Source organism: Deinococcus aestuarii, from assembly GCF_018863415.1.
Classification (GTDB): Bacteria; Deinococcota; Deinococci; order Deinococcales; family Deinococcaceae; genus Deinococcus; species Deinococcus aestuarii.
Window position 1 is genome coordinate 57,672 of sequence record NZ_JAHKSN010000016.1, and the last position, 52,950, is coordinate 110,621.

General features: G+C 69.9%; 44 protein-coding genes (1 of these 44 cut by a window edge). 30 read left to right on the forward strand and 14 right to left on the reverse strand.

Annotation, left to right across the window (positions count from 1 at the left end):
• A protein-coding gene (locus IC605_RS17060) for a glycoside hydrolase family 125 protein (protein WP_343216649.1) crosses the window boundary here: on the forward strand, nucleotides 1-1,028 show its 3' portion. The gene continues 274 nt to the left of window position 1, outside the view; 1,028 of the gene's 1,302 nt are visible here — the last part of the coding sequence; its start codon lies beyond the left edge, outside the window; it ends in the stop codon at nucleotides 1,026-1,028.
• On the opposite strand, the gene IC605_RS17065 is transcribed toward IC605_RS17060, so the two are convergent.
• On the reverse strand, nucleotides 1,005-2,477 hold the full coding sequence (locus IC605_RS17065; RefSeq protein WP_216326946.1) for a glycoside hydrolase family 3 N-terminal domain-containing protein: 1,473 nt from the start codon (nucleotides 2,475-2,477) through the stop codon (nucleotides 1,005-1,007). The genes IC605_RS17060 and IC605_RS17065 overlap by 24 nt on opposite strands.
• Nucleotides 2,478-2,655: 178 nt before the next feature.
• Between IC605_RS17065 and IC605_RS17070 the strand changes: the two genes are divergently transcribed.
• The 8 genes from IC605_RS17070 to IC605_RS17105 all read left to right on the forward strand — a co-directional run bounded on the left by IC605_RS17070 (nucleotide 2,656) and on the right by IC605_RS17105 (nucleotide 9,245).
• Entirely contained in the window at nucleotides 2,656-3,117 is a 462-nt protein-coding gene (locus tag IC605_RS17070) for an Rrf2 family transcriptional regulator (RefSeq protein WP_216326949.1), read from the forward strand.
• Nucleotides 3,107-4,036 carry an NAD(P)/FAD-dependent oxidoreductase gene (locus IC605_RS17075; protein WP_216326951.1) on the forward strand — a complete coding sequence of 310 codons (930 nt, stop codon included), beginning with the start codon at nucleotides 3,107-3,109 and terminating at the stop codon, nucleotides 4,034-4,036. Before IC605_RS17070 ends, IC605_RS17075 begins: the two co-directional genes overlap by 11 nt.
• A 97-nt stretch (nucleotides 4,037-4,133) precedes the next feature.
• Nucleotides 4,134-4,790 carry a class I SAM-dependent methyltransferase gene (locus tag IC605_RS17080; protein ID WP_216326954.1) on the forward strand — a complete coding sequence of 219 codons (657 nt, stop codon included), beginning with the start codon at nucleotides 4,134-4,136 and terminating at the stop codon, nucleotides 4,788-4,790.
• A 73-nt stretch (nucleotides 4,791-4,863) separates the two neighbouring features.
• Nucleotides 4,864-6,147: a family 4 glycosyl hydrolase gene (locus IC605_RS17085; RefSeq protein ID WP_216326957.1), complete on the forward strand. Its 1,284-nt coding sequence runs from the start codon at nucleotides 4,864-4,866 to the stop codon at nucleotides 6,145-6,147.
• Nucleotides 6,141-6,854, forward strand: coding sequence for a glucosamine-6-phosphate deaminase (locus IC605_RS17090; protein ID WP_216326960.1), 714 nt, complete (start codon nucleotides 6,141-6,143; stop codon nucleotides 6,852-6,854). Before IC605_RS17085 ends, IC605_RS17090 begins: the two co-directional genes overlap by 7 nt.
• Complete coding sequence (locus IC605_RS17095) at nucleotides 6,851-7,846, forward strand: N-acetylglucosamine kinase (RefSeq protein ID WP_343216650.1); 996 nt, start codon at nucleotides 6,851-6,853, stop codon at nucleotides 7,844-7,846. Before IC605_RS17090 ends, IC605_RS17095 begins: the two co-directional genes overlap by 4 nt.
• A gap of 32 nt (nucleotides 7,847-7,878) precedes the next feature.
• Complete coding sequence (locus IC605_RS17100) at nucleotides 7,879-8,682, forward strand: MOSC domain-containing protein (RefSeq protein WP_216326962.1); 804 nt, start codon at nucleotides 7,879-7,881, stop codon at nucleotides 8,680-8,682.
• Nucleotides 8,683-8,780: 98 nt separating this feature from the next.
• The gene (locus tag IC605_RS17105; protein WP_216326964.1) at nucleotides 8,781-9,245 is read left to right on the forward strand and encodes an organic hydroperoxide resistance protein; all 465 of its coding nucleotides are present in this window, start codon (nucleotides 8,781-8,783) and stop codon (nucleotides 9,243-9,245) included.
• A 203-nt stretch (nucleotides 9,246-9,448) separates the two neighbouring features.
• On the opposite strand, the gene IC605_RS17110 is transcribed toward IC605_RS17105, so the two are convergent.
• Complete coding sequence (locus tag IC605_RS17110; RefSeq protein WP_216326966.1) at nucleotides 9,449-10,114, reverse strand: Nif3-like dinuclear metal center hexameric protein; 666 nt, start codon at nucleotides 10,112-10,114, stop codon at nucleotides 9,449-9,451.
• A gap of 146 nt (nucleotides 10,115-10,260) precedes the next feature.
• On the opposite strand from IC605_RS17110, the gene IC605_RS17115 reads away from it, so the two are divergent.
• Nucleotides 10,261-11,823, forward strand: coding sequence for a bifunctional metallophosphatase/5'-nucleotidase (locus IC605_RS17115; RefSeq protein WP_216326967.1), 1,563 nt, complete (start codon nucleotides 10,261-10,263; stop codon nucleotides 11,821-11,823).
• A gap of 151 nt (nucleotides 11,824-11,974) precedes the next feature.
• Here IC605_RS17115 and IC605_RS17120 read toward each other — a convergent pair whose 3' ends face one another.
• Nucleotides 11,975-12,523: a TetR/AcrR family transcriptional regulator gene (locus IC605_RS17120; RefSeq protein WP_216326969.1), complete on the reverse strand. Its 549-nt coding sequence runs from the start codon at nucleotides 12,521-12,523 to the stop codon at nucleotides 11,975-11,977.
• A gap of 160 nt (nucleotides 12,524-12,683) precedes the next feature.
• Here IC605_RS17120 and IC605_RS17125 point away from each other — a divergent pair, with 160 nt between their 5' ends.
• From IC605_RS17125 to glf, 3 genes are all read left to right on the forward strand, one after another.
• Nucleotides 12,684-13,580 carry an alpha/beta fold hydrolase gene (locus IC605_RS17125; protein WP_216326971.1) on the forward strand — a complete coding sequence of 299 codons (897 nt, stop codon included), beginning with the start codon at nucleotides 12,684-12,686 and terminating at the stop codon, nucleotides 13,578-13,580.
• A 569-nt stretch (nucleotides 13,581-14,149) separates the two neighbouring features.
• Nucleotides 14,150-15,325 (forward strand): glycosyltransferase family 1 protein, encoded by a 1,176-nt coding sequence (locus IC605_RS17130; protein ID WP_246580965.1) that lies wholly within the window; start codon nucleotides 14,150-14,152, stop codon nucleotides 15,323-15,325.
• Nucleotides 15,318-16,463: a UDP-galactopyranose mutase gene (glf, locus tag IC605_RS17135; RefSeq protein ID WP_216326975.1), complete on the forward strand. Its 1,146-nt coding sequence runs from the start codon at nucleotides 15,318-15,320 to the stop codon at nucleotides 16,461-16,463. Before IC605_RS17130 ends, glf begins: the two co-directional genes overlap by 8 nt.
• Nucleotides 16,464-16,524: 61 nt before the next feature.
• Here the strand turns inward: glf and IC605_RS17140 are convergent, their stop codons facing one another.
• Nucleotides 16,525-18,402: an AfsR/SARP family transcriptional regulator gene (locus IC605_RS17140; RefSeq protein ID WP_216326977.1), complete on the reverse strand. Its 1,878-nt coding sequence runs from the start codon at nucleotides 18,400-18,402 to the stop codon at nucleotides 16,525-16,527.
• A gap of 46 nt (nucleotides 18,403-18,448) precedes the next feature.
• Here IC605_RS17140 and IC605_RS17145 point away from each other — a divergent pair, with 46 nt between their 5' ends.
• Together IC605_RS17145 and IC605_RS17150 are read left to right on the forward strand one after the other, a co-directional pair.
• The gene (locus tag IC605_RS17145; protein WP_216326980.1) at nucleotides 18,449-18,604 is read left to right on the forward strand and encodes a hypothetical protein; all 156 of its coding nucleotides are present in this window, start codon (nucleotides 18,449-18,451) and stop codon (nucleotides 18,602-18,604) included.
• A 477-nt stretch (nucleotides 18,605-19,081) separates the two neighbouring features.
• Nucleotides 19,082-21,253, forward strand: coding sequence for a sugar nucleotide-binding protein (locus IC605_RS17150; RefSeq protein WP_216326983.1), 2,172 nt, complete (start codon nucleotides 19,082-19,084; stop codon nucleotides 21,251-21,253).
• A gap of 77 nt (nucleotides 21,254-21,330) precedes the next feature.
• On the opposite strand, the gene IC605_RS17155 is transcribed toward IC605_RS17150, so the two are convergent.
• Nucleotides 21,331-22,527 (reverse strand): MFS transporter, encoded by a 1,197-nt coding sequence (locus IC605_RS17155; protein ID WP_216326986.1) that lies wholly within the window; start codon nucleotides 22,525-22,527, stop codon nucleotides 21,331-21,333.
• Between the two features lie 436 nt (nucleotides 22,528-22,963).
• On the opposite strand from IC605_RS17155, the gene IC605_RS17160 reads away from it, so the two are divergent.
• The 5 genes from IC605_RS17160 to IC605_RS17180 all read left to right on the forward strand — a co-directional run bounded on the left by IC605_RS17160 (nucleotide 22,964) and on the right by IC605_RS17180 (nucleotide 28,868).
• Nucleotides 22,964-23,449, forward strand: coding sequence for a MarR family winged helix-turn-helix transcriptional regulator (locus IC605_RS17160; protein ID WP_216326989.1), 486 nt, complete (start codon nucleotides 22,964-22,966; stop codon nucleotides 23,447-23,449).
• Nucleotides 23,446-24,690 carry a cytochrome P450 gene (locus IC605_RS17165; RefSeq protein ID WP_216326992.1) on the forward strand — a complete coding sequence of 415 codons (1,245 nt, stop codon included), beginning with the start codon at nucleotides 23,446-23,448 and terminating at the stop codon, nucleotides 24,688-24,690. The genes IC605_RS17160 and IC605_RS17165 overlap by 4 nt, the downstream gene beginning before the upstream one ends.
• Before the next feature lie 842 nt (nucleotides 24,691-25,532).
• A complete protein-coding gene (locus IC605_RS17170) occupies nucleotides 25,533-26,552 on the forward strand; it encodes an aldo/keto reductase (protein ID WP_216326995.1) in 1,020 nt (339 codons plus the stop codon).
• A 63-nt stretch (nucleotides 26,553-26,615) separates the two neighbouring features.
• Nucleotides 26,616-27,692 carry an aldose epimerase family protein gene (locus tag IC605_RS17175; protein ID WP_216326997.1) on the forward strand — a complete coding sequence of 359 codons (1,077 nt, stop codon included), beginning with the start codon at nucleotides 26,616-26,618 and terminating at the stop codon, nucleotides 27,690-27,692.
• Nucleotides 27,693-27,800: 108 nt separating this feature from the next.
• Entirely contained in the window at nucleotides 27,801-28,868 is a 1,068-nt protein-coding gene (locus IC605_RS17180) for a GGDEF domain-containing protein (protein ID WP_216327000.1), read from the forward strand.
• A gap of 20 nt (nucleotides 28,869-28,888) precedes the next feature.
• On the opposite strand, the gene IC605_RS17185 is transcribed toward IC605_RS17180, so the two are convergent.
• Nucleotides 28,889-30,877 (reverse strand): GMC family oxidoreductase, encoded by a 1,989-nt coding sequence (locus IC605_RS17185; protein ID WP_216327003.1) that lies wholly within the window; start codon nucleotides 30,875-30,877, stop codon nucleotides 28,889-28,891.
• 135 nt (nucleotides 30,878-31,012) lie between these two features.
• Here IC605_RS17185 and IC605_RS17190 point away from each other — a divergent pair, with 135 nt between their 5' ends.
• The 6 genes from IC605_RS17190 to melA all read left to right on the forward strand — a co-directional run bounded on the left by IC605_RS17190 (nucleotide 31,013) and on the right by melA (nucleotide 37,684).
• A complete protein-coding gene (locus tag IC605_RS17190) occupies nucleotides 31,013-31,795 on the forward strand; it encodes a hypothetical protein (protein ID WP_216327006.1) in 783 nt (260 codons plus the stop codon).
• 139 nt (nucleotides 31,796-31,934) lie between these two features.
• Nucleotides 31,935-32,948 (forward strand): LacI family DNA-binding transcriptional regulator, encoded by a 1,014-nt coding sequence (locus IC605_RS17195; RefSeq protein ID WP_216327008.1) that lies wholly within the window; start codon nucleotides 31,935-31,937, stop codon nucleotides 32,946-32,948.
• 11 nt (nucleotides 32,949-32,959) lie between these two features.
• Nucleotides 32,960-33,886, forward strand: coding sequence for a carbohydrate ABC transporter permease (locus IC605_RS17200; protein WP_216327009.1), 927 nt, complete (start codon nucleotides 32,960-32,962; stop codon nucleotides 33,884-33,886).
• Nucleotides 33,887-33,910: 24 nt separating this feature from the next.
• Complete coding sequence (locus IC605_RS25420) at nucleotides 33,911-34,831, forward strand: carbohydrate ABC transporter permease (protein ID WP_216327011.1); 921 nt, start codon at nucleotides 33,911-33,913, stop codon at nucleotides 34,829-34,831.
• A 101-nt stretch (nucleotides 34,832-34,932) separates the two neighbouring features.
• Nucleotides 34,933-36,243, forward strand: coding sequence for an ABC transporter substrate-binding protein (locus tag IC605_RS17210; protein WP_216327013.1), 1,311 nt, complete (start codon nucleotides 34,933-34,935; stop codon nucleotides 36,241-36,243).
• A 97-nt stretch (nucleotides 36,244-36,340) separates the two neighbouring features.
• Nucleotides 36,341-37,684: an alpha-glucosidase/alpha-galactosidase gene (gene melA / locus IC605_RS17215; RefSeq protein ID WP_216327015.1), complete on the forward strand. Its 1,344-nt coding sequence runs from the start codon at nucleotides 36,341-36,343 to the stop codon at nucleotides 37,682-37,684.
• A 108-nt stretch (nucleotides 37,685-37,792) separates the two neighbouring features.
• On the opposite strand, the gene IC605_RS17220 is transcribed toward melA, so the two are convergent.
• Genes IC605_RS17220 through IC605_RS17230 form a run of 3 tightly spaced genes read right to left on the reverse strand, consistent with a single transcriptional unit; the run spans nucleotide 37,793 to nucleotide 39,881 of the window.
• Nucleotides 37,793-38,620, reverse strand: coding sequence for a nucleotidyltransferase domain-containing protein (locus IC605_RS17220; RefSeq protein WP_216327018.1), 828 nt, complete (start codon nucleotides 38,618-38,620; stop codon nucleotides 37,793-37,795).
• A gap of 17 nt (nucleotides 38,621-38,637) precedes the next feature.
• A complete protein-coding gene (locus IC605_RS17225) occupies nucleotides 38,638-39,603 on the reverse strand; it encodes a tyrosine-type recombinase/integrase (RefSeq protein WP_216327021.1) in 966 nt (321 codons plus the stop codon).
• Nucleotides 39,600-39,881, reverse strand: coding sequence for a hypothetical protein (locus IC605_RS17230; RefSeq protein ID WP_216327025.1), 282 nt, complete (start codon nucleotides 39,879-39,881; stop codon nucleotides 39,600-39,602). The genes IC605_RS17225 and IC605_RS17230 overlap by 4 nt, the downstream gene beginning before the upstream one ends.
• Before the next feature lie 503 nt (nucleotides 39,882-40,384).
• Between IC605_RS17230 and IC605_RS17235 the strand changes: the two genes are divergently transcribed.
• Together IC605_RS17235 and IC605_RS17240 are read left to right on the forward strand one after the other, a co-directional pair.
• Complete coding sequence (locus IC605_RS17235) at nucleotides 40,385-41,761, forward strand: UDP-glucose dehydrogenase family protein (RefSeq protein WP_216327027.1); 1,377 nt, start codon at nucleotides 40,385-40,387, stop codon at nucleotides 41,759-41,761.
• Complete coding sequence (locus IC605_RS17240) at nucleotides 41,758-42,723, forward strand: NAD-dependent epimerase/dehydratase family protein (RefSeq protein WP_216327029.1); 966 nt, start codon at nucleotides 41,758-41,760, stop codon at nucleotides 42,721-42,723. The genes IC605_RS17235 and IC605_RS17240 overlap by 4 nt, the downstream gene beginning before the upstream one ends.
• A 145-nt stretch (nucleotides 42,724-42,868) precedes the next feature.
• Here the strand turns inward: IC605_RS17240 and IC605_RS17245 are convergent, their stop codons facing one another.
• From IC605_RS17245 to IC605_RS17255, 3 genes are all read right to left on the reverse strand, one after another.
• The gene (locus IC605_RS17245; protein ID WP_343216651.1) at nucleotides 42,869-44,140 is read right to left on the reverse strand and encodes a glycosyltransferase family 4 protein; all 1,272 of its coding nucleotides are present in this window, start codon (nucleotides 44,138-44,140) and stop codon (nucleotides 42,869-42,871) included.
• A 73-nt stretch (nucleotides 44,141-44,213) separates the two neighbouring features.
• A complete protein-coding gene (locus tag IC605_RS17250) occupies nucleotides 44,214-45,302 on the reverse strand; it encodes a glycosyltransferase (RefSeq protein WP_216327030.1) in 1,089 nt (362 codons plus the stop codon).
• A gap of 42 nt (nucleotides 45,303-45,344) precedes the next feature.
• Nucleotides 45,345-46,523, reverse strand: coding sequence for a glycosyltransferase (locus IC605_RS17255; protein WP_216327031.1), 1,179 nt, complete (start codon nucleotides 46,521-46,523; stop codon nucleotides 45,345-45,347).
• Between the two features lie 917 nt (nucleotides 46,524-47,440).
• Here IC605_RS17255 and IC605_RS17260 point away from each other — a divergent pair.
• Together IC605_RS17260 and IC605_RS17265 are read left to right on the forward strand one after the other, a co-directional pair.
• The gene (locus tag IC605_RS17260; RefSeq protein WP_216327032.1) at nucleotides 47,441-49,375 is read left to right on the forward strand and encodes a right-handed parallel beta-helix repeat-containing protein; all 1,935 of its coding nucleotides are present in this window, start codon (nucleotides 47,441-47,443) and stop codon (nucleotides 49,373-49,375) included.
• Between the two features lie 175 nt (nucleotides 49,376-49,550).
• A complete protein-coding gene (locus IC605_RS17265; protein ID WP_216327033.1) occupies nucleotides 49,551-49,802 on the forward strand; it encodes a hypothetical protein in 252 nt (83 codons plus the stop codon).
• Nucleotides 49,803-49,908: 106 nt separating this feature from the next.
• Here the strand turns inward: IC605_RS17265 and IC605_RS17270 are convergent, their stop codons facing one another.
• Together IC605_RS17270 and IC605_RS17275 are read right to left on the reverse strand one after the other, a co-directional pair.
• Nucleotides 49,909-51,786 carry a DUF8189 domain-containing protein gene (locus tag IC605_RS17270; protein WP_216327034.1) on the reverse strand — a complete coding sequence of 626 codons (1,878 nt, stop codon included), beginning with the start codon at nucleotides 51,784-51,786 and terminating at the stop codon, nucleotides 49,909-49,911.
• A gap of 332 nt (nucleotides 51,787-52,118) precedes the next feature.
• Complete coding sequence (locus IC605_RS17275) at nucleotides 52,119-52,820, reverse strand: glycosyltransferase family 4 protein (protein ID WP_216327036.1); 702 nt, start codon at nucleotides 52,818-52,820, stop codon at nucleotides 52,119-52,121.
• Between the last annotated feature and the right edge of the window lie 130 nt (nucleotides 52,821-52,950).

Sequence of the window (52,950 nt, forward strand, 5' to 3'; positions counted from 1 at the left end):
GGCACCTCCTCGCCGACCCCTACGCCAACGCCTTCAACGCCGAGCCGGACGGCGCGGGCCACGCGGGAGACGAACCCACCCGCCATCCCCTCGTGTGGGAGCGCAAGTTCGAGCTGGACTCGCTGTGCTATCCCCTGCGTCTCGCGCACCGTTACTGGCGGGTGACGGGCGACGCGGGGCCCCTCACGGGGGAGTTTGAGGCCGCCGCCCACGCCGCCCTGGACGTGATGCGCACCGAGCAGCACCACGCCGAACGCAGCCGCTACACCTTCTTCCGCCCGGGCGACGTGGCCCCCACCGACAACCTGCCGAATGGGGGGGAGGGAAATCCAGTGGGCTACACCGGCATGGTCTGGTCCGCCTTCCGTCCCAGCGACGACGCCTGCGAGCGCAATTACCACGTCCCCGGCAACATGATGGCGGTCGTGGAGTTGCGTCACCTCGCCGAGATCGCGCGGGAGGTGTGGGGGGACGAGACCTTCGCGGGCGAGGCGCTGGCCCTGGCGGGCGAGATCGAGCGCGGCATCGAGACCCACGCGGTCGTCGAGCACCCCACCTTCGGGCGGGTGTATGCCTACGAGACCGACGGGCTGGGGAATCACGTCCTGATGGACGACGCCAACGTGCCGAGCCTGCTCTCGGTCCCCTACCTGGGCTACCGCCCGGCGGAGGACGAGACGTACCGCCACACCCGCGCCTTCGTGTTGAGCCCGGACAACCCGTATTTCTACCGGGGAACGTTCGCGGAAGGGATCGGCAGCCCGCACACGCCCGCGCCGCACGTCTGGCCCATCGCGCTTGCCATGCGGGGGCTGACCGCCACCGACGCGGGCGAGCGGGACGCCATGCTGGACACCCTCGTCGGGACAACGGCGGGCACGGACCTGATGCACGAGAGCTTCCACCCGGACGACCCGGCGGTCTTCACCCGCGAGTGGTTCGGCTGGGCCAACAGCCTCTTCAGCGAGCTGGTGCTGCGCCGCCTGGAGGACGGACGGCCCGCCTCAGCGCCCACCCGCGAGCCTTGACACGGCGGCCCGCAGGCTCGCGGGTTGGAAGCCGAAGGTGTTCAGGGCGGGCAGCGGCACCCCGCCGCTCAGCTCCGGGTTCCAGAGGTTGACGTGCAGGGCGCGCGGGTGAGCGGCGAGCCCGCGGGCCAACTCCACCTCGGCGCCCAGCGCGACCCGGCGGGCGGTGAAGAGGACGGCGGCGCTGAAGTCTGAGGCGTCTCCGCCCACGTCCAGCCCCGCCGCACCGTAGGGCACGACCTCACACGCCGGGAAATGCTCACGGAGCAGCGCAGTCAACTCCGGCGCGAGCGGCACCCGGTCGCTCGCGGCCCCGCCGTCGGAGAACTCGGGCACGAGGGCGAGGAGGCGCTGCTCCCGCGCGAGGGGGAGCGGGACCTCACCCCGCACCCGCACGGCGGCACGCGCGGCGTCCTCGATGTCGCGCCACACGCTTTCGTCTCCCAGCAAGCCCTCCAGCGCGCGGGGGTCGGGCTCGGGAAAGGGGAAGCGGGCGAGGGCCGCGCGCCAGCGCCGCAGGCTGCGGGCCACTGCCTCGTCCCCCGGCGGCGCGGCGGCGAAGTCGCGCACCACGGGCTCCTGCCCCGCGAGGTCGGGAGTAAAAATCAGCGCGTGGTCGGCCCCGGCCTCGATGCTCAAACGGGCCGACTCGGCCTGAGGGTAGAGGTCCAGCAGGGCGCCCATGTGCAGGGCGTCGGTGTACACCAGCCCGCCAAAGCCCAGCCGGGAACGCAGGTCGCCCAGGATGCGCGTGCTGACCGTGGCGGGCTCGGGCGCAATGCGCGGCAGCAGCAGGTGGGCCGTCATGATGGTCTGAAGCCCGTCTTGAATGGCCGCCCGGAACGGCGCGAGTTCCACCGCGTCGAGGCTGGCCTGAGTGCGGTCCAGCGTCGGCAGGGCGAGATGCGAGTCCACGTCGGCGTCGCCGTGGCCGGGGTAGTGCTTGGCGACCGCCATCACCCCCGCCGCGTGGTGCCCGCGCAGGAACGCGAGGCCGTGGCGGGTCACGACCTCCGGCGCCGTCCCGAACGCCCGCTCCCCGATCACCGGGTTGAGCGGATTGGTGTTCACGTCGAGCAGCGGCGCGAAGTTGACGTTGATGCCCAGGGCCCGCAGCCCCCGGGCCATGCCGTGCGAGATGCGCCCCGTCCGCCCCGGGTCGTCCCCCTCGCCCAGCACGCGCCCGCCCGGCGAGACGGGCAGCCCCGGCAGCCGCACGACCGACCCGCCCTCCTGGTCGATGCTCACGAGCAGGTCCGGGCCCAGTACCCCGCGCAGGTCGGTCACCAGCCGCGCCACGTCCTCCAGCCGCGTGAGGCTCCCGCGAAAGAGGCACACGCCGCCGACCGGGTGCCGCTCGAAAAACCGCCGCTCCGCCGGGCCGAGGGGGTGCATGGGCAGGCTGACCGTGAGCAGCTTGCGGGGGTCGGACGCGGTGGGGGCTGTCATGTCCGCAGGGTGACGCATAAGTCGGTGGGGCGGCAACCGGGCACACGACGGTCTCTGTCCCCACCAACAGCCTGAGGACGCTACCCCCGGGGGCGGGTTTCCCCGAGGTCCTGGCCCAACCCCGACGGCGAGCCACGACCTTGACAGCTCCCTTCCTTTATGTAACAGTTGCGGTGTCATGAATTTCGACAGCCGACTCTCCGGCGTGCTCCATCTGCTGCTGCATCTGATGGAGTCCCGGCAGGCCATTCCCTCCGGGCGCCTCGCCACCGCCCTGAACAGCAACCCCGTGGTGGTCCGCCGCACGATGGCCGGGTTGCGGGACGCGGGCCTCGTCACCTCCGAAAAGGGGCACGGCGGCGGCTGGCGCCTGGCCTGCGACCCGGCCCGGACGACCCTGCTGGACGTGTACCGGGCCCTGGGCTCGCCCACCCTGTTCGCCGTCGGCAACCGCTCGCAGAGCCCGACCTGCCTGATCGAGCAGGCCGTCAACGCGGCCCTGGACGACACCTTGCGGGAGGCCGGGACCCTGATCACCGCGCGGCTCCAGACCCTGACGCTGGCGGCCCTGGCGAGCGACTTCCAGTCCCGCCGTCAATTGTCCCTCTGTGCTCCCCAGGAGAACACCCATGCTGTATGACGCTCTGGTGATCGGTGGCAGCTACGCCGGGCTGTCCGGCGCGATGCAAGTCGCCCGCAGTGGCCGCCCCGTCTGCGTCCTCGACGGCGGGAGGCCCCGCAACCGCTTCGCCGCCCACTCGCACGGCTTTTTCGGTCAGGACGGGCAGGCCCCCCTCCAGATGATCGCCCGTGCCCGCGCCGACCTCGCGGCCTACCCCAACGTGACCCTGCTGGACACCCTGGCGACCCGTGCCCGCCGTGACGGGGACGCTTTTTCCGTCACCCTCGCCTCCGGGGGGACCCTCCGCGCCCGGAAACTGCTGCTGGCCTACGGGGTCGTGGACCTGTTGCCCGACCTGCCGGGCGTGGCCGAGCGCTGGGGACAGACCGTGCTGCACTGCCCGTACTGCCACGGCTACGAGGTCCGGGGCCGAAGGCTGGGCGTGCTGGGCGTGCTGCCGCAGTCCACCCACCAGGCGCTGCTGATCTCGGACTGGGGCCCCGTCAACTTCTTCCTGAACGGCGGGCCCCCGCCGGATGCCGTGACGCTGGCGAAGTTCGCCCAACGCGGGATCACGGTCGAGCCCGCGCCGATCCTGGGGCTGGAGGGTGAGGCCCCGGCGCTGGAGGGCGTGCGGCTCACGGACGGTCGCCTCGTCCCCGTGGGCGCCCTGTTTCTGGCGTCACGCGTCCGTCCGGCCAGTGACCTCGCCGAGCAACTGGGCTGCGCCCCCGTGGACGGCCCGCAGGGACCGCTGATCCAGACGGACGCGGGCAAGCAGACCAGCGTGCCGGGCGTGTACGCGGCGGGCGACCTCACGCCGGGCATCGGCAACGCCTCGATGGCCGCCGCCGACGGGGTGTTCGCCGGAGCCTCGCTGCACCAGTCCCTGATCTTCGGGCCGCTCTCGGCGCCGGAGCGGGTGGCCTCGGACTGATCTCAAACCGCAGAACTGTTGCCCCCTCGGGACGCGACTCGGGCCGCGTTCGGCGCCCCGCCGCGTCCTTTCCCCTTGACCCTCTGGAGGACCCAAGATGAACGAGCAAACAGGCGACCCCTCCCTCCCGTCCACCGCCCAGGCGTACTGGGAGCAGCGGTACCAGGACCACCCCCGGCCCTGGACCGGACGACCCAACGCCATCCTGGCGCGGTGGGTGGAAGCGCTGACGCCGGGCACCGCCCTCGACCTGGGGTGCAGCGAAGGCAACAGCGCCGTGTGGCTGGCCGGGCGGGGCTGGCAGGTGACCGGCGTGGACATCTCGGCCACGGCCCTGGAACGCGCCGCCCGGCACGCCGCCGACGCGGGGGTGGGCGCCCGCACCCACTTCGAGCAGCACGATCTGGAAGTGAGCTTCCCGGCGGGGCAGTTCGGTCTGGTCTACGCGCTCTACCTGCAATCGCCCGTCGCGTTTCCCCGGGACGCGGTGCTGCGGCGGGCCGCCGACGCCGTGGCCCCCGGTGGGCTGCTGCTGGTGATCGAGCACGCCTCGGCGCCCTCCTGGGTGAGAGAGCCGAAGGTCCAGTACCCGACCGCGCGGGAGGCACTCGACTCCATCGGCCTGGACCTCGCCGGGTGGGACCTTCTCTTTCTGGGGACCCCGGAACGTGCCGTGACCGAAACGACCAGCCCGGACGGTCAGCCGGGCACGATCAGGGACAACATCATCGCGCTTCGGCGGTTGGGGCCCTGACGACGGCGAAGGAGCCCGGCCCCGCCGGAACTCGTCTCGACCAGCGCCCGACGCAGTAGCATCAATCACCCTTATGGCGAGCATCAAGCTGGCATACATCGGCGGGGGCAGCACCCGCGCGCCGGGCACGGTAGCGTCGTTCATCCGGCAATCGGAGAAGTTCGCGGGGTCGGAGATCGTCCTCTTGGACCTCGACGCGGGGCGGCTGGACCTCGTGCGGCGGCTCGCGGAGCGGATGATCGAGGCGTGCGGCGCCGACCTGCGGGTGACGGCGACCACCGACCGCGAGGCCGCGCTTCAGGGCTGCGACGGGGTGCTGTCGAGCTTCCGGCCCGGCGGCTTCGAGGCGCGGGCGCTCGACGAACGGATTCCCCTGTCGCACGGCGCCATCGGGCAGGAGACGCAGGGGGCGGGGGGCTTTTTCATGGCGCTGCGGGCGCTGCACGTCACGCGCGGGCTGGTCTCGGACATGGCGCGGCTGTGCCCGGGGGCGACCCTCTTCAACTACACCAACCCCGTCAACATCGTCGCGCAGGCGGTGGCCGACCACTCGGACGTGCCCGTGATCTCGCTGTGCGAGGGGCCCATCGTGTTCCCGCTCGAACTCGCGGAGATGGCGGGCCTCGACCCGGCGCGGGTGCGGGCCACGATGGTCGGCCTCAACCACGCCTGCTGGAGCGTGGAGGCCAAGTATGACGGAGAACCGCTGCTGCCGCTCCTCGAACGCGCGCTGGAGGAGGGTGTGCCCGACCCCTGGGACCGCCGCCTCCTGCACCTCGCCGTCACGATGGATTCCCTGCCCGCCTCGTACATGAAGTATTACTTCTACGAGGCGGACATGCTCGCCGAGCTGCGCGCCAGGTCCACCACGCGCGCCCAGGACATCCTCGCGGAGGTGCCCGACTACTGGGCGCACTACCGCGAGCAGGTGCAGGCCCCGGAGCCCACCCTCGACCCGGCCCGCTCGCGCGGCGGCATCTTCGAGCTGGAGGTCGCGGTGGACGTGATGGACGCGATGTTCAACGACCGGGGCGAGGTGTGGCCGTGCAACGTGGTGAACGGCGGGGCCATCGCCGACTTCCCGGACGGGCAGGTGGTGGAGGTGCCGTGCCTGGTGGACCGCCGGGGGGCGCGCCCGCTGACCGGCTTCCGGGTGCCGCCCCCCGTGCGCGGGCTGCTGGACGCCCTCGGCGAGTACCAGCAACTCGCGGCGGACGCGGGGTGGCACGGGTCGCGTCAGGACGCCCTGCGCGCCCTCGTCAACAATCCGCTCGTCCGCACGCTGCCCCTCGCCGAGCGGCTGTACGACGACCTCGCGCGGGCACACCGCCCGTACCTGCCGGAGCGGCTGTGGTGAAGGTGGAGGTGCTGGAGAATGCAGACGCCCTCGCCCGCCGTGCCGCCGACCTCATCGGGGACGCGGTGCGGGCCAATCCGGCGCTCTCGGTCCTCGTCGCCACCGGCAACACCCCGATGGCGACGTACGCGGAGCTGGCCCGGCGGGGGCTGGACGCTGCACGCCTGACCGCCGTGCAGCTCGACGAGTACCTCGGCGTAGGCGAGGACGACCCGCGCTCGCTGTGGGGATGGATGCGCCGCGCCTTCGTGGAGCCGCTGGGGGTGCGGAAGGTCGTCCGGCTGGGAGGCGGAATCTTCGACCCCGACACGGCCTGCCGCCGCTACGGGGCGGAAGTCTCGGCCCTCGGCGGGATCGACCTCGCGGTCCTGGGGCTCGGGCCGAACGGGCACCTGGGCTTCAACGAGCCGCCGTGCGGGCGGGGCGCGCCGACGCGGGTGGTGACGCTGACGCCCGAGAGCCTGGCGAGCAACGCCGGGTACTGGGAGGGGCGGGCGGTGCCCCGGCGGGCCCTGACGGCGGGGATGGACGTGATCCTGTCCGCGCGCCAGCTTCTGCTCCTCGTGAGCGGCGAGCACAAACGGGACATCCTCGCCCGCACCTTGAAGGAGCCGCCCACGCCCGGGGTGCCCGCCTCGTGGCTCCAGGGGACGCGGGCGACGGTCCTGGCCGACCGCGCCGCGTGGACCGGGACGGCCCCCGCGTGAGCGCCCCCGGGCTCGTCCTGGGCATCGACGCGGGCAACACCAAGACGGTCGCGCTCGTGGCGGACGCCGCCGGGCGCGTCCTGGGGTGGGGGCGCGGGGGGCGGGGCAACATCTACGTCTCCAAACGGGACGCCCTCGCGGCCATCGACCGGGCGGTGCTGGGGGCGCTGGCGATGGCGGGGGCGCGGGCTTCCGATCTGCGCGCCGCCGTCCTGAGCGCGACGGGGGCCGACTGGCCCGAGGACTTCGCGTTGCTGGAGGCCGAACTCACCTCACGCGGCTGGGGCGAGTCCCGCGAGGTGGTCAACGACGCCGTGGGCGCCCTGCACGCCGCCTCGCCGAGCGGCACGGGCGTGATCGTCGCCTGCGGCACGAGCGCGGGCATCGCTGCCGCCGCCCCGGACGGACAGACCTGGCACACGAGCTACTGGCAGGAACCGGAGGGCGCCGAGGAACTCGGGGAAGCGACCCTGCGCGCGGTGTACCGGGCGGAACTGGGCCTCGACCCTCCCACCGCGCTGACGGGGCGGGTGCTGGCCCTCTACCGCATGGGGAGCGTGGAGGCGCTGCTGCACGCCTTCACCCGCAGAGGCCGCCGCCCGCCGGGCCGGGTGGGTCGCCTCGCGCGGGTGCTGCTGGACGCGGCGGACGGGGGAGACGGGACGGCGGCCCGGCTCGTGCGCGAGCACGGCGAGGCCCTGGGCGACTACGCCCTCGTGGCGGCGCGGCGGGTGGGCCTGGGCGGCGCAGACTTCGACCTGTACGCGGCGGGGGGCGTGATGCGCCACCCCTCGCCCCTGCTGCGAGGCGCCCTGCTCGCGCGGGTGCAGCAATGTGAGCCGGGCGTGACCCTGCGCTCTGGAGGCTTCGAGCCGGTCGCGGGCGCCGCCCTGCTCGCCCTGCGCGCGGCCCACGGGGGAGCAGATGACCTCGGTGGGTGGCGCGCCGCCCTGGAGGAGACGTTGCCCCCGGAGACGCTGTTTCGCACCTGAAAGTTCACCTTGAAGGGTACCCAGGAGACCCGATGCCCCTCCCGCTCGCCTTGTCCGGCCTCTACACCTACCCCATCAAGTCGGCGCGCGGCGTGGCGCTGGATCACTCGCGGGTCGATTTGTTCGGGCTCGACCTCGACCGTCGCTGGATGGTCGTGGACGCCTCGGGCCGCCAGGTGACCCAGCGCGACTTCCCGCGCCTGGGCCTCGTCGGGGTGGAGCTGACGCCGGGGGGGCTGCGCGTGACGGCGCCGGGCCTGCCGCCCCTGGACGTGCCGCGCGAGCCGGGCGGGCCGCCACGTCTGGTCCACATCTTCCACCAGGCCGTGCAGGCTCTCGCCGTGGGCGGGGAGGCGGCGGAGTGGTGGAGCGCGTACCTGGGCACGCGGGCGGCCCTGGTCTTCTTCCCGGAGGAGGCCGAGCGGCGCATGAACCCGCGCTTCGGCACGGCGCGCATCGGGTTCGCGGACGGCAACCCCCTCCACCTCGTCCACGAGGCGTCGGTCACGGATCTCAACGCCCGATTGCGCGACCCGGTGACGCCCGAGCGCTTCCGGCCCAACCTCGTCGTGCGCGGCGGTGCCCCCTACGAGGAGGACGGCTGGCGGCGCATCCGAGTCGGGAGCCTGGAATTCGATGTGGTCGAGCCGTGTGCCCGGTGCAGCGTGCTCAACGTCTCGGACGGCCGCATGGGCGCGGAGCCGCTGCGGACCCTGGCGGGCTACCGGCGGCGCGGAAGGCTGGTGGAGTTCGGGCAAAACCTCGTCCACACCGCGCGGGGAGAGGTGGCGCTGGGTGACCCGCTGACCGTGCTGCGGCGGCAAGAGGGGAATTGAGCGCCCGCGCCCGCCGCCTCCGGGAACCTTCACACGGTGGGCGGTCTGACCGTCTGGGGGGGACGGCTCGCCTACGGTGGGCCTCCAGGAGGTTGACTATGAGCAAAACGCTGTTCACGACCCAGGCGACCGCGCACGGGGGCCGCGCCGGATATATCGAGACGCCCGACCACCACCTCGGCGTCAAGCTGAGTGTGCCGCAGGAGATTGGCGGTGACGGCGGGGTGGGCACCAACCCCGAGCAGCTCCTCGCCGCCGGGTACGCCGCGTGCTTCCAGAGCGCCATCGGGGCCATCGCCCGGCGCGAGAAGATTTCCTTCGGCTCCTCGCGCGTGACGGGCGTGGTGGGCCTGATGCGCGACGACCTCGGCTACGTCCTCGACGTGGAGCTGCGGGTCGTGCTGCCCGACCTCACCCGCGAGCGGGCACAGTACATGATCGACGAGGCCCACAAGCTCTGCCCCTTCAGCCGCGCCCTCCAGGGCAACGTGGACGTGCGCCTCGTGCTGGAGGACGAGGGACTGGTGGAGGAGGGACAGGAGCAGCTTCAACAGCAGGCGTAGGCAAGGAGGCCGGGAGCGCGGAGTCCGAGCCCGGGCTCCGCGCCTCCTTGCTCCCCCTCGTCCGGAAGGGTCCGTCGCCGAACTTCCAGAGCCCGGGCTCGGTGTGCCCGACCATGTAAATGGGGTGGACGGCCTGGATGAGGCGGTCGCCCTGCAACGCGGTGAACCGCGTCATGCCCCGGCCCCGGAAGTCGGGCCCCCGCTCAGCCGGAGTAGACCTCGGTCCGCAGCCCCGGGAAGCCCTCCTCCAGCTCGCGCGCCAGTTGCCGCAGCCCCCACAGCTCGGTGCGGCGGTGCCCGAGCGCGACCACACCCAGGCCCAGCGCGCGGGCCGCCTCCTGCGCCGAGGGCCGCAGTTGGCCCGTCAGGTAGACGTTCACCCCCAGCGAATGCGTCAGCCCGAGGAGCCCCGGGTTCATCGCGTTCATCAGCGCCACCCGCACGAAGGATGTGTCCGCCGGTCCCCACGAGCGGTCTTCTCCCCGCAGCTCCTCCGTCAGCGCGCGGTGGAAGGCCCGCCACTCGGGCTCGGGCGGCGTGGCCGTCAACCCCACCGGGCGCTCCTGCCAGAAGAGGGGCCGCACCTCCCGCCACCCCAGCCGCTCCGCGAGGCGCAGGTTGGGCCCGGTCGTCAGTTGCAGGTCGAAGCCGTCGTGCGCGTTCACCACACCGAGGCCGGGCAGGGCGTCTCCCAGCCGCAGCGCCCGGTGGAGAAAAAGGGCGTCGGTTTCCACTCTCCCCGGCAGGTCAGCGGGTTCGAGGGCGAGCCCGAGGGAGGCGACCTCCGGAGACCCGGCCCGGAAGAGAGGACGCGGCTCGTCGAGATGAACGTGCAGCCAGCGGGCCAGATCGTCGAGGCGGGCGCTCACCGGGTCAGCCTGCCGCGCGCGTGGACTGGGCGCCGCGTGGAATCACGCAATGGGGGAGCCTGCCCTCCCCGCGGGGCTCACGGACCTCCGCTATCCCCCGCGAATCGGCCCGGGATGAGAAGAAGGCCCTTTATACTGAGCGCGCCATGAAGCACATCCTTCTCTCCGCCGCGTTGCTGCTGGGGTTCGCCTCCGCCGCACCCCTCACCGTCACCATCCTCCACACCGACGACCTGCACGGCCACGTCGATCCCGTCAAGGTCGGGGAGGGCACCTACGGCGGCTACGCCCGCCAGACCGCGCTCGTCCGGCGGTACGCGGCGCAGGACCCCAATCCCCTCGTGCTCTCGGGCGGCGACACCTTCCAGGGCACCCTGTACTACAACGTCTACCAGGGCCTCGCCGACGTGCTGTTCATGAACTACCAGGGCTATCAGGCGATGGCGGTCGGCAACCACGAGTTCGACAACGGCCCGGAGGCGCTCGCCCGCTTCGCCCAGAAGGCGCAGTTCCCGCTCCTCGCCTCCAACCTCGACCTCACCGCCGAGCCGCTGCTGCGCGATCTCGTCAAGCCCTACGCGGTCCTGAGCGTCGGCGGGCAGAAGGTCGGCGTGATCGGCGCAGTGACGCCCGACCTGCCGCTGATCTCCTCGCCGGGGCCGAACGTCAAGATGGTCGAGCTGGCCCAGGCCCTGAACGCCAGCGTCAAGGCCCTTCAGGACCAGGGGATCGACAAGATCATCCTCGTCTCGCACCTGGGGTACACGCTGGAGCAGGAGGTCGCCAAGACGGTCCCCGGTCTCGACGTGATCGTGGGCGGACACTCCCACACCCTGCTCGGCACCTTCGACAACAAGGACTTCCCGCCGAGCGAGGGGCCGTATCCCACCATCGTCCAGAATCCCGACGGCAACCGCACCCTGCTCGTCGCCGCGTGGGAGTGGGGCAAGGTGCTCGGGCGCCTTCAGGTGACCTTCAACGACGCGGGCGCGGTCGAGAGCTTCCAGGGCAACCCCATCGTCGTGTCCGCCGACCTGCCCGAGGACCCCACCGCCCGGCGGATGATCGACACGCTGAGCGTGCCCATCGCCGCCCTGCGCCGTCAGGTCGTGGGCACCACCGCGAACGGCCTGAACGGCGCCCGCGAGATCGTCCGTCGCCGCGAGAGCACGATGGCGAACGTCCTCGCCGACGCGGCCCTCGACGCGGCGAAGAACGCAGGGGCCACCATCGCCTTCGTGAACGGCGGCGGCGTGCGCTCCAGCATCGACGCGGGTCCGATCACCTTCGAGGAGGCGATCACCGTCCAGCCCTTCGGCAACACGCTGACGGTCCTCGACCTGACGGGCGCGGAAATCAGGCAGGCCCTGGAACACGGGGTCGCCACCTGGAGTGAGAACAAGGGCCAGTTCCTGCACGTCTCGCGCGGCATGAGCTACACCTTCGACCCCACCCGCCCCGCCGGGAGCCGCGTCACCGCCGTCACCGTCGGCGGCCAGCCCCTGGTCGACACCCAGACCTACACGGTCGCCATGAACACCTTCACCGCCAAGGGCGGCGACGGCTTCGACGTGTTCAAGAACGCCACGGGCCGCCGCCTCGACACGGGCACCCTCGACATCGACATCCTGGTGAACTACCTCAAGGCCCGCCCCACCACCGACGCCCAGAACGAGGGCCGCATCGTGATCGTGAACGAGCCGAAGTAAGGCAAATCCAGCAGTGGACGGGACGCGGCGTGGAGGGTGGCCGCGTCCCTCTTATAAGGCATGTGACGGAAGAGAAGCGGTCATCCTGAGCGTGAGCGTTGGGCTCAGCGTGACCGCGTTCCTGCGTGGGGCGTTCTCTAGAGGCCCGACGTTACGCCGTCCCGAACTGTGGCGCCCCCGCCCTGATCCGCAGGACGCTCTGGCGGAAAAACTCCGGGTCGTTCAGGGCGCGGGCGACCGTGTACGCCCCCTGGATCGCGGTGAACAGGTCGTCCCCGGCCGAGGAGGGCAGCCCGAGGAGGACCGTCCTCTGCCGCAGGGCGCCCAGGTAGAGTGCCACCGTCCCCCCGGCCCGCGCCGCCGCCGGGTCGCCCAGGGCGCGCAGCTCGCCCGCCAGCGTGCCGAAGGGGCAGCCGAACTGCGCCGCGCCCCCCGGGTCGGCGAGCAGCCAGTCGAAGTAGGCCTCGAACCACGCGCGGGAGGGCAGCGGCGACATCCGCGCGAGCAGGTCGAGCAACTCGGCCTCGCAGGCGTCGAGTGCGGCCCGCACAAGGTCTTCTCGCGTCTTGAAGTAGTAGTACATGTTCCCCAGGGGGACGCCCGCCTCCTGGGCCACGTCCTTGAGGGTCGTGCCCGCCACGCCGCTTTCCCGGTAGAGCCGCAGCGCCACGGCCACGATCTGCTCCCGTTTGCTCTGCATCCCTCACCCCCCGTCGGGTTCAAGATGCCATGAAGTCCGCCCGCACTTTGCGAGCGTTTCTTGCCTCTACTCTCAGTTGGAAAGCTGACTGAGTGGATCTCCGGGTGTGTGCTGCGGCCCGACCGCGTTCCCTTTCGCCCGTTTTCCCAAGGAGGTTTCCATGTCGCACCACCCCCGCCGCCCGCTTCTGCTCGCCGCCCTCACGACCGCCCTGCTCGGTTCCGCCCTCGCGGGGGGGAGCGCCGGGGCCCAGCAGTCGGGTGACCTCGACATCAACGGCGCCCGCATCCACTACGTCTCGCAGGGCAGCGGCACGCCGATGCTCCTCCTGCACGGCTATCCCCTGAGCGGCGAGCTGTTCTCGCGCAACCGGGATGCGCTGGCCGCCGCCGGGTACCGCGTCATCACCATCGACCACCGGGGGTATGGCCGCAGCACCGCCCCGGCGGACGCACCGGGCAGCCTGGAGACCTACGCGCAGGACGCCCTCGCGGTGATGGACCGCCTGAACGTGCCGAAAGCGATCATCGGCGGCATGAGCATGGGCGGCCCCATCGCCTTCGAGATGTACCGCCGCGCGCCCGACCGTTTCCTGGGCCTGATCCTGATCGACACCATCGCCAACCCGGCGAGCATCGTCGAGCAGAACCTCTGGAAGGGCATGGCGCAGAAGGCGAGCACCTACGGCCCGCAGTCCCTCGCCCCCGAACTCCTCAAGGACATGTTGACGGGCGAGACGCGGGTCCGGCGCATGGCCGACGCCATGTTCCTGACGAACATCGTGGGGCAGGCCAGCGTGGCCGCCGACGTGGCGGGAGCGAATGTGCTCGCCACCCGGCCCGACTCCATCCCGACGCTCAAGACGATCCGGGTGCCCACCCTGATCATCGAGGGGCTGGAGGATACCGTCTACCCGCCCGAGTTCTCGCTGAAGATGCAGCAGAATATCGCGGGCAGCAAGCTCGTGATCATCCCCGGCGCCGCCCACGCCGCGATCTTCGAGAAGGCGGACGCCGCCAACCGGGCGATCCTCGACTGGGCGCGGACGGTTCGCTAAACCTCGGCCTCCACGGCAGGGGGGCGCACGGAACTTCGGCGGTTCCGTGCGCCCCTTTCGTTGTTGCCCTCCTATCAGCCAGCCGCCGCGCGTTTTCGGTGACGGGGAAGACCGCTCCGGGCGCAGAGGCAGGGGGCAGGCCCGCACGCCCGACGCGTCCCGAGTCGGGTTTGTCCGTGGAGGGATGGTTTGTGTCCTCCACCCGTCCACAGGCAGGGGTGACGCCCCCAGATTTTCAATGGATACACACCCGTTTTGTTCCCGTTGAAGCACGACAATAACCGGCCACAATAGGTCTTTGTTCCCCTGATGGCTAGACGGCTAGACGAGTATGTGAAGTTTTACTCTAGATTCTGTACAGGGCAGTAAAGGAATTCGCCCAAATCGGGCGCCCCCGAGTCGCTAGTCTCTGGGAGGTTCCGGGGCATTCGTCCGCCTCCGGCTCTGGCAGCGGGAGGCTCTTTACTCCCCTCCATGAGAATTTTCAGCCTATGTTCTGTTCCCAGGAACATATTCGTCAGGCATTGGTCAGATCCATCCAACCTGTTTCCCGTGGGAGGGGCGTTCTCTTGAAAAAGATCCATCTGAACTCCGGCTCACGCGGGGCGGCCCCCGCCCTGATCGTGATTTCGCATCTGCGCTGGGACTTCGTGTTTCAGCGGCCCCAGCATCTGATGACCCGCGCGGCCCGCACCCGCCGGGTCTTCTACGTGGAAGAGCCCATTTTCGGCGCCGGGCCCGACCGCCTGGAGACGCAGGCCGACCCCAGCGGTGTGACGGTCCTGACCCCGCACGTGGAGGAGGGCCACAGCCCCGCGCAGTCTCAGACCCGCACGGCGCGGCTGCTCGGCGAGTTCGTGCGCGACGAGGGCATGGAGACCTACGACCTGTGGGTCTACACGCCGATGGAGCTGCCGGTCACTTCGGGGCTGCGTCCGCGCGTCACGGTGTACGACTGCATGGACGAACTCGCCAACTTCAGGGGCGCGTCGCCCGAGCTGCGCGAGCGCGAGGCCCAGCTTTTCGCGCAGGCCGATCTGGTGTTCACCGGCGGCCACCGCCTGTACGAGTCCAAGTGCCAGCAGCACGACAGCGCCCACCCCTTCCCGTCGAGCGTGGATGTGCCCCACTTTATGGGCGCGCGGGGGGGCCTGGAGGACGCCGCCGACCAGGAGGGGCTGCCCCGCCCCCGCCTGGGCTTTTACGGGGTGATCGACGAGCGCTTCGACATCGGGCTGATCGGCGAGCTGGCCCGCCGCCGCCCGGAGTGGCAGTTCGTCCTGCTCGGCCCGGTGGTGAAGATCGACCCGGCCGAGCTGCCGCGCGGCGAGAACCTGCACTACCTCGGCATGAAGAAGTACACCGAGCTGCCGACCTACCTCGCCCACTGGGACGTGGCGCTGCTCCCCTTCGCGCTGAACGAGGCGACCGAGTTCATCAGCCCCACCAAGACGCCCGAGTACCTCGCGGCGGGCGTGGCCGTGGTCTCCACCGGCATCCGCGACGTGATCCGGCCCTACGGCGAGCGTGACCTCGTGCGCGTGGCCGACGGGGTGGACGCCTTCGAGGCCGCCTGCGCCGCCGCCCTGGCCGAGGCGGGCACGCCCGCCGCCGAGGAGCGCAGGGAGCGCGCCGACGCCTACCTCGCCACCCTCTCCTGGGACCGCACCTGGGCCGAGATGAGCGCCCTGATCGAGGAGGCCGCCGCCGAGCGCGTGGCCGTCGCCGGGGTGGCCGATGACTGAGCCGACTTCCACCTCCCAGGGTTTCGACTACCTCATCGTGGGGGCGGGCTTCGCGGGCAGCGTCCTCGCCGAGCGGCTGGCGCAGGGTGGCAAGCGCATCTTGATCGTCGACAAGCGGCCACACATCGGCGGCAACGCCTACGACTGCTACAACGACGACGGCATTCTGATCCACCCCTACGGCCCGCACATCTTCCACACCAATTCGCGGGAGGTGATCGACTACCTCTCGCGCTTCACGAAGTGGCGGCCCTACGAGCACCGCGTCCTGGCGAGCGTGGACGGCCAACTCCTGCCCATCCCGATCAACCTCGACACGGTGAACCGGCTCTACGGGCTGAACCTGACCTCCTTCCAGGTCGAGGAGTTCTTCGCCTCGGTGGCCGAGCAGGTGGAGCAGGTGCGGACCTCGGAAGACGTGGTGGTCAGCAAGGTGGGGCGCGACCTCTACAACAAGTTCTTCCGGGGCTACACCCGCAAGCAGTGGGACCTCGACCCCAGCGAACTCGACGCCTCGGTGACGGCGCGGGTGCCGACGCGGACGAACCGCGACGACCGCTACTTCGCCGATACCTATCAGATGATGCCGCTGCACGGCTACACCCGGATGTTCGAGAACATGCTCGCGCACCCGAACATCAAGGTGATGCTGAACACCGACTACCGGGAGATCGCGGACTTCATCCCCTACGGCCACATGATCTACACGGGGCCGGTGGACGCCTTTTTCGACTACTGCTACGGCAAGCTGCCCTACCGCAGCCTGGAGTTCGTCCACGAGACGCACGCCGTAGAGCAGTTCCAGGCGGTCGGCACGGTGAACTACCCCAACGACTACGCCTACACCCGCATCAGCGAGTTCAAGCACATCACCGGGCAGCAGCACCGCCACACCAGCGTCGTATACGAGCTGCCGCGCGCCGAGGGCGATCCGTACTACCCGATCCCCCGCCCCGCGAACCAGGAACTCTACAAGCGGTACGCCGCGCTGGCCGAGGAGCGCCCTGACGTGACCTTCGTGGGCCGCCTCGCCACCTACCGCTACTACAACATGGACCAGGTGGTCGCCCAGGCGCTGACGACCTACAGGAAGCTCACGGCGGCCACGCCCGAGCCCGAAGTTCAGCCGGTCGGCTGAGCGCGAACAGGGAGAGCCCGCCCGGAGAGCCGACGCGCCGGGCGGGCTCCTCTTGTCTGGCTCAGTTGAACATCCGCCGCAGGTCCGCCGTGTACTTCGCCAGCTCGTGCGGCGGGGCGAACTTCTCGGCGGCGCGCAGCCGCAGCTCCAGCACCTCCGGCTCGTGCGGGTCGATCCTGAGGTACTGGTTGGCGAGGAGGACCACCCGGCGGTGGTCGCCCTCGGCCTGGACCCGCTCCATCTGGCGGCGCAGCTCCAGCGTGAGGGCCAGCAGCGCCTCCTCGCGCAGGCCCTCGGCCCACTCGCTGTCCTCCAGCTCGGGGAGGAAGGGGCCCCGGTAGAGCGCCAGCGCCCGCGCCGTCTCCCCCCGCGCCAGGGCCTCGCGCAGTCCGTGCAGGTCGAGGTCCACATGCACGTCGCGGCCCAGGCTGTAGCGCGGCGCCTGGTGCGGTCCCTCGAAGCGGACGATCTGGGCGCCCAAGCGGTCGCGCAGCTCCTTGAGGCACTGGCGCATGTACGCGGCGCCGCTCTTGGGGTCCTTGTCCGGGAAGAGGTCGAGCTGCATCTCCGCCCGCGTCCGCCCCGGGGTGAGCGTGATGTACACGAGGAGGGGCACCGTCCCCCCGTACGTGAAGCGCACCTCCTCGCCGTCCTTGTGGACCGCCTGCCGCCCGAGGGTCTGCACCTGCACCGTCATCACGCCGTCCTCGGGCAGCGTGGGCGCCCCCGCGAGGTGCGCGAGGCGGTCGAGCAAGGGCTCCATATAGGGCGCGATCTCGGGTTCCAGCACCGCGTAGTGCAGGAGTTCGTTCAGTTCCTCCAGGTCGGGGCGGAACTCGCCGAGCTGCCGCAGCCGCAGCATGTGGGTCAGGGCCTCCTTGAGGGCCGCCGCCACCGTCGCCTCCTGCCGCAGTTGCAGCGCCGCCGCCGCGTGGTGAAGCTGCACGCGCACGAGTTCGGGACTGGTCCCCGCCTCGCGGAGCATCTGGGCGGCCCGCTCCAGGTCGGCGACCGCGCTCGCCGGGTCACCCCGGCGGCGGGCCACCACCCCGCTCGTCGCCCACAGTTCGGCGGGCCACTCGGCGGGCACGCTCCCGAAGCTGAGCAGGGTATCCACCGCCCGGCCGTGCTGCCCGGCGAGGCTCTGGTGCTCGGCCAGCCGGGAGATGACCCAGACCCGCAGGTTGTGGTCTTGCAAGTTCTCGGCGAGGGGCCGCAACTCTTCGAGGACGTGGACGTAGGCGGGGTAGTCGCCGTTGAGGCGCAGGAGTTCGGCTTCGCTGGTCAGCAGGAGGGCCCGCAGCCGCGGCGAGTCGGCCTGGTGAAGCGTCCGCTTGGCCTCCAGCAGGGTTTCCCGTGCCTCGGCCAACTCGCCGTGGGCGATCTGGAGTTCCAGCAGGTTGCGCAGGGCGCTCAGCCGGGGCGCGGAATCGGGGGACGAAGGCAGGACGCCGACGGCCTCCGAGAGCAGCAGCTTGGCCCGCCGGGGGTTGCCGAGCAGGGTATACATCTGCGCGAGCGAGACGGTGACCCGGGCCGTCCACTCCTCGTTTCCCAGGGCCACGTAGCCGTGCCACGCACGCTCGACGCGCTTCAATCCCTCACCCGTCTGCCCGGCCTGAAACTCGGCCACGCCCCACCAGCGCAGGCAGCGGAGCTGAAGTTCGCCCGTCAGACCCGGAGCCATGCTCTGGAGGTGCGCGGCGGCCTCCTCGAAGCGGCCCAGGAGCCGGAGCACATTGCCGAGTTCGACCTGGCCCTCGGGATCACCCAGCAGACTCGCCCGGGTCAGGGCCAGTTCAGCCGCCTCCAGACGCCCCGTGTTGAGAAGCGACAGGCCCAGCAGGGTGTGCTCGCGTGCCGTCCTGGCCCGCCCGTTCAGGAGCGTGACGACCCCCTCAAACTGCCCGGCCTCGAATTGTTCTTCGACCTCGCTCATCACACGTCCCCCGATTTTTATACGACTCTTCCCCTATTTTGACCATATGAAAAGCAGCACGGGACGGAAAGTTAGCCTGGTTCTCATTGCAATGCTGACGAGCGCGCTGACGCTCGCGCAGGCCGCCGGGGCCAAGGACTTCGGTCAGCGCAGCGTGACGGGAGAAAGCGTTCAGGGTGGGGCGAAAGACTTCGGGCAGTAACCATGACCCGGCCTCATTCTCCCCGCCCCAAGGACAAGGCCCTTCCTCCCCTCCAGCCTGTCCAGCGGCCCCCCCGTCCGGCCCTCCCGGTCATTCTCGGTGGTGCGGTGGACTTCGGTCAGCGGTAAAGAACAGAGGTCCGACAAAAGCCTCCCGGCCCCGAGCGCCCGGGAGGTTTTGCTGGCTCCCCTCCCTCCCATGAGCCTGTGCCTTCAGAACTATTAAGTTTTTCATTCGCCGGATGTGTCCTTTGGGCGCCCCCCGCACGGCACAATGCCCGACAGGTCTTTTGCCCGGGAGGGCCGAGGTCCGGCGGCCACATGTGCCTGATCTGCCTCCCGGCGACACCGTTGAAACCTTCCAGGAGAGCCCTTGAAGGAACATTCGTGGCAACCCGTGTCCGGTGCCTTGCCGGAGGATTCCTTGTTGCACACGCACTCAATCGGCAGGTCAGGCGAAGAGGCAGGGGGAAGTGCGATGGACAATCTGGAACTGTGGGTGGGGGTTGAACCCACCGTCAGCCGCGTGGGGGACGAGACGCTCGACCAGCTCGTGCTCAGCGGCTTCGACCACCGACTTGACGATATCGACCGCCTCGCCTCCACGGGGGCGAAGGCTGTCCGCTTTCCGCTGCTGTGGGAGCGCACCGCGCCCGGGACCCTTGCGGACGCCGACTGGCGCTGGGGCGACGAGCGCCTCGCCCGCCTCGCCGGGCACGGTCTGGAACCCATCGTGGGCCTCGTCCACCACGGGAGCGGGCCGTTTCACACGCATCTGCTCGACCCGGCTTTCCCGGAGGGGGTGGCCGCCTACGCCCGGGCGGTGGCCGAGCGTTACCCGCACCTGGGGCTGTACACGCCCGTCAACGAGCCGCTGACGACCGCCCGCTTCTCGGCGCTCTACGGCCACTGGTATCCCCACGCGCGGGACGAGGCGAGCTTCTGGCGGGCCCTGCTGCTCCAGCTCCGGGCGACCGTGCGGGCGATGGCCGAGATCAGGAAGGTCAATCCGCAGGCCCGCCTCGTGCAGACGGAAGACCTCGGGCACACGTCGAGCACGCCCGCCCTGCGGTATCAGGCGGACTTCGAGAACGAGCGGCGCTGGCTGAGCCTCGACCTGCTGACCGGCCGGGTGGACGAGAGCCACCCGCTGTGGGGCTACCTGCGCTGGGCGGGGGTCGACGAGCGGGACCTGCGCTGGTTCGCCGAACACCCCTGCCCGCCCGACATCGTGGGTCTGAACGTGTACGTGACGAGCGAGCGGTTCCTCGACGAGCGGCTCCACCGCTACCCGCCCCACACCCACGGGGGCAACGGGCGCCACCGCTACGCCGACGTGGAGGCCGTGCGGGTGCGCGGCGAGGGGCTGGGCGGCCCCGGCGAGCGGCTGCGCGAGGCCCACGTGCGCTACGGCCTGCCCCTGGCGATCACCGAGGTCCACCTGGGCTGCACCCGCGAGGAACAGCTCCGCTGGCTGCACGAGACGTGGCGGGCGGCCCAGGCGGTGCGCGGGGAAGGGGCCGACGTGCGCGCCGTGACCGCCTGGGCGGCCCTGGGGGCGTTCGAGTGGAACAGTCTCCTGACCCGCCGGGGCGGCCACTACGAGAGCGGCCTGTGGGATGTCCAGGCCCCCGAGCCGCGCCCGACCGCCCTGCTGAGCCTCGCCCGCGACCTCGCCACCGGGCAGCCGCCCGCCCACCCCGTGCTGGCGGGCCCCGGCTGGTGGCGGCGCGGGGAGCGCCTGGTCTTTCCCCCCCACGGGCCCGTGCAGGCGGAGGCTCCCGCCGGAGCGCCGCTCCTGATCACCGGCGGGGCGGGCACCCTGGGGCGGGCCCTCGCCCGCGCGTGCGAGGGCCGTGGCCTGCCCTACCGGCTCCTGTCCCGCCGCGACCTCGACATCGCCGACGCGGGGTCGGTCGAGCGGGCGCTGGAGGAACACCGTCCCTGGGCGGTCGTGAACGCTGCCGGATACGTGCGGGTGGACGACGCGGAGGGTGACCCCCGCAATGCGCGCGAGAACGCCCTCGGGCCGCGTCTGCTCGCCCGCGCCTGCGCCGGGGGCGGCGTGCGGCTGCTGACCTTCTCCTCCGATCTCGTGTTCGACGGCCGCAAGGGGGCGCCCTACGTCGAGTCGGACACGCCGGGGCCGCTCAACGCCTACGGCCGCAGCAAGCTCGCCGCCGAGCAGGCCGTCCTGAGCCTGCTCCCGGAGGCCCTGGTGGTGCGGACGAGTGCTTTCTTCGGGCCCTGGGACGAGCACAACTTCGCCGCCCACGTCCGGCGCGAGCTGCGGGCCGGGAGAGCCGTGCGGGCGGCGGGCGATCAGGTCGTCTCGCCGACCTTCGTGCCCGACCTCTCCCACGCGGTCCTCGACCTCCTCCTCGACGGGGAGGGCGGCGTGTGGCACCTGGCGAACCCGGGCGCGGTGAGCTGGGCCGACTTCGCCCGGATGGTCGCCCGCGCCTCGGGCCTCGACCCGGACGGGGTGGAGGAGGTGCCCACCGCCCGCCTCGGCCTCCCGGCGGCGCGGCCCGCCCACAGCGCCCTGGCGAGCGAGCGCGGCTGGCTGATGCCGGATCTCGCGGGCGCCGTCGAACGCTGGAGCGCCCACGTGGAAAGCGCCGAGCGGGAGATGCTGGCCGCCGACTGACGGCGGGCGGACGCGGGGCCGGGGCGGCGAGGCGTCAACCCGGCCCCGCGTCTGTGCCGGTGAGGGGAAAGGGTCCTTCACCCTTCCCGCCGTTCCCCGCCTCTTGGCAGCCCCACGATCAGCCCCAGCGGCCCGGCGAGGAGCAGCCACATGGCGGCCTCCACCCCGAAGCGGTCGGCGATCAGGCCCAGCACGGGCAGCACGGCCCCGCCCGCCAGCCCCGCCACGCTCCCGAGCGCCATGACCGTGCCGCTGCGCTCCGGCAGGCTCGCGTACAGCCGCGCCTGCAAGACGGCGTACCACCCGGAGGTGAGCAGCCCGAGCGCCCCCAGCAGGGCCAGCTTGACGCCGACCCCGGGCGCGAGCAGGAAGGCCGGGAAGACCACCGCCGCCCCCCACGCGCTCGCCCGGACGAGCCGCACGCCGTCCGCCCGCTCCAGCAGCGGCACCACGAGCGCGTCGCCCAGGAGCCCCACCCCGGTCAGGACCGCCACCGCGAGGCCCGCGACCGCCGGGGTCGTGCCCACCGCGTCCACGAAATACAGGGCGAGAAAGCCCCGGAACACGTCGAGCAGCAAATTTGACCCCTCCAGCAGGGCGAGTCCGAGGCGCACCTCGCCGCGCCCCAGGGCCCCGCCCACCCCCCTCACCGCCGCGCGGACCCCGGGACCCGCCGGGCCGGGCCGCGCCGCTGGCCGCCACGCCCCCCCCGACCGCCACGCGACGAGCAGGGCCGCCACGCTCAGCCCGGCGAGCCCCGCGTAGGTGGCCCGCCACCCCAGGCCCGCCGTCACGGCGAGGCCGAGCAGGAGGGGGCCCGCCACATTGCCCAGCGACCCCGCCAGCGCCCAGCGCGCCATGTTCTGTTCGCGCCGCGCGGGCTCGGCGTCCATCAGCGCGGCCTGGGTCAGGCTGACGAAGGCCCCCGAGGCCGGGTAGAAGAGCACCAGCGCCGCCAGCAGCGACCAGAACCCGCCCGACACGGCGAAGAGCATGAGCGAGGCGGCGAACGCCACCCCCCCGCCGAGCACCAGCCCGCGCCGCCGCCCGGCGTCTGCGAGCAGCCCGAAGGCGGGCTCGACGAGGTTGGCGAGCACGGCGGGCACCCCGAGCAGCAGCCCCACCTGGGCGTACGAGAGCGAGAGGTCTTCCCGGACGAGCGGCCACGCGGCCCCCGTCACGCCGTCCACCAGCTCGTCGAGCAGTTCGATGACCAGGGCGGTGGTGAGAAAGGCCACCGGGAATTTCAGCGCGGGACGTGGAGAGAACGACACAACCCTCTTCCCCTTTCACGAGAGCGGCAAAGCGGCGGCTCGGCGTGGAAGGGGTGGGGCAAGGCCGGTGTGGGCGGCTCTGCGGAATGAGGGTCACCAGGGCGGGAAGGTCATGCTCCAGTGTATGCGGGTGGGAGGGCGCCTGACCGGGGCTCCGGCCCCGGCCTCAGGTCAGGACGGGGTGCCGCACCGGAGGGGTGTGGAGCGGGGCTGAGAAAATCCAGAGGCCACACGTTCTGAAATCCCTGAACTGTCTTGAAAAGTCGGTCGGCGTCCCGGTCACCGCCTTCTCGCCAGATTCCCGGCCGCCACGCAGGTGTCCAGGCGCCGCGTCACTCAACCACCGGCGGGATGACGGATTCCCTCCGCCGGGTTCATTCCGCCGGGTTCATTGCACATTGCAATCACTCATCGGGGGCTGTGGCAGAGTGAGGGGGTGGACACCGCTCCCCTGCCTCCCTTCGCCCCGGCGGCCCCGGAACTGGCGCTCCTGACGGCCTTCTGGGAGGCCTGGCAGGCGCTCACGACGCTGGGCGAGGCCGAGTTGCGCGTCCGGCACGACCTGGACCTGCGGTCCTTCATCGCCCTGGCCTACGTGCAGGGAGGGACCGACCAGCCAGCGGTGCTGGCCCGCGAACTCGGCGTGCCCCGCTACGAGGTCAGCCGCGTGCTGCACGCCCTGGAGGCCCGGGGCGCGGTGACCCGCCGCCAGACGCAGCCGGACGCCCGCCGGGTCACCGTGACCGTCACCCCGCGGGGGGCAGCGCTGTGGGAGGCGGCGCTGGAGACGGTGCGGGAGGTCGCCGGGCCCCCGCTCGCCACCCTGGGTCCCCGGGTCCACGCCCTCACCCACGACCTGCGGGCCCTGGCGCACGCCACCCGCCCCCTTCCCCGCCCCTCGTCCCGACAGGAGACCGAATGACCACCCCACCGTCCGACCCGCCCCGCTGCCCCTTCACCGGACAGGCGGCCTCGCTGACCCGCCGGGGCGACCTCCCGGCCGAATCCCTCCCGGAGATCGAGGTGGACGAGCGCGGGGTCTACCGGGTCCACGCCTTCGGGGCGGCGCGGGACATCCTGCGCTCGGAGGCGGTGCGGCAGGCGGGCTTCATGGCCGAGGCCGCGCGGGAGATGGGCGGGCTGGGCCGTCCCCCGGTCCTGTTCGAGGAGGGTGAGACGCACCACGAGATGCGGCGCTCGACCGCCCGCTACTTCACCCCGACCCAGGTCGCCGGGTACGGCCCCACCATCGCTGCCTTCGCCGACGACTTGATCGCCGAGCTCGCCCGCCGGGGCGAGATGAAGCTCGACGACCTCAGCCTGCGGCTCGCCGTGGGGGTCGCCGCGCAGGTGGTCGGCCTGACCGACAGCCGCCTCCCGGGGCTGGAGCGCCGCGTCATCGCCTTCGTGGAGGGGGGAGGCGACAGCGAACCCGGCCGGGTGGGGCCGGAGCGGGGCCGGGTCGAGGGCCTGCGGCAACAGGCGCAGATGGCCCTCTTCTTCCTCCTCGACGTGAAACCCGCCATCGAGGCCAGACGCAGGGCGCGCCGCGACGACCTGATCAGCCACCTGCTCGACCGGGGGTACGGCGAGGTGGAGATCCTGACCGAGTGCCTGACCTACGGCACGGCGGGGATGGTGACCACCCGCGAATTCATCAGCGCCGCCGCGTGGCACCTGCTGAGAGACCCCGAGCTGCGCGCGAGCTACGTCCACGGCACCGAGCGGGAGCGCCACGCCATCTTGCACGAGATCCTGCGCCTGGAGCCGGTCGTGACCACGCTCTATCGCCGCGCGGCGGCAGAGCTGACGGTGGAGGGGCGCAGCGTCCCGGCGGGCAGCCTGCTCGCGCTGAACATCCAGCACGCCAACGTGGACCCGGAGGTGATGGGGGAAGACGCCGCGCAGCTCTGCCCGGCCCGGCCGTTGCCGCGCGGGGTCCAGCCTCAGGGGCTGTCGTTCGGCGACGGGCACCACCGCTGCCCCGGCGCGTTTCTGGCGATCAAGGAGTCGGACGTGTTCTTGCGCCGGTTGCTGATGTGGCGGGACCTGGAGGTCGTCTCCGAACCCCGCCTCGGCTACAACGAGGTCGTCAAGGGCTACGAGCTGCGCGGCTTCCGGGTCCGCCTGGGTCGGGGAGGGCGGGCCCGGCCGGGAGCCTGATCCGTCCTGCCCTGGACTGTCTCACAGCGCCGGGCGCCGCTGAGGGGGCCCCGTGTGCGGCGCCCTCACAGCCCGGAGGAGCGGCTCAACGGGGAGGTCTCCACATTTACCGAGCACTGCTGCACGAAGGCGCCGTCCACCACGATGAACTGGCCTGTACTGTAGGCTGCGCCGGGGAAGGCCAGAAAGACGGCGGTCCCCGTCCGGTCCTAAGTGTTGATGAGGCTGGGCGTCACGCCGTTTACTTGCACCCTGTAGGGCGTGAGGTCGAGCACCATCGCGCGGGCTGGAGCTTCTCCCTCACCTTCTGCGGCCCGGCGTCCGAGAACTCGAGCTCAATTAATACAAAGTTTCACCCTGTTTCCTTTCTCTTGTACTTCGGGCCGGGCTGCTCCTCCTCCGCCTTCCGCGCACTTGTTGCGGGACCTGCTCGGATGCGTTGCAAGAGAGGTTCCGACTCTCCTCACCAACTTGGTCGTTCATCCATACCCTGCTTTGGCTCTCGGTTGTCCAGCCTTTGCCCCGGCGAGGGCTCTTCTGTGAGCATGGATCAAGTGGCGAGCTGGATTGCTGTAAGCCGGATAAGGGTGCACGACAAATCTGGTCTTCGTAATTAGGTTGGGTCTGGAGTGGTGTTGCTGGATGGTTGGGGAGAGCGGGTTGCAATCCCCTTCGCCTCTCCCACTCTCACTAAATTTCGTATTAATTTACTGCGGTGGGTGTGGAGAGATACCCTTAACGGCGGGTGCAGGCAGCGTTCATCTCTGTTCCGGCTGGCGGGTGAAGGGTAGGGGGGTTGTGGGGCGGGCCCGCAGCGAGACCGCTTCTCAGGAGGACCACCCATGACGACGTACCGCAAGCTGGGCCGCAGCGGCCTGCATCTCTTTCCCATCGGCCTGGGCACCATGCAGTTCGGCTGGAGCGCCGACGAGCAGACCGCTCAGGGCATCATGGACGCCTATCACGAGGCAGGCGGCAATTTTATCGATACGGCCGACATCTACACGACGTGGACCCCCGGCAACCCCGGCGGCGTATCCGAGGAGATCATCGGGCGGTGGGTCAAGGCGCGCGGCAACCGCGACGACCTCGTGATCGCCACCAAGGTGCGCGGGCCGATGGGCGGGTTCGGCCGCGAGGGACGGGGCAGCGTCCACCAGCGCGAGGGCCTGTCGCGGCGCTGGATCATGCGGGCGTGTGAGGACAGCCTGCGGCGCCTGGGGGTGGACCACATCGACCTGTACCAGGTCCACTGGGTGGACAACCAGACGCCCATCGAGGAGACGCTGGAGGCGCTCACCGAACTCGTCCGGCGCGGGTATGTGCGCTACATCGGCTGCTCGAACTTCTCCGCGTGGCGGCTGATGCAGGCCCTGTGGACGAGCGACCGCCGGGGGCTGGAGGCCTTTGTCAGCGTCCAGCCCGAGTACAGCCTGCTCTCGCCGACGCGGGCGAACTTCGAGCGCGAGCTGATGCGGGTGTGCGAGGCGTACGGCCTCGGGATCGTTCCGTGGAGCCCGCTCGGCGGCGGGATGCTGACGGGCAAGTACAAACGGGGCCAGCCCCTCCCGGAGAGCGTGCGCGCGGACGAGAATGCCCGGCGGCGCTTCAGCGAGCGCAACTTTGACATCGTGGAAACCCTGGAGGCGGTCGCGGGGCGGCACGGGGCGAGGCCCGCGCAGGTCGCGCTGGCGTGGCTGCTCGCCCAGCCGATGATGACCTCGCCCATCATCGGCGCGAACAACGTCACCCAGCTCGGGGAACTCCTCGGCACGCTGGACCTGCGCCTCAGTGACGAGGACCTCGGCGAGATCACCCGCGTCAGCGACTGGGAACGGGCGAGAACCGAGCTCGAGCAGTGAGGAGGGCCGGGAGCCCCACCGGGACGCTTCCGCCTCCCTCCCGACTCCGGGAAGAGGAACCCTATGGCACAGAACGAACCGGGCATCACGGCCCGCCCCTGGGGCACGGCGCCGGACGGACGGCCCATCACGCTCTACACGTTACGAAACCGCCACGGCCTCCAGGCCGACATCATGGATTTCGGGGGCGTGGTCGTGCGCCTGCTCACCCCGGACCGGGAGGGGCGGCCGGGGGACATCGTGCTCGGGCACGATCAGGCCGGGCCGTACTTCGACCCCGGCACGTCCCCCTACTTCGGGGCGCTGATCGGGCGCTACGGCAACCGGATCGCGGGGGGAAGCTTCACGCTGGACGAGAAGACCTACCGGCTCGCGCGGAACAACGGCCCGAACGCGCTGCACGGCGGAGAGCGGGGCTTCCACCTGCGGCTGTGGCAGGGGCGACCCCTCACGGCGGAAGACGGCCCCGCCCTCGAACTCTCGTACCTCAGCCCGGACGGTGAGGAGGGCTACCCCGGCACCCTCTTGGTCCGGGTGACGTACACCCTCACCCAAGGCGACGCGCTGCGGATCGACTACGAGGCGACGACGGACGCGCCCACCGTCCTCAACCTCACGAACCACACGTACTGGAACCTGAGCGGCGACGCGCGGCGCGACATCCTCGGGCACGAGCTCACGGTGCAGGCGGACCACATCACGCCGGTCGATGAGACGCTGATTCCGACGGGTGAACTCCTGGCGGTGGGGGGAACCCCCTTCGACTTCCGGCAGGGGACGGCAGTCGGGGCGCGGGTGAATCAGGACGACGAGCAACTTGGCTTTGCGGGCGGGTACGACCACAACTTCGTGCTGCGGGGGGGGGAGGGGTTGAAGGCCGCCGCGACCCTCCACGACCCCGCTTCCGGGCGGCGGGTCGAGGTCTTCACGACGCAGCCGGGGATGCAGGTCTACTCGGGCAACTTCCTCGACGGCTCCATCGTGGGGAAGGGGGGGAGGCGGTACGGGCACCGCTGGGCCGTGTGCCTGGAGACGCAGCATTTCCCGGACTCGCCCCACTGGCCGGGGTTTCCCTCCACGGTGCTGCGGCCCGGGGAACGCTTCACCTCGCGCACGGTGTACGCCTTCTCGGCGGACTGAAGCCCTCGGCGGGGGCCGCGAACCCGGATGAGGGGAGGAACAAGGCGCCCCTCCTCCACCCGGCTGTCAGAGCGGTGAGAGGGGCGGGGGGGCAGGCTGGGGCCAGCTATGTCAACCCCGGCCCGGTTCGCGCGGTACCACCAGCTCGTGGAGGCGCTGGCCGCCCTCGCCCGCAGCAGCCGGGACGTGGAGGCGGTCGTCCGGACGGTTCACCGCCAGGCGCAGACGCTCTTTTCGACCCACGTGACCCTGCTGGCGCTGCTCGCCTCCCCGGACGAGTGGGTCTGGGAGCTGTACGAGGGCCAGCAGCACACGACGAGCCGCCTGCCCTTTTACGGGGAGGGCCTCGTCGAGCAGGCGCTGCGCCACGGCCCGCAGTCGATTCCCGATCTCACCGCGTACCTCGGCGCCCACCCCGTGCGGGTGCGGCGGGTGCGGAGTGCCGAGGAGGTCGTGCTCGACGTGCGGGAGACCGAGGATGATCCGGAGAGCGTCCACGCGCTGCTGCTCGTGCCCCTGGAGATCGGGGGGGAGCGGGTGGGGGTGCTCTCGATCCAGAGTTACCGGGTGCACGCCTTCGACGAGACCGACCTGCTGTTTTTGGAGCTGCTGGGGCAGCACGTCGCCATCGCGCTGGAAAACGCCCGCTGGCACGCCCAGCTCGAACAGGCCACCCTCACCGACCCCCTGACCGGCCTGCCCAACCGGCGCGCCTTCGGGGCGCGGGCCGAGCGGGCCCTGACGGGTCCCCACCCCGGGGAGGAGCCGACCACGCTCGTGCTCGTGGACATCGAGCGCTTCAAGGGCATCAACGACACCTTCGGGCACGACGTGGGCGACGAGGTGCTGACCACCGTCGCCGGGGTCCTGGGGCGTGCGCTGCCGCCGGGGTCGGCCTTCCGGCTGGGGGGCGACGAATTTGCCCTGCTGGTGGGGGGAGACCGGGCGGAGGTGGGCAGGCGGCTTGCCGGGCTGGACGCGGCCTTCCGGGAGGCCCGCTGGCCCCCCGGGGTGGGCCCGGTGTGCCTGAACGCCGGGGCGGCCCGGGCCCGGGCGGGCGAGACCCTGAGCGCGTGGCTGCGCCGCGCCGACCAGCGGATGTACCGGGCCAAGCGGGGCTGCATCGACCGGGCGGGCACCCGTTGGGGGCTGGATTTCGGCCCGGCCCCGGGGTGAGGACCGGGGGAGGGGAGGGCTCAGTCCGCGCTCAGAGCGCCCGCGCCGCGCCGCGCCGCCGCCTGCGCCACGAAGCGGGCCGTGCGGCGGGCGAGCGCCATGCAGGTGATCATCGGGTTCGCCCCGGAGGAGGTCGGGAAGGCGCTCGTGTCGCCGATCCAGACGCCGGGGGTGTCGTGGAGTTCGCCCTCCGGGGTGGCCGCGCTCGTGGCCGGGTCCAGGCCCAGCCGCGCCGTGCCCATCTGGTGCGCGCTGAAGACCGCGTGCCCGCCGTGCCCGATGGGCTGGGTGCGCAGCTCGGCGAGAAAGGCGCCGAGGTCCTCGCCCCGGTGCCAGGGCCGCGCGCTCTCCGAAAGGGGGAAGATCGCCTGCGCTCCCGCCGCCTCCAGCAACCGCGCCACCGTGCCCTGGCCGTGCCAGTAGTTCTCCACGTCCACGGGGTCGGTGACGGCGTAGGTGACCCGCGCCTGGCCGTGCTCGTCCAGCGTGACCCGCCCGTGGCCCCGGTCGCGGGTGAGGTGGATCAGGGTGACGCTGCGGCTGTGGCCGCTCATCAGCTCCTTGTGGGCCTCACCGCTCTCCCAGATCGCCGACGCCGCGTGCAGCCCGGTCGTGTACTGGGTGGTCTCCACGAGGTAGCCGTACCCGTCCGTGCGGCCCCCGAACTCGTCCACGATGGCGGCCTGTGCCGCACCCCACCAGTTGCGCTGGTCCTCGCCGAACAGGCCCGTCAGCGCCCCGCAGGGATGCAGCCGCAGGTAGTCTCCCGCCGCCGGGCCGCCCAGCCCCGAGCGCAGGAGCAGCGCCGGGGTCTCCAGCGCCCCGCAGGCGACGACGACCTGGGGAGCGCGGACGGTGACCCGGCGGGAGCCGTCCTCCCCCACGACGGTGACCGCCACGCCCGCCGCCCGGCCCCCCTCCGTGAGGATGCGGTCCGCGGTCGCGCGCTCCACGATCCGCGCGCCCACCGCCACCGCGTCCCTGAGGTACGTCTTGAGGGTGCTCTGCTTGCTCCCGGTCGCGTCGCCGAAGCCGATGTGCCCGGCGTGCCGGGGGTCGTGCCGGGCGGGGTCGGCGTTGCGGAAGGCCTTTTTCGCCCGGTAGCCGAGTCTTTCGGCACCCTCCATCATCCGCAGGTGGGTGCCGTTGTACTCGCTGCCCCCGTCGTTCGCCCCGATGCGGGTCATCACCGCGCCCAGGTCGGCATCGAAGTCGGGGCCGTCGAGCCCCTTCATACCCAGCCCGGCCCACTCGCGGCGGACTTCCTCCGGGGTGCGGACGCAGTTCATCCAGTTAACCGTCGTGCCGCCGCCCAGGGTGCGCCCGGCGATGATGGAGACGTTGCCGTCGGCGGTGGGGGTAAAGCCGCCGCGCCAGTAGAGGTTCTGGTAGGCCCACAGCTCGGACCGGCCGAGTTCCGCGTCCGCGAACTGAGCACCCGCCTCCAGCACGATCACGTCCAGGCCCCGTCCCGCGAGTTCCCCTGCGATCACGCCGCCGCCCGCCCCCGAGCCGACGACCACCACGTCGGCCTCCAGCGTGTCGCCGTCTCCCGGCCCCACGGTGGGGAGGTCGCGCTCGGTGGCCGCCCCCGTGAAGGTGGGCCCCGCGTAGCCGAACTGCCGCCAGAAGGGGTTGGGGGTGTCCGGGCCGGTCAGCGCGTAGCTCATCATCAGGCACAGGCGCCGCAGGGCCGCGACCCCGCCCGCCGCCCCGGGACCGCTGGCGGAGACGGCGCGCAGCACGGCCTCCCGCACGGCCTGGGGCGCCTCCGGGGTCAGGCCCGCCCCGGCGAGGGCGTGGAGGAGTCCGGCGAGTCCGGCCTGTTCCTGCGCCGGGAGACCGCCGATGAACGCTTCCGCCGCGAGGTGGGCGCCGGTGGCGCTGCCGGGGGTGGCGAAAAAGGCGTGGGGGTCGTCCTCGCGCTCGACGGCGGGCACGAAGGTGTCCACCAGGGCGAGGAGGGTGCGCCGGGCGGTGTCGTCGAGGGGCGGGTGGAGCTGGGTCATGGGCATCCTCCGGGATAGGGGGCGACCCCCCGCGTGGGGGAGAGGCGCCGCGCCACCTGAACTGGGTTGAAAGACCCCTGTACTCTAGCCCAGGCGGGGAGGAAGGCCCAGCCCCCGGCCACCCCAGGGAGACGGATGGACACGAACGTTCTGAGCACCCAGGCGCACCTCCTCCAGCACACCCTCCGGGCACAGGGCCGGGCGCTGGGGAGCGAGGCGGCGCTGGAGGTGGTGACCCGGTTGCGGACCGACCCGGCCCCCTCGCTCGCCGGGCTGGACGGGGCGCTGCGCGGGCAGGGCCTCGAACTGGAGTCCGCCCACCTGACGCGCCTCGCCTGGGCCCTGCTCGGCGTGCCCTCGCCCCGGAGCGTGCGGCTGACGGCCGCCGCGCGGGGCAGGCTCACCCACCTCGTCGAGCTGCACGACGTGTCGCGGCCGTCGCGGGCGCGCGACCTCGGCGGGCAGCTCGCGCGGGAGCGGACGCTCGCCCCCGACCTCCTGCGGGCCCGCCCGTGGCTGGCCGGCGTGAGCGGGACACCCGACGCCCTCGCCGCCGTCTTCGAGACGGAGTGGAGCGGTTTTCTCAGCCTGCTCGGCGAGTTCGGCCCCTGGGTCTACGCGCCGAGCGTGGCCGACCTCCAGGCCCTTTCGCACGGCTACGCCGCCCTCGTGCGGCGGGCCTCGGGAAGCGGGGAGGGGGGCGTGCTCGCCGCCGCCCTGCGGCTAGACCGCGCCGGGCCCGGACCCTCGCTGCTCGCCCGCCTGGAGGTCACCGACCACCGGGCCGGGGGTGCGGCCCCTTCCCGGGAGGCGGGCGAGGCGGCGGGGCTGGTCGAGGCGGAACAGGCCTTTTGGGCGGCGGCCCAGCGGCAGGCGAGGCGGCGGCGGGGCGAGTGGGCCGCCCGGCGCGGGGGGTAGGCTGGGGTCGGTCCCTGCTCGCGGGGAAGGCGGCGCCGGTTTTGAACCCTGCCCAACGGGACGCGCGGGGCGTTGACAATCTTACAGAAACCTGTCACATTCTTTTTGAACGTTCAAATCAGCAATCCGAGGGGGTGTGATGACCCGAGCGACGCTCCGGGATGTCGCCGCGCAGGCGGGCGTCTCGCATCAAACCGTGTCCAACGTGCTCAACGACCACCCGTCCATCCGCCCGGCGACCCGGGAGCGTGTGCTCGCCGCCATCCGTGACCTCGACTACCACCCGAACGCCGCCGCCAAGGCGCTGCGCGAGTCGCGGGTGACGACCCTGTGCTGCGCGTTTTACGGGCACGCGGCGGACGACATCTCCGATCCCTACCGCAACCTGGTGCAGTCGGCCTTTATCGCCGAGGCGAACGCGCGGGGGTATTCCATCACGACGGCGATGTTGCAAGGCGAGCGGCCCGAGGGGCTGGGCGCCCTGCGCACCGCCTACATGGGGCGCAGCTTCGGGGGCGTGGTGGTGGTGAGCACCACCCTGCCGGTGGAATGGATGCGGACGCTGGCGGGGTGGGGCATTCCCACGGTGCTGTTCGACCGCGCCGACCCGGACGGGGTGTTGCCCTCGGTGACGGCCGACTACGTGGGGGGGATGACCGAACTCGTCGCGTACCACGTCTCGCGGGGCCGCCGGGACCTCGCGCTCGTCATTCCGGGAGACGATTTCGGCAGCAGCGCGGTGCTGCGCCGGGAGGGATTTCTCGCCGCCGCCCGGGCACAGGGGGTCCGGCACCGCATCGAGGCGGGGCCCTGGACCGCCGAGGCGGGCGAACTCGCCTTCCGCCGCCTGTGGACGGGGGGAGACCGCCCCGACGCGGTGCTGTGCGGCAACGACCGGATGGGGGCCGGGGCGCTGTACGCGGCGCGCCAGCTCGGCGTGCGGGTGCCGGAGGAGGTGGCGGTCAGCGGCTTTGACGACTTCGAGTTCGCCCGCTACACCGCGCCCAGCCTGACGACGCTGCACCTCCCGCACGGCGAGATGGCCCGCCTCGCCGTGCGGCGCCTGCTCGGCCGGCTGGAAGGCCAGGGCTCTCCGGGGGAGGCGCCCGACCACCGGCTTCCCGTCACCCTCGTCCAGCGCGAATCCGCGTAACGGAGGTTCGTATGACTGTTCCCGTCCAGACGGAATCCCTCGTCGTCCCGGCCAGGGCCCCCACCCGGCGCCGGTCGCCCGAGTGGGTGGTGGGCTATCTCTTCATCCTCCCGGCGATCATCGGCTTCCTGGTCTTTTACCTCTACCCGGCGCTGCGCGGCATCCAGATCAGCTTCACCAACTGGAACCTCCTGAGCGCGCCCGAGGCGGTGGGCCTCGCCAACTACAACGAGGCGATCCGCGATCCCAAGTTCTGGTCGGCGCTGGGGATCACCCTGAAGTACGTGGTGTGGAACATCCCCATCCAGACGCTGCTCTCGCTGGTGCTCGCGGTGGCGATGGACCGGCTGGTCAGGAGCATGTTCGTCAAGGGCCTGCTGATCGTGCCGTACCTGCTCTCGAACGTGCTCGTGGCGATGATCTTCCTGTGGATGCTCGACCCGCTGCTCGGGATCGTGAACCAGTGGCTCGACGCGACGCCCCTGGGCAAGCAGCCCTTTTTCAACTCGGCCGAGCAGGCGATCCCGACCATCGCCCTGGTGAACGTCTGGAAGCACATGGGCTTTAATGCGCTGCTCTTTTACGCGGGGCTCCAGGCCATTCCGCGCACGGTGTACGAGGCGGCGGCCATCGACGGGTCGAGCGAGGCGAACACCTTCTGGAAGATCACCCTGCCCCTGTTGCGCCCGGTGACGGTGTTCGTGCTCGTGACCTCGGTGATTGGCTCCTTCCAGATCTTCGACACGGTGGCCGTCACGACCCAGGGCGGTCCGGCGGACGCGACGAAGGTGCTCGTGTACTACATCTACCAAAACGCCTTCGGCTTCTTCCGGATGGGGTACGCGACCGCGATGAGCATGATCTTGTTCGCCCTCCTGATCCTGTTCACGCTGGTGCAGATGCGCCTCTTGCGCGCCAACGAGTCGGACCTCGACTGAACTTCACAGGGAAAGGAGACCCCAGTGACCACCGTACCGACAACCCAGACGGCCCCTCACCGCCCCCGCCGACCCTTTCCCTTCGGACGACTGCTCGCCTACCTGGCGCTCGCCCTCGTGATCCTGATCTCGATCTTCCCGATCTGGATCGTGTTCAAGACGGCGCTGACCGGCAGTCGCAATATCTTCACCGAGGCCACGTCGCTGTGGCCCAGCGAACCGACGCTCATCAACTTCCAGCGCGTGCTGGGGCTGGTCAGCCTGGAAGAGGCCCAGGCGGCGGGCGGCTCGGGCAGCGCCGTCAACTTCCTGAACGCCATGAAAAACAGCGTGATCTTCACCGGGCTGATCGTGGTCGGGCAGACCTTTTTCTCGGCGATGGCCGCCTACGCCTTCGCGCGGCTGCGCTTTCCCGGGCGGGACGCGATCTTCACCCTGTTCCTGATCGCCATGATGATCCCCGGGATCGTGCTGTTCATCCCCAATTTCATCACGATCAAGAACTTGGGCCTGCTCAACACCCTGCCGGGCATGATCGCGCCCTTCATCCTGATGACCCCTTTCGCGGTGTTCTTCCTGCGCCAGTTCTTCCTGTCGCTGCCCAGGGAAACCGAGGAGGCGGCCTTCCTCGACGGGGCCGGGCCCTTCACGATCTTCTGGCGCATCACGCTGCCCATGAGCCAGGGCCCCATCGCCACGCTCGCCATCCTGACGACCATCGGCATGTGGAACGAGTTCTTCTGGCCCTTCCTGATCGCCAAGGACGAGGCGTCCTTTACCCTGCCCGTCGCGCTCCAGGTCTTCAAGTCGCAGACCCCCCAGGGCGTGCCCGACTGGACCGGCCTGATGGCGGGCACCTTCATCGCGGCCGTCCCGGTCTTCTTGCTGCTGATCGTGCTGGGCCGCCGCGTGGTGGAGTCGCTCGCCTTCAGCGGCACGAAGTAGGGAAGGCAGAGGTGACCGGCACCCGCTCCCCACCCCCTCCGCCCTCCCCGTCCGCCCCGCGCCCTTCCGCCTCCCACCCCGTCCCCCTGGAGGGAAAGACCATGCAAAAGCTCCTGACCCTGACCGCCGCCCTGACCGCCCTCTCCGGCACCGCAAGTGCGGCCACGACGCTGCAGTACTGGCTGTGGGACTCCAACCAGCAGCCCGCCTACCAGCAGTGCGCGGCGAACTTCACCAAGAAAAACCCCGACATCACCGTCAAGATCACCCAGAAGGGCTGGGGCGACTACTGGACGGGGCTGACCACCGGCTTCGTCTCGGGCACGGCGCCCGACGTGTTCACCAACCACCTCGCGTACTTCCCCGAGTTCGCCCGCAACAACCAGCTCGTGGACATCAACCCGCTGATTGCCCGCGACAAGGTGGCGACGAACATCTACTACCCCGGGCTGGCCCAGCTCTGGACCAAGGACGGCAAGCGCTACGGGCTGCCCAAGGACTTCGACACGGTGGCGATCTTCTACAACGCCGACCTCTTGCAGAAGGCGGGCCTGAAGCCCAGTGACCTCGCCAACCTGACCTGGAACTCCAAGGACGGCGGCACCTGGCAGCGGACCATCGCCCGGCTGACCTTTGACAAGGGGGGGAACAACGGGCTCTCGCCCAAGTTCAACAAGAAGCAGGTCGCCCAGTACGGCTACATGACTCCCTACGGCGCGGGCTTCAACGGCCAGACCGAGTGGGCCTTTTACACCGCCACGACGGGCTGGAAGCACAACAATGGTCCGTTCAGCACGAAGTACAATTACGACGACCCCCGGTTCGCGCAGTCGATCCAGTGGCTCGCCGACCTGAACCTCAAGCAGGGCCTGATCCCGAGCTTCCAGGAGGTGCAGGCGAGCGGCGGCGACTCGCTCTTCCGCGCGGGCAAGGCGGCGATGGTGACCAACGGCTCGTGGATGATCAGCGACTACACCTCGAAGCTGCCCTTCAAGGTCGGGATCGCGCCGCTGCCCAAGGGCCCGGACGGCACCCGCAAGAGCATGTTCAACGGGCTCGCGGACTCCATCTGGGTGGGCTCCAAGAACCAGGACGCCGCGTGGAAGTGGGTCAAGTACCTCGCCTCCGCCGAGTGCCAGAACGTCGTCGGGCGCACCGGCGTGGTCTTCCCGGCCATCCCCTCGGCCACGAATCTGGCGGTGGCTGCGCAGAAGGCCCGGGGCGTGGACTCCAGCGTCTTCGTGAACCAGGCCAAGGCCAAGGGCGGCACCTTCCTCTTCCCGATCACCGACGCCGCCGCGCAGGTCAACGACATCATGACGAGCACCATGCAAAAGGTCTTCCTCGGCCAGGCCAAGGCGGCGGACGTCTTCAAGGACGCCAACGCCAAGGTCAACGCGCTGTTCAAGTAAGGCCCGTGAAGGGGGTTCCCGGTGACGGCTGGGAACCCCTCTTCACCCCCACGAAATAGAACGTTCAAAGCTCCCTCCCTTCCCTTAAGGTGTTTCCATGACTTCTCCCAAAATTGCCATGATCGGTGCGGGCAGCACCGTCTTCGCCAAGAACCTGCTGGGCGACATCCTCGGCTTTCCCGAACTCGCGGGCGCCGACGTGCGGCTGTTCGACATCAACCAGGAACGCCTCGACGTGACCGAGCAGGTCGCCGGGCGGGTGGCGCAGACGCTCGGCGCGCGGCCCACCGTCACCGCCACCACCGACCGCGAGCGGGCGCTCGACGGGGCCGACTTCGTGATCAACATGATCCAGGTAGGCGGCTACAAGCCCGCCACCGTGACCGACTTCGAGGTGCCGAAGCGCTACGGGCTGCGGCAGACCATCGCGGACACGCTGGGGGTCGGCGGGATCATGCGGGCGCTGCGGACCGTGCCCGTGCTGCTCGACATGAGCCGGGACATGGAGCGGCTGTGCCCGGACACGCTGCACCTGAACTACGTCAACCCGATGGCGATGAACATCTGGGGCCTCGCGCGGCAGACCAGCATCAGGACGGTCGGCCTGTGCCACTCGGTGCAGCACACGGCGGGCGAATTAGCGGACGACCTGGGCATCCCCGTCGAGGAGATCGACTACCTCTGCGCGGGGATCAACCACATGGCCTTTTACCTCAAGTTCGAGCACAGGGGCCAGGACCTCTACCCCCGGCTGATGGAGCTGGCCGAGTCGGGGCAGGTGCCCGCGTGGAACCGCGTGCGCTACGAGATGCTGCGGCGGCTGGGCTACTTCGTCACCGAGTCGAGCGAGCACTTCTCGGAGTACGTGCCGTACTTCATCAAGCGGGGGCGCGAGGACCTCGTGGAGCGGTTCAACGTGCCGCTGGACGAGTACCCCCGGCGCTGTGAGGCGCAGATCGGCGGCTGGGAGGCACTGCGGACGAAGTTGCAAGACCCGGGCGCCCCGTTGGAGGTTCACCGCTCCGTGGAGTACGGCTCGCTGATCATCCACAGCATGGTGACCGGGCAGCCGCGCGTGGTGTACGGGAACGTGATGAACAGCCCGGTGGTCGGCGCGGGCAAGCTGATCGCCAACCTGCCCGACGAGTGCAGCGTCGAGGTGCCGTGCCTGGTGGACCGTCAGGGCATCCAGCCCACGCGGATCGGGCGGATTCCCCCGCAACTCGCCGCCCTGATGCAGACGAACATCAACGTGCAGGCCCTGACGGTCGAGGCCCTCGTCACCGGCAACCGCGAGCACATCTACCACGCGGCGATGCTCGACCCGCACACCGCCGCCGAACTCGACCTCGACCAGATCTGGGCCCTGGTGGACGACCTCCTCGCCGAGCACGGCGACTGGGTGCCCGAGGAGCTGCGGGGAGGGCTGGCGGCGGACTGAGGGGCAGGGGGCGGCGGGCGGGCCTCCCGGCTCCCCGCGCCGGACCTCCCGCGGACCGGACGCGAGGAGGGCGGGGCGAAGGGGCGGAGGCTCCTTCGCCCCCGATCCTCACTCCGCCCCCCGGGCGGCCGGGAGTTCCCCGCGTTCCTCCAGCAGCCGGACGAGGCCGTCCACCATCCGCTCGACCTGGCCCGGCACCTCGCCCAGCGTCGCCGGGGTAAAGGCGAGCAGCCGTTCGACCTGCCCTGTCAGGTCCTCGGGCACGAGCGGCAACCGGGCGGCGAGGGTGAGCAGGCGCTTCTCGCCGGGGTGCGGCGTCCGGTTCAGGGCGAAGAGCACGTCGAAAGAGGAGGCCAGGAACTCCGTCAGGCGGTGGTTGACGGCCACGAGGTCCCCCCGCCGCACGGCGAGCGCGATCTGGTTGGGGTAGGCGCCGAACGCCCCGCGCAGGAGGGGGAAGTTGAGGACGATGACCGCCCGCGCCAGCCCGTCCGGGTAGGGCTGGTCGGCCCGCCGTTTGAGGTCCGCGAGCCAGCCCTCCCGGTCGAAGAGCACCTCGGAGGTGAGGAGGTTGTGCCACAGCGCCGTCGTGTAGCCCAGCCTCGCCTCGTGCCGCTCCAGCAGGGCGGTGAGGTGCCTCTCGAAGTCGGCGGCGCGGCGGAACATCACGTCGACGTGCAGGCCGCCTTCACGTTCCAGCCACTCGTCGCCGGGTTCCCACCAGCGGTTGTCCACCTCGGCGTGGGTGCCCCGCCGCCCGGCGATGGCGCGGCGGGCGGCGAGGGGCACCTCCTCCCGGCTGTAGACGTACAGGTCGAGGTCGGAGTGCTCGTCCCGGTTTCCGGCGGCGCGGGAACCGCCCAGCGCAACGGCGAGGACTTCGGGGAGGGCGGCGTACTCGGCGGCGATGCGGGCGGGGCGGTCGTGTGTGGTCATTCCCCATTGTCTCCCGATCAGAAGTCCTCGACCTCATTCGTCACGTCGTCCTCGGGCACGGCGACGTAACGGCGGGTGGTGTCCACGCTGGCGTGCCCGAGGAAGAGGCCCACCCGGGTAAAATCCCTCGTCGCCCGGTAGAGCCGGGTGCCCGAGTGCTTGCGGGCCGCGTGGAAGCCGCGCCAGGTGGCCCCGTGCCCGGCGGCGCGAAAGGCCTTGCCCATGCGGTAGGTCGCCTGCCCGTAGGTCCACTCGAAGAGGCGGGCGTCCGGCGCGGGGGGGGGCAGCGCCGCGAGGGCCGCCCGCACCCGCCGGCCCAGCGGCACGGTCCGCACCCGCCCGCCCTTGCCCCGGACGGTGACCCGGGCCGGCTGGGAGGGGCCGGGCGAGAGGTCGCCGCCGAGCAGGCCCAGCGCCTCGCCCACCCGCAGCCCCGCGTGGGCGCACAACAGGAGCAGCGCGGCCAGCCAGGGCTCGCAGTGCTCCAAGGCCGCGTCCACCTCGGGCCCGTACGGCGGATTCCGGACGATGCCGGGGGTGGGGTCGGGGGGAACGTGCGCGTCCTCGAAGGGCTGGGCGTCGGTGGCCCCGGCCCAGCGCAGCGCCCGGTACAGCGCCCGCGCCCCGGCGACATACTGGGCGACGGTTGAGGGGGAGAGGCGGCCCGTCTTGCCGTTGCCCTGGGACGCTCGCGTCTGGAGCCACGCGACGTACCGGCCACCGTCGCGCCGCCCCGGTCGCAGCAGGCTTACGCCGCCGTCCCGCGCCCACGGCACGAAGTCCCGCACGGCGAGGGCGTAGGCGTCCAGCGTCCGGCGGCTGGTGCGCGCACCCTTGCGGCTGGCCCCGAGCATGTAGGCGTGCGTCAGGGCGACGAGCGCCGCCGCGTCGTAGGTGCTCGCCGCCTCAACCGCCCGCACGCGCAGCGCCCGGTCGGTGAGGTCGGTCAGCGCGAGGGTGTCACGGGAACGGACCAGGGTCACCCGGGAGCCTCCACCAAGCGCAGGGCGAGCACGAGATGATCCTCGTCACCCATCGCCTCGACGATCACACCCCGGCAGACGTACTGCTCGCGCTCACTGAAAAAGAGCACGTCGTCGTAAGCGGCCGCTTCCTGCTCAGGAACGATAGACTGCACATACCTCCACGCCGAGCACTCTCCTGCCTGCACCCAGCGCCTCGCCTGCCACAGGGTGCGCTCAAGTTCCGGTAACTCCCGGGAGTCGGCGAGCGGTTGAAAGAGGTGGCGGGCGGTCGGCATCAGCGCGTCTACCCTACCTCATTTTCATCGAGATTGACACTAAGTCGGATTAGTGCGAAATCAAGCGGTTTCTAGAACTGGCTTCCCGGGTGCGCAACCGTTGATCAGGTTTGGACAGCGGTTGTGCATGTGGGGGTGGCCTTTCCATCCGACACGAAAAGCCCAACACTGCTGGGAAGCCCCGCCACTCTCGGCGGCGTTCCTGGGCCAGGGTGTTCAGGAACCTTTCTTCCATCTTCCGCCGAGTTCCTGGAGGTGCAGCATTCATCGACCGTTTCTCTTAAGCTTCACCTTGCGAGAAGTTCGACCAGAGCCCCTCCGCGGAGCGCGGGGTCTGACTCAGCCTCTCGGGCTGGGCAACACGAGGGCACGGCTGCACGCAAGAATTGGCAGATCTCCAACGACTTGCTCCTGGAAACCGGCTGAACCCCTCATTCTCGACCTTTCGTGGAGCCGCTTGCTCCTTTCTCCTTTCCCCGTTGCCTTGGCACAGGAGTCATGACATGCAAAATTCTTCCGCTTTACAGGTTGCCATCGTGGGCACGGGCTACGTGGGCCTGACCACCGGGGTCGCCCTGGCCCACCTGGGCCATACCGTCGTCGGCGTCGACCAGGACCCCGGCAAGGTCCAGATGCTCCGGGAAGGTCGCAGCCCCATCCACGAGGTGCATCTCGAAGACCTGCTGAGGGCCTCCGGCGAGCAGCTGCGCTTCACCACTCACCTGAGTGAGGGCCTCCAGGGTGCCGACGTCGCCATCATCGCGGTCGGCACGCCACCCAAGCCCAACGGCGAGGCCGACACCCGCTATGTCGAGGCCGTCGCCCGCGAGATCGCCCAGCACCTGACCGAGGGACAGCGGCTGGTGGTCGTCGTCAAGTCCACCGTGCCCATCGGCAGTAATCAGCGCGTCGCCTCGGTGATCGCCCGGGTGCTGCGCGAGCGGCAGGTCCAGGCCCACGTGAGCTTTGCCTCCAACCCCGAGTTCCTGCGCGAGGGCATGGCCCTCTACGACACCTTCTACCCCGACCGCATCGTCGTCGGCACGGCTGATGACCACGCCACCACTGTCTTGCGCCAGCTTTACCGTCCGCTGCTTGAACAGACCTTCACGCCGCCCCCCGGTCTCCCCCGCCCCTCTGCTTTTCCTCTCCCGCCGCTGGTCACCACCGACACGACGAGTGCGGAGATGATCAAATACGCGGCCAACGCCTTCCTCGCCACCAAGATCAGCTTCATCAACGAGATTGCCGGGCTGTGCGAGCGCGTCGGGGCGGACGTGACCGAGGTCGCCCGTGGCATGGGGCTGGATACCCGGATCGGGTCGCGCTTCCTGCAAGCCGGGCTGGGGTGGGGGGGAAGCTGCTTTCCCAAGGACACCCAGGCGTTGCAGGCGGTGGCCGCCGAGTACGGCTACACCATGCCGATCATCCAGGCGGCCCGCGACGTGAACGCACGGCAGCGGAAACTGATGGTCGAGAAGCTCCAGCGCACCCTCAAGGTGCTGCGCGGGCGGACGGTGGCGGTGCTGGGGCTGGCCTTCAAGCCCGGTACCGACGACGTGCGCGACTCGGCGGGCATGGACGTGCTGCGGATGCTGCTGGAGTGTGACGTGCATCTGCGGGCGTATGACCCGGTGGCGCTCGACGCTGCTCAACGGGCATTGCCGGACATGGAGGTGGACTGGGCCTACACGGCACAGGAGGCGTTGGAGGGGGCTGATGCCGTGCTGATCGCCACCGAGTGGGAGGAATTTCAGACGCTGGACTGGGCGGTGCTGGCCACCCGGATGCGCACGCCAGTGGTGGTGGACGGCCGTAACGTCCTGAATCCGGCGGCCTTGCGCGCCGCCGGATTCACCTACGTGGGGGTCGGCCGGTGAAACGGGCCCTGGTGACGGGCGGCGCCGGGTTCATCGGCTCGCATCTCGTGGACCGTCTGCTCGCCGAGGGCTGGCAGGTTTGTGTGGTGGACAACTTCGATCCCTTCTACCCTCGGCGGATCAAAGAGCAGAACATCGCCGCCCACCGTGCCCACCCCAACTACCGGCTACACGAATTTGACCTCCGTGATCTGGACGCCATGCGCGCGGCGCTGAGCGGCGCGTACGACGTGATCGTCCACCTCGCCGCCCGCGCAGGGGTCAGACCGAGCATCGAAGACCCCCTCGGCTATCAGGACGTCAACGTGCGCGGCACCCAGAATCTGCTCGAACTGGCGCGCGAGTGGGGGGTAGGACAATTCGTGTTCGCGTCAAGCAGCAGCGTCTATGGAGTGAACCCGAATGTGCCGTGGCGGGAAGACGACCCTGTGCTCCAGCCCATCAGCCCCTACGCCAGCACCAAGGTCAGCGGCGAGTTGCTGGGGCACGTGTATAGCCACCTGTACGGTATCCGCTTCGTGGGGCTGCGCTTCTTCACGGTGTATGGGCCGAGGCAGCGCCCGGACCTGGCGATCCACAAGTTCGCGCGACTGATGCTGGAGGGCAAACCCCTTCCCGTGTTCGGGGACGGCGGCACCCGGCGCGACTACACGTACATCGACGACATCATCCAGGGGGTGCGGGCGAGCATGGAGTACGACGGCAGCCGGTATGAGGTGATCAACCTGGGGAACAACCAGACGGTGAGCCTGCTGGAGATGATCCAGGGGTTGGAGGAGGCGCTGGGCGTGCAGGCCAAGATCGAGTGGCTCCCCGAGCAGCCCGGCGATGTGCCCCAGACCTGGGCGAGTGTCGAGAAGGCCAATGCCCTCTTCGGTTATGCCCCCACCCAGAAGTTCTCAAAAGGCGTGCGCGAATTCGCCACTTGGTTGGCCCAAACGGGTGAGCGGACTTCGGCGTAAGACACGAAGGGTCAAGGCGGAGGATAAAGTTTTCACTGAACAGGGCCGGGGCGGTGGGTGATCTGAGATTCAGGTCGTCCACCGCCCCGGCCCTGGGAGATCCCGCCGTGAACTACGCGGGGTCCACGGCGGTCCGGGCGAATCCTCAGGTGGCGGGAGGCTTCCTCTCGCCGACGGGGGCCTGACCTGGCCGGCCGGGCTGGCGTTTGCTCAGGGCGCGGGCGTAGGCGGCTTCCAGTTGGGGAACCTGGTACTCCCAGGAGAGGGCGCGGCGCATCCGCTCCTGCCCGATCTCTCCCATGCGGGCCCGGCGTTTGGGGTCAGCGAGAAGGTCGAGAATCTTCGCGGCGAAGTCCGTCTCCTCGTTGGGACGGGCGTACACGGACGCGTCGCCTGCCGAATAGCGTCCCTCGGTGAGGTCGAACTGCACGATGGGTTTGCCGAGCGCCATGTACTCCAACACCTTGTTCATCGTGGAGATGTCATTCATTGGGTTCTTTGGATCGGGTCCCACACACAGGTCACAGGCGGTCAACCGTTCAAGAAGCTCGGCCTGGTCGGTCACCATGCCGGTGAACTCCACGTAGGGGTCGAGTCCCATTCTGGTGCACATGACGCGCAGCTCCTCCAGCGAGGTGCCGCCGCCAATGATCATGAACTTGATGTCGGTGCGGCCCGAGTCCACGATGAGCCGCGCGACGCGCAGCAGGTAGTCGAGTCCATCTTGAGCGCCGATCACACCAACATATCCCACGAGGTACCGGAAGCCCGCCCGGTGGTGCTCCCCACCGGGGCGCGGCCGGAAGCGGTCGAGGCGCGGGCCGCTGCGCACGACGAAGACGTCCTCCGGGCGCTTACCACCCCGGCGCAACGCCAGCCGCTTGAACGACTCGTTCGTGGAGATCACCACGTCGGCGAGGGCGTACGTCAGGCGCTCGGCGATGAGCAGGCCCCGGTAAGGCAGGTCGCGCCGCCCGAACTTGGCGAGGTAGACCTCCGGGTTCACGTCGTGCTGGTCGAAGATGAAGCGGGTGCCGAACAACAGCTTGAAGGGGAGCGCGACGAGGAAGATCAAATCCGGCGGGTTGCAGGCGTGGATGACGTCGAAGCCCCGCTCGCGCCGCACCCGCCACGCCAGCCGCATCTCATGCGCGAGCGCCACGGCGTATTCGCGCACGAAGTCGAGCCCCCGGTGCCCTTCGGGCGGCTGCGGGTGGCGGTAGACGGCGATGCCGTCGATGACCTCGAAGGGCGCCGTGTGCTCCCGCCCGACCGGACAGATGACAGAGACCGAGTAGCCCGCGTCGCGCAGGGTCGTCGCCTCCATCCACACCCGCCGGTCGAAGGGCACCGGCAAGTTCTCCACGATGATCAGGACCCGGCGCCCGGCGTTGCCCCGTCCTCCACGGGCGCTCACGACATGACCTCTGCGTTCGGGTTCTGAACTTGTGACCGGACCTCCGGCTTGCCGGAACCGTAAGCAGCTACGTTCATATGACCTCCACGGGATCGAGTCTCCCGGTTTGGGGGGCGAGTTCGCGGTACAGGGCGTCAAGGCGACGCCAGGTGTGCTCAATGTTAAATTCCTGCCGGGCCCGCTCGTAAGCCGCGTCTCCCATCCGCCGGCACAGCGCGGGGTCGGCGAGCACCGCGCCGAGTGCCCCGGCAAGGGCCGCCTCATCGCCGGGCGGCACCAGACGGCCGCTCACCCCGTCCTCGATCAAATCGGGGATGCCGCCCACACTGGTGCTGACGGGCGTCACGCCGCGCGCCATCCCCTCCATCAGGGCAAGGGGCTGGCCCTCGAAAAAGGAGGGCAAGACGAGCACGTCTACCTCCTCCAGCAGCCGCGGTCCCTGCTCCGGGTCCACCCAGCCGAGAAGCTCCACACTGTCCGTGAGCCCCAGCTCGGTGACGAGGGCTTCCGCGGCGGGCCGCAGTGGACCGTCCCCCGCCAGGAGGAGCCGCGCCCCCGGCGGACGCTCGATCTGCGCCCAGGCACGCAGCAGCCCAAGAGGATTCTTACGCTCAATGAGGAGTCCCAGGAACAGCACTCGGGGGGGGCGTTCGGTGCGGCGCGGCGCGGCGCCAATGGCCACACCGTTGGGCACGGAGGTCACCCGCGCCCCCGGCGCGATGGCCGTCACAGCGCGGGCCAGGTGGGGCGAGAGGGTAACCACCCGGTTGGCGCGGGCCAGGGTGGCGCGCACGAGAGGCCGCACGGGACGCGGACAGCGCGAGTAGAAGTCCGCGAACTCCCCCGCGTGCAGGTGCAAGATCGTGGGGACGCGAAAGACCGCCCCGGCTATCCACAGCAGCAGCCCCTTGCGGGCGAAGCTGCCGTACGCCGCCGAGTGCAGGTGCACGATCTGCGGGCGGGCCGTGACACAGCGCCATACGAGGCGGGCCGTGCCCGAGGCGAAGAGGGCGAGCCAGCGCCGGGCCGGGCCTTCGTCGTGGGTGGCGACCGTCTCGACTTGCCAGCGGGTAAAAAGCGGGGTGGACCGCAGCGCGGCGACGTACCCGGCGATACCGCCCCGCGCCGCAGTGGCGACCCACAGGACCCGGGGAGGCGTCACGCCCCCACCGCCGATAGGCCTGCGGAGCTTTGCTGCTCTTGCTTACCAGGAATGCCAGACATGTGCGTTTTCCCCTCCCTGTCGCGCCCATCCCGCCGCGCGGAAGAATACGTCGCGGAAGTGCGCGGTCATGTGCGCCGTGGAAAACACCGTCTCGGCGCGGGCCCTCCCAGCGTCGCCCATCCGCGTGCGAAGCGCCGGGTCGGCGACGAGCTCGTTCAGCCGCGCCGCGAAGCCCGCGAGGTCCCCGTCGGGCACGAGAAAGCCCGTCTCGCCGGGCACGACGATCTCGTTCGGACCGTAATTGATGTCCATCGCCACGACGGGCAGGCGGCACGCCATCGCCTCCACGAGCACGTTCGCAAAACCCTCGGCGCGGGAGGTGAGCAAAAAGCCGTCGTGCCCCGCCAGGAACGCGTGTGGGTCGTGGACGTACCCCACGAAGCGCACCACGTCCTCTACACCGAGTTCGCGGGCGAGGGCTTCGAGTGCGCCCCGCTCGGGACCCTCCCCCGCCACGTCTACCCGGAAGTCGGCGCCGCCCTGCCGCGCGAGCCGGGCGGTCCGCAAGAGGCGGTCGAAACCCTTGCCGGGCACCAGGCGACCCATCGCCGCAAAGCGGGCCGGAGCCGAGAGGGCGCGGGGGGTAGGAAGCGGGGGGATGGCGGTGCCGTTGTACACCACCGTGCCACGGTTCGCCCGCGCCCCCCCTCGCACGAACTCGGCGAAGAGGCCCTGGGTCGGCACCACCCAGGCGTCGGCCTGCGCAATCACGTAGCGGCGCAGGAGCCGCTTGACCCGGCCGCGGTCATCCAGATTGGCGAGGGCGTTTTCCTCGTTGGCGACATGCACGAAGCGTCCCCGGCGGGGCAAACTCGCCACCGTCAGGCCCGCGTACCACAGCCGGGTGTAGACGATATCGGGGCGGAATTCGCGGATGCGCGCCTCCAGCAGCGGGCGGGCCCGCCGAAGATTGCCTGCCGCGTGCAGCACGCCCTGTTCCTTGGAGGCCAGGGGAGCGACCGCCAGGTCACGCAGGGGCAGTTCACTCACCCCCAGACGGCGCTCCAGGTCGGGGTCAAGCCTTGCACTGAAGAGCGTGACGAGCTCGCACTCGAACTCCTCGCGCGGCAACTCGTGCAGCAGTTGGGCGAGCTGTACCTCGGCGCCGCCGGGCGCGAGGCCGGGCAAGACCGCCATCAGGCGCAGCGGGCGGGTCATCGGCGCTTCCAGATGGAGCGGGAACCGTTCATGCAATTCTCCTGGGGGCCGCAGCCACCGTGGGTGGAAAGAGGGCTTTCGCCAATACCGCCGCGCCGGACCAGCCTTCCTGGCCGCACCGAGAGCCGGGCCGACCTCGGTTCCTGGCGGTGTCGATGGGTTCAAAATCTCGGATGCTGTACCTCCAGGGCCGCGAGCGAAGCAGTGGTGGGTGGGAATACTTCCAGACACCCACCCCAGGGGTTGGTCAGGAGAGGACGGCCTCCTGCGCAGTGTTGTGCTTTTGCCGCTGTATAGAAAGATCACCCCCCACATGCGCAACCGCTGTCCAGACCTGATCAACGGTTGCGCACGCACCTCTGGGAAGACCTCCTGGACCTGACAACAGGGCTCACCCTCCGTGTCTCACCGTGCGCCCGGCCGCCCCACCTTGGACCGGTGCCACCGCGGCGCCATCCGCAGAAGACTAAACGGAGAGGTTTCTGTAAGAACCTTCGACGGCTGTCCTCTGGGAGGGAAGCGACCGTCGTCTCCACATCGTCTTTCCCATCACTTCACCCGCAGGCGCGACGGTCTGACTGCGCTGTCCCGAGTCGGTGAGTCGAGGGCTCGGAGGGCTTCGATCTCATACACCTGTGAGAAGACGCCAACGCCGCCGAGGAGCGTTGTTTCGACCGTTCCCAGACCGGCCCCGGAGCAGTCCACTAAGCAGTGAAGTCCGACAAAACTCTTACAAATTCAGGCAGGCCTGTTCGTTTCCTGACACTTCACTGACAGATTCGTCACAAAGGTCCCACGTGAACTACATCATCACCTTAATACTTTCCTGTGCAGAAGCTAATAGAGCTTAAAAAAACGCTCATGTATCGTCCCTAAGTATGAAACTCATGAAATTTCCTTCACCCCTTGCTCAAAGGGTGTTGGCTTTTACGACGTTGGCGCTGATGGTGGGATGCGGCACCACGCCCCCCCCAGCCATTCAACCATCGGCGGGGTTGCAGTTGGAGGCGGAGGCGGGCACGGTGGTGGCGGACGTTCTGGCCCCTCAGGCCAATGTCGAGACCGGCAGCATCACCAACGGCTACGTGTTCGACGACGCGGCGGCCAGCGGCGGCAAGGCCATGATGCTGCACTCCACGAACAGCGCCGTGCGGTTCACGGTGCCCACGAGCTTCACGGCGGGTACGTATACGGTGCGGGTACGGGGTCGTGGGGTGAATTACAACGGAAACCCCATTGTGGCGTTGAGGAGCGGCGGCACAGGGATCGGCACCCAGGAACTCTCCTCCGCGTCGTATAGCACCTACACCTTCGGGAACTATGTGCTCAAGCCGGGAGACGTTCTGGATGTCGTGTTCACCAACGACGCCTACGGCGGTTCGTCCGCCACCGACCGCAACGCTGTTGTGGACTACCTGATGATCGACCCGGTGACGAGTGCGACCACCACGCCGAGCACGCCCACGACGACCCCTACCACAGCGCCGACCACACCCACGACGACCGTGCCCGCCGGTGCGGTAGATGTGAGAACCTTCGGTGCCAAGGGCGACGGCGTCACCGACGATACAGCGGCGCTCCAGAAGGCCGCCGGGAGCAAGAAGTCTCTGCTCTTCCCGGCCGGGAGATACCTGATTGGAGCCCAGATCACCTTCTCCGACCTGAACGGCGTGACGGTGGCCGGCCAGGGTGCCACGATCCTCGCCAAGTCAACTATGCCGGACACCGCCGCGCTGCTGATGTTCGTGAACCCAGTCAACGTGAGGGTCAGCGGGTTGAGCGTGACGGGGAAAAATACCGGTGACGGCCTCTCCACCCCCTGGCAGGACGGCATCTGGATCAGCGGTGGCAGCGACACGACCGTCGAGAACAACACGGTCAGCCGCGTGGCGGGCACCGCCATCCGCGTCGAAAAGGCCACACGGACGACCGTGCAGGGCAATACGGTTTTCGCGGTAGGTGCGCACGGCATCTGGGGCAACGAGAGCACCACCCAGAAGTACTTGAACAACACGGTGACGGGGCTCCTCACGTCCTCAACGGCGCGGACCACCCAAGGCATCGGGATCATGGGCACACTCGGCGAGGGGTACGTCATCGAGGGCAACACCATCAAGAACATAGCCAACACCGCCACGAAGACCGAGGGGGCCTCGAACGTCGTCTACCGCAAGAATACGGTGACGGGCTACCGGCGCGACGGCATCAAAATCATGCCACTTCAGGACCGGGGGTTCTACGTTCCCACCGTCTCGAACGGCGTCATCGAAGGGAACACGGTGAGCGGCTTTACCGGTGCCCCCGATGTGTGCGGGTCGGGCCTCAAGCTCGGGAGCGTGCTGGGCGGGGCGATCCGGGGGAATACCTACATTGGCACCTTCGGCCAGGTACAGCCCCCCTGCGGCTTCGAGGACGGCATCACGCTGGAGCCGTATATGGGCGCCGCCGTCCCCAATAACATCACCATCGAAAACAACGTCGTGGACAATGCGTACGACGGAGTCCGCCTGAACACGACGTCGACCGTCCTGAGAGGGAACCGGGTGACCCGCAGCGGGCGGCTGGCACTGGTGTTCAATAACAACACCACCGGCACACAGGTGCTGAGCAACGTCTTCGACGGGTCGAACGGCATCGTGGCCCTGCTCGCCAGCGGCGTGAGGAACACCCTCTTTCAGGGCAACACCTTCGCGGGCGGTGACGCAGGCGTGTACAGCGAGGCCTCATCGAACACGGGCAACAGCTTCTTGGGCAACGCCTTCGGCAGTCTTAAGGACCCCATCACTCACCTCAACGCCGGCTACATCTGCTCGGGCAATACGGGCACCAACGTCGCCTCGAAGTGCCGCTGAGGAACACCAACCTTCCGCCCCGCCTAAGCGTCCCGCTCCCCGATTTTGTCGGAAAAGGCGGGACGCTTTCGGTGCGACTTATGGTTGGCCCCTCTCTTGGGCAAGCCTTGAAATTGAACGGTGGCCCGCACGTCGGCTCCCAAGTGCCCGGCAAGCTGGGCTCCAGGGAGGATTCATGTTGAAGCAGACCCGACACGACGACCTCGTGATCTATACCTCGGACGACCCCAGCCAGCGCACCCGCGCCGTCGTGGAGGACGGTGACCGTTACGCCCTGGTCGAGACCAGGGAAGCAACCTACACCGAGAACGAGGGGGCGGCCTACAATCCCGAGCAGTTTATGGCGACTGTCGCTGATTACTACAGGCAGGGCCGTGGTCAGCCAGTCGAGAGCCCACAGGCTGGTCTGGGCGAGGGGAGTAGGTAACCCCAGATCCGGTCACCCGCATCGGGACTCATGCCCCAGGCCAGACGGCGGCCTCGACGGCGAAGCGCCCGACCCCACGAGGGAGCGGGCGCCTCGCGGGCCACGCTCAGGGCGCCCGCAACGCCGTCCAGGTTGTATCCCCCTGGGTTCTGCGATAGATGATGTTGTCTGTGCCGCGCGCCAGGGTCGTCACCCGTCCCGCCGAGTCCGGCTGCGCCCCAACCAAGGCGACGAAGGAGCCGCCGAGGTTACTCCAGTCCAGCCAACCCCCGTTCGGGCTGCTCTGCCGAACGCTCTGCACGACACCACCGACACTGCGCACGGACACGACGATGGTGCCGTCCGGGTTGCTCGCCACCGCCGGAGATCCGGTAAACTGCACCTCCCCGAGTCTGCTCCAGCCTCCCCAGCCCCCCCCGTACGTCTGCCAGCGGTGGTAGAGCTTGCCGTCAGTGCCGCGCACGAACACCTCCAAACGCCCGTCCTGGTCCTGCCCGACCACGGGGTGCGTGTCGGCCCCGAAAGTCCCGCCGAGTGACTGCCAGGCTCCCCAGCTGCCATTGGCCGCCGTCTGCGAGACGGTGTAGATCGCCCCGTCATTGGCGCGGACGAAGAGCACCAGGCGTCCAGAGGTGTCGAGGGCGACGGCCGGGTTCGAGGTGACCTTCGGCCCGCCGATGCCCACCCAATTGCCCCAGTTCCCATTTGGCGCGACCTGCGACTTGAGGTAGATCTGGCCGTCGTTGCCGCGAACGAAGACGCTCAGGGCGCCGCCCGCCTGCCGGGCCGCCACCGGGACGGAGGAGACAACGCCTCCCAGGTTGATCCAGTCGCCCCAGGCCCCGCCGCTGCTCACCTCGGTCTTCACCATCACCCGGCCACCATTGCTGCGTTCGAAGGCCGCGAGGCGACCGTCTGCCATGTTAACGACTGTGGGGGGAGCCGGGTAATTCCCCCTCAAATCCTCCCACGCGCTCCAGGTCGGACCTCCCGGAGCCGTCTGCATCATCTTGAGGGGACTGCTGCTGCGGTCGCCGATCACGAAAGCGACCAGGCGGCCGTCGGAGAGACGGGCGACCGTGCCGCCCTGGTTCACGTCGACATGGAAGTACTGACGTTTGCTCCACTCGAGGTAGAACTCGCCCGACTGACCCTGCGCGACGCAGGTGACCCCACCGCTCGGAGGGCAGATGATCGGGTCGTAGGCCGCGTACGTCTTGAAGAGGTTCGCCTTGGTGTTGAACTGCTCTGTCGTCACGTTCTGCGGCTCTACGCCGATGTTGTAGTCTCGGTACTGCACGGTGACGTGAGGGGCCGCATAGGCCTTGTCGGCCGCCTCGCCGAAGCGCCCGGCGGCGATGTGGTCGGGGTGCTCGACCCTGTTGCCGTAAACCACGGGGGCCGTGTCCTGAATATGAACGTACTTGGCCTCCGAGACGGTGAGCACGTTCGTCAGGACGTTGAGGACTTCCTGACGGGTGAAGGTGTTCGAGTTGTCGAGGGCGGGGGCAGAGAGGGAGGAATTGGTGCTGTCCCAAAGGGCGCGCATGGTCACACCGCTGCTGCTGCTTTCCCGCAGCCTCAGGAACATCAGGCGCACCCGGGGGTTGCCCTGCAACACCGAGGTCCGGATCGCCTTGCCCCCGAAGGTGTAGATCTGCTGGGTCCAGGTGTTCGGCACCCCGGCCATCCGGGCGTAGGCGTCACGCTCGCCGTCCTCGCGGCTGCGCCAGTACTGCTGGTAATCCAGGCCGTACTGCTGGGTTCCGTACTCGTTGTCCCCAGCCGTCAGGAATACCGTGACGACGCAGTGGTTCTGCGAGATCGCCGTGGCGATGTCCGGGTTCATGAACAGCAGGTCGTCGTCCTGGTGAGCGGCGATAAAGACGTCCTGGGCGTCGTTGCACAGGTCGGGCGCGAAGCTGAGCGACTTCACGAAGGGCAGGGAGTTGATCTCGAAGTTGGAGGTCGACTTGGCCGGCATATAGGCCGACAGGCCCCCCTCCGCCGCATTGTGGGGGGCAGCGGAGGGCACGTCGGCCGGGTTGCTACAAGCATTCAACAGCAGAGCAGTGACCAGCGGCGCAGCCAGGAGCGGGAAACGAGACATGGGCAGAATACCTCCCGGAGGAAAACAACGTTTCCGGGTCCGGTCTCACCACTCGCTCTTCCGCCCCCGCTGGTGACCGACGGTGGGGGTGGCCTCATCGCTTACCCGATGACTCACTCTAGGCTAACTGCCAACTCATGTAAATACTTCACAAATTCCGGTCGATGGGGGGAGGTGGGGGCCCAGTCCGCCCACGTTGTGCTCCCTTACTGACCCTGTGCCATGCCCTGCAAGTGCGGCAGCATTCGGTCCACGACGCGCTCCCAGGTGAACTGCTCACGCACCCGCTCATAGGCGTGATGCCCGAGTTCCTCGGCCAGTCCGGGGTCGCGCAGAAGTCGCAACATGGCTGCCGCCAGCGCCGGGGGTGAGCCCTGTTCCACGAGCAGGCCGGTGCGGCCCTGCTGCACGATCTCGGAGGCAGGACCGACGTTGAGCGCGACGCACGGCAGACCGTGGCCCATCGCCTCGCAGAAAACGTGGCCCCAGGGCTCAAAAGACGGCATCACGAAAAGCCGCGCCTGAGCGTAGAGGTCGGCGAGCGCCGCCCGGTCGCTCACCCGTCCGATCCAGCGCACACCGGGCTGGGGGGGCGCCTTGGGCAGACGAGGACCCACGATCCAGAGCTCCGCCTCTGGAAGCTGTCCCCGCACCTCCTGAAAGGCCCGCAGGACGTCCAGTCCCCCTTTGCGCTCGAAGTCGAAGCCGACGAAGAGGGCGACTTGCGTGTCGTACCTCTTGTGCTCCAGCGTCGGGGCCATCAGGTTGGTGCCCGCCCCGACGCGGACGACCCGGGCGGGGTCACAGCCATAGTCCTCGATGAGGGAACGGGCCGTGAAGTCGCTCCAGGGAAAAAGCCGCGCCGCGCCCTGGTAAACGTCCCGTTCGAGCCGCATCCAGTCGGTCATCGCCCCCTTAGAGGGTGTTTGAAAAGGGTCAGGTCCTGCGGCAGTTTTGAGGTGTGAAACGCAAAACATACCCGAGTGACCTGACCCGGAAGCAGTTTAAGCGCCTTGAGCCGCTGTTGCCTGCGGGCCG

Bases quoted from the DNA above. Each gene is read 5' to 3' on its own strand.
- IC605_RS17065 (WP_216326946.1), bottom strand. From the start codon at position 2,477: ATGACAGCCCCCACCGCGTCCGACCCCCGCAAGCTGCTCACGGTCAGC.
- IC605_RS17070 (WP_216326949.1), top strand. From the start codon at position 2,656: ATGAATTTCGACAGCCGACTCTCCGGCGTGCTCCATCTGCTGCTGCAT.
- IC605_RS17075 (WP_216326951.1), top strand. From the start codon at position 3,107: ATGCTGTATGACGCTCTGGTGATCGGTGGCAGCTACGCCGGGCTGTCC.
- IC605_RS17080 (WP_216326954.1), top strand. From the start codon at position 4,134: ATGAACGAGCAAACAGGCGACCCCTCCCTCCCGTCCACCGCCCAGGCG.
- IC605_RS17085 (WP_216326957.1), top strand. From the start codon at position 4,864: ATGGCGAGCATCAAGCTGGCATACATCGGCGGGGGCAGCACCCGCGCG.
- IC605_RS17100 (WP_216326962.1), top strand. From the start codon at position 7,879: ATGCCCCTCCCGCTCGCCTTGTCCGGCCTCTACACCTACCCCATCAAG.
- IC605_RS17105 (WP_216326964.1), top strand. From the start codon at position 8,781: ATGAGCAAAACGCTGTTCACGACCCAGGCGACCGCGCACGGGGGCCGC.
- IC605_RS17115 (WP_216326967.1), top strand. From the start codon at position 10,261: ATGAAGCACATCCTTCTCTCCGCCGCGTTGCTGCTGGGGTTCGCCTCC.
- IC605_RS17120 (WP_216326969.1), bottom strand. From the start codon at position 12,523: ATGCAGAGCAAACGGGAGCAGATCGTGGCCGTGGCGCTGCGGCTCTAC.
- IC605_RS17125 (WP_216326971.1), top strand. From the start codon at position 12,684: ATGTCGCACCACCCCCGCCGCCCGCTTCTGCTCGCCGCCCTCACGACC.
- glf (WP_216326975.1), top strand. From the start codon at position 15,318: ATGACTGAGCCGACTTCCACCTCCCAGGGTTTCGACTACCTCATCGTG.
- IC605_RS17140 (WP_216326977.1), bottom strand. From the start codon at position 18,402: ATGAGCGAGGTCGAAGAACAATTCGAGGCCGGGCAGTTTGAGGGGGTC.
- IC605_RS17145 (WP_216326980.1), top strand. From the start codon at position 18,449: ATGAAAAGCAGCACGGGACGGAAAGTTAGCCTGGTTCTCATTGCAATG.
- IC605_RS17150 (WP_216326983.1), top strand. From the start codon at position 19,082: ATGGACAATCTGGAACTGTGGGTGGGGGTTGAACCCACCGTCAGCCGC.
- IC605_RS17165 (WP_216326992.1), top strand. From the start codon at position 23,446: ATGACCACCCCACCGTCCGACCCGCCCCGCTGCCCCTTCACCGGACAG.
- IC605_RS17170 (WP_216326995.1), top strand. From the start codon at position 25,533: ATGACGACGTACCGCAAGCTGGGCCGCAGCGGCCTGCATCTCTTTCCC.
- IC605_RS17175 (WP_216326997.1), top strand. From the start codon at position 26,616: ATGGCACAGAACGAACCGGGCATCACGGCCCGCCCCTGGGGCACGGCG.
- IC605_RS17180 (WP_216327000.1), top strand. From the start codon at position 27,801: ATGTCAACCCCGGCCCGGTTCGCGCGGTACCACCAGCTCGTGGAGGCG.
- IC605_RS17185 (WP_216327003.1), bottom strand. From the start codon at position 30,877: ATGACCCAGCTCCACCCGCCCCTCGACGACACCGCCCGGCGCACCCTC.
- IC605_RS17190 (WP_216327006.1), top strand. From the start codon at position 31,013: ATGGACACGAACGTTCTGAGCACCCAGGCGCACCTCCTCCAGCACACC.
- IC605_RS17195 (WP_216327008.1), top strand. From the start codon at position 31,935: ATGACCCGAGCGACGCTCCGGGATGTCGCCGCGCAGGCGGGCGTCTCG.
- IC605_RS17200 (WP_216327009.1), top strand. From the start codon at position 32,960: ATGACTGTTCCCGTCCAGACGGAATCCCTCGTCGTCCCGGCCAGGGCC.
- IC605_RS17210 (WP_216327013.1), top strand. From the start codon at position 34,933: ATGCAAAAGCTCCTGACCCTGACCGCCGCCCTGACCGCCCTCTCCGGC.
- melA (WP_216327015.1), top strand. From the start codon at position 36,341: ATGACTTCTCCCAAAATTGCCATGATCGGTGCGGGCAGCACCGTCTTC.
- IC605_RS17220 (WP_216327018.1), bottom strand. From the start codon at position 38,620: ATGACCACACACGACCGCCCCGCCCGCATCGCCGCCGAGTACGCCGCC.
- IC605_RS17230 (WP_216327025.1), bottom strand. From the start codon at position 39,881: ATGCCGACCGCCCGCCACCTCTTTCAACCGCTCGCCGACTCCCGGGAG.
- IC605_RS17235 (WP_216327027.1), top strand. From the start codon at position 40,385: ATGCAAAATTCTTCCGCTTTACAGGTTGCCATCGTGGGCACGGGCTAC.
- IC605_RS17255 (WP_216327031.1), bottom strand. From the start codon at position 46,523: ATGACCCGCCCGCTGCGCCTGATGGCGGTCTTGCCCGGCCTCGCGCCC.
- IC605_RS17265 (WP_216327033.1), top strand. From the start codon at position 49,551: ATGTTGAAGCAGACCCGACACGACGACCTCGTGATCTATACCTCGGAC.
- IC605_RS17270 (WP_216327034.1), bottom strand. From the start codon at position 51,786: ATGCCGGCCAAGTCGACCTCCAACTTCGAGATCAACTCCCTGCCCTTC.
- IC605_RS17275 (WP_216327036.1), bottom strand. From the start codon at position 52,820: ATGACCGACTGGATGCGGCTCGAACGGGACGTTTACCAGGGCGCGGCG.